Genomic DNA, 56,776 nt, shown 5'->3' with positions numbered 1-56,776 from the left:
AGAACCTCAACCTGCAGGCCAGCTACTATGCGGTGGACGCCGCCGAGGAAACCCTGCGCCAGCGCAAGTCCGGCCATGCGCCGACCCTGGATGCGGTGGCCAGCTACCAGAAGGGCGATAACGACAGCCTGGGCTTCACCAACAGCAATGGCTTGCCGGGTTACAGCGGCGACGTCTCGCAGCGTTCCATCGGCCTGCAGCTGAACATCCCGCTGTACAGCGGCGGCCTGACCAGCTCGCAGGTGCGCGAGGCCTACCAGCGCCTGGGCCAGACCGAGCAGCTGCGCGAGAGCCTGCGCCGCCAGGTGGTGCAGAACACCCGCAACCTGTTCCGTGCGGTGAATACCGACGTGGAAACCGTGCAGGCGCGCAAGCAGTCGATCATCTCCAACCAGAGCGCGCTGGAGGCCACCGAGATCGGCTACCAGGTCGGCACCCGCAACATCGTCGACGTGCTCGACGCCCAGCGCCAGCTGTACAGCTCGGTGCGCAACTACAACGACGCGCGCTACGACTACATCCTCAACAACCTGCGCCTGAAGCAGGCCGCCGGCACCCTCAGCCCGGCCGACCTGGAAGCGCTGGGCAGCTTCCTCAAGCCGGACTACAACCCGGACCAGGACTTCCTGCCGCCGGACCTGGCCTCGGCCGCCGAGGCGCGCCTGCAGGGCGATGCGGATTTCTGATTCGGCCGCCGCCAACAAACAAGCCCGACTTCGTGTCGGGTTATTGGCGGCGTGCCGCCCGTAGGGTGCGCTGTGCGCACCGATATCCGTTTGCTTCACGACAACCTGCCCGAACCACGCACCGATCTATTGGTGCGCACGGCGCACCCTACGGCCCGAGTAGGCGTCCCAGCCCCGCCAGCAGCCGCTCCAGCGCGCCCTGGTTGGCCTTGAGCACGTTCAAGCCGGCCTGGCGCATGCGCTCGCTGCGCGCCGGCTCGCGCCATAGCGCCGCGACCTCGCCGGCCAGGTCGTCAGCGCCCTGCACCTCGCCCAGTGCGCCGGCTTCGCGCAGCTGCGCGGCGATCTCGAGGAAGTTGAACAGGTGCGGGCCGCTCAGCACCGGCTTGCCCAGGGCCGCCGGCTCCAACAGGTTGTGCCCGCCGTTGGCCACCAGGCTGCCGCCGACGAAGGCGACATCGGCCAGGGCATAGAGAAACAGCAGCTCGCCCATGCTGTCGCCGAGCAGCACCTGGTCGCCGGAGGCTACGGCCTCGCCCGTGGAGCGGCGGCGCGTCGTCAGGCCCTGGTGCAGGCACAGCTGATGGACCGAGTCGAAGCGCTCGGGGTGGCGCGGCACCAGAATCAGCAGGGCATCCGGCCTGGAGGCCAGGATCTGCCGATGGGCGGCCAGGACGATCTCGTCTTCGCCGGCATGGGTGCTGGCGGCGATCCATACTGGGCGCTGCTCGGCCTGCCAGGCGCGGCGCAGTTCGGCGGCGCGTTGCGCCAGGCCGGCATCGATCTGCAGGTCAAACTTGATCGAGCCGGTCACCTCGACGCAGTCGCGGCGCGCGCCGAGGGCGAGAAAGCGCTCGGCCTCGGCCTGCGTCTGCACGGCGATCAACGCCAGCTCGGCAAGCATCGGCGTGGTGAGTCGCTTGAAGCGCCCGTAACCGCGTGCAGAGCGCTCCGACAGCCGCGCGTTGGCCAGCGCCACCGGGATGCCGCGCCTGGCGCACTGGTGGATATGGTTGGGCCACAGCTCGGTTTCCATCACCACCGCCAGCCTGGGGCGGGCGCGATTCAGGAAGCGCGCGGCGGCCCAGGGCAGGTCGTAGGGCAGGTAGCAATGCTGCACGCCGTCGCCGAACAGCGCCTGGATGCGTTCGGAGCCGGTCGGGGTCATGCAGGTGACGGTGATCGGCAGCTCGGGGTAACGCGCCTGCAGCGCGCGGATCAGCGGTGCGGCGGCGATGCTCTCGCCCACCGACACCGCGTGCAGCCAGATGCCGTCCGGTTTCAGCGGCGGTAGGGCGAAGGAGAAGCGCTCCTTGATCCGTCGCGCGTAAGCCGGCGCCTTGCGCGCGCGCAGGGCCAGGCGCAGGGCGATCAGGGGCAGGGCCAGGTGCAGCAGCAGGGTGTAGAGGTGTCTGTTCATGGGCGCGCAGCTTAGCGGTCGAGGCCCGCTCCTGGAAGTGGACTTAGAGCCCGTTCAAAGTCTCGCGAGCTAGAGCAATGCAAGGCAAAAACAGGCGAGGAAGCGGAGTGTGCTTTTGTACATGAGCATTCCGAGCCTGTTTTTAACGCAGCAGTGCCGACGCGCAGCAGAGTTTGGAGGGGCTCTCAGGCCTGCGGGCGCAGCAGCTCGCGCGCCAGGCAGTCGGCCAGCCAGTTGGCCGCCGGGCCGAGCGCGCCGTCGCGGCGGCATACCAGCTCCACCACCAGCGGCAGCGGCGCCCAGTCGCTGCGCAGTTCCTGCAGGTGGCCCTGATAGGTCGGGTACTGCGCCACGTGGCGCGGCAGCCAGGCCCAGCCCAGGCCGCGAATCACCAGCTCGGCCATCACGTAGAAGCTGTCGGCGCGCCACACCAGCGGGCTGATCTGCTCGCCGCCGGGGTAGTGGCTGTCTTGCGGCGTCATCAGCAGCTGGCGGTGTTCGGCCAGATCGCGGCGCTCCACGCTGGCGCGTCCGGCCAGCGGGTGCTGCGGGCTGCACACCGTGACCATCTCGATGGTGCCCAGGCGCTGGCTTTCCAGCTCCCTGGGCATCTGTTCGTGATGAAACAGCAGGCCCAGGTCGGCCTGGCGCTGCAGCAGCTTGCGCGCCACGTCGCCCTGGGCGCCGCTGGACAGCTGCACCTCGAGCCGGGGAAAGGCCTCGGCCAGCGCCCCCAGGCTGGCCAGTACCGGCTGGTAGGGCATGGCTTCGTCCTGCGCCAGGCGCAGGCGCGCCTCCTCGCCACGGGCCAGGCCGAAGGCGCGGCCGTCCAGGCGCTCGCACTGCTGCAACACGCTGCGGGCCTCCTCCAGCAGGGCCGCACCGGCCTCGGTCAGCTGGGGCTGGCGCCCGCTGCTGCGCTCGAACAGCTGCACGCCGAGGTCGGCCTCGAGCAGGGCGATGGCGGTGCTCACCGCCGACTGCGCGCGCCCCACCTCCCGCGCCACGGAGGAGAAGGAGCGACATTCGGCCGTGCGGACGAACAGGTGCAACTGATCGAGGTTCCAGTTCATGGGGTCAACCTATCTGTAAGTCAGATGGGTAATGACTTTATCCCATCGCTGAGGGGCTTAGAATCGCGCCATCGCTCAGGAGTCGCCGCCATGCCCGGATACCTCTACCTCGCCATCGCCATCGCCGCCGAAGTGGTCGCCACCACCTCGATGAAGGCCATCGACGGCTTCAACAAGCCGCTGCCGCTGCTGCTGGTGGTGGGCGGCTACGCCATCGCCTTCTGGATGCTGACCCTGGTGGTGCGCACCATTCCGGTGGGTATCGCCTACGCCATCTGGGCCGGCCTGGGCATCGTCCTGGTCAGCGTCGCCGCGCTGTTCCTCTACCAGCAGAAGCTCGATCTGCCGGCGGTGCTGGGCATGGGCCTGATCGTCAGTGGGGTGTTGGTGATTCAGCTGTTCTCGCAGTCCACCGGCCACTGACGGCGGCCTCGGGCAGGCCGGCCCGGGCGGGTTATACTTGCGCCCCTGTTTTCCGGCGAGGCCCGTTCATGTCCCAGTCCCTCAGCACCGATGTCCTGATCGTCGGCGGCGGCATCGCCGGCCTCTGGCTCAACGCGCGCCTGCGTCGCCAGGGTTTCGCCACCCTGCTGCTGGAGAGTGGCAGCCTCGGCGGCGGGCAGAGCCTGAAGTCCCAGGGCATCATCCACGGCGGCGCCAAGTACGCCCTGCATGGCGCCCTGAGCGGCGCCTCCGAGGCCATCGCCGACATGCCGCGGCGCTGGCGCGAGGCCCTGGCCGGCGGCGGCGAGCTGGATCTCTCCGGCGTGCGCATTCTTTCCGACGCGCATTACCTGTGGTCGCCGGGCACCCTGGCCGGCAACCTCACCAGCTTCTTCGCCAGCAAGGCGGTGCGCGGACGGGTCGACCAGGTCAAGGGCGAGCAGTTGCCGCCGGCTCTGCAGCACCCGAAATTCAAGGGCAAGGTCTACCGCCTGGCCGAACTGGTGCTCGATGTGCCCAGCCTGATCGCCCGTCTGGCCGAGCTGGCCGGCGACGGCCTGCTGGCGGCGCGGCGGATCGAGCCGCTGCGCGAGGACGGCGAGCTGCGCGGCCTGCGGGTCGACGGCCGCGAGATTCGCGCCCAGCGCGTGGTGCTCAGCGCCGGCGCCGGCAATGCCGAGCTGCTCGCCACGCTGGGTATCGAACAGCCCAGACAGCAACTGCGCCCGCTGCACATGGTGCTGGCCAAGGGGCCGGCGCTGCAGCCGCTGTACGCCCATTGCCTGGGCGGCGGGCCGAAGCCGCGGGTCACCGTCACCACTCATCCGGCGGCCGACGGCCAGTGGGTCTGGTACCTCGGCGGCGACCTGGCCGAGGCCGACGGCGTGGCCCGCGACGCGGCCGCGCAGATCCGCGCCGCGCAACAGGAAATGGCCGAACTGCTGCCCTGGGTCGACCAGAGTCAGACCCGTTGGGCGACTCTGCGCGTCGACCGCGCCGAGCCGGCGCAGAGCGGCCTGGTGCGCCCGGATAACGCCTTCCTCGCCGAACAGCCGCACCTGCTGGTGGGCTGGCCGACCAAGTTGGCGCTGGCCCCGGACTTCGCCGACCGCGTGCTGGCCGCGCTGGATCGCGACGGCGTGCAGCCCGGCCGCCACGCGCCCTTGCCGGCGCTGCCGCGCCCGGACGTGGCGCCGCCGGTATGGGAGGCGCTGTTGCCATGAAGAGCACCCTGCACGATCTGCATCGCCCGCTGGGGGCCACCGGCCTGCTGGTTTCGCCGCTGGGCCTGGGCACGGTCAAGCTCGGCCGCGACCAGGGGGTGAAGTACCCCAACGGCTTCAGCATCCCCGACGATACCCAGGCCGCCGCGCTGATCCGCCAGGCCCGCGAGCTGGGCATCAATCTGATCGACACCGCGCCGGCCTACGGCCTCAGCGAGCAGCGCCTCGGTCCGCTGCTGCGCGGCCAGCGCGACGCCTGGGTGATCGTCAGCAAGACCGGCGAGGAGTTCGACGACGGCCAGTCGCGCTTCGACTTCTCCCCGGCGCACACCCGCCTGTCGGTGGAGCGCAGCCTCAAGCGCCTGGAGACCGACCGCATCGACCTGCTGCTGGTGCACTCCGACGGCAACGACCTGGCGGTGCTGCGCGATAGCGGCGTGTACGAGACCCTGGCGGCGCTCAAGCGCGAGGGCAAGATCCTCGCCTACGGCCTGTCCGGCAAGACCGTCGAGGGCGGCCTGCTGGCGCTGCAGCAGGGCGACTGTGCGATGGTCACCTACAACCTCAACGAGCAGGGCGAAAAGCCGGTCCTGGACTACGCTGCCAGTCACGCCAAGGGCATCCTGATCAAGAAGGCCCTGGCCAGCGGGCATGTCTGCCTGGGCGCCGGCGTCGATCCGCTGCGCGCCAGCTTCGAGCTGATCTTCGATCACCCCGGCGTCAGCAGCGCCATAGTCGGCACCATCAACCCCGCGCACCTGGCGGCCAACGTGGCCACGGCGGCGGCGGTGATCCAGGATATCTGCTGAAACCTGCGCTGACGGGTGGTGGGTTGTCGCTCGGAGCCGCCTTGAGCCATTGTTGCGCTTCACCCTGACCACCCTGCGTCCGCCGGGCAGGCTGTCTGCCGCGCCGGATGCACGCCCAGCAGGAACGAGGAGTCGAGATGCCGCGTACGCTGATCCGCAAGGACCCGAGCACCTTCAAGACCCTGCCGCTGTTCGTCGAGGCCGGGCCCGAGGGCCTGAGTTACCAGAGCCTGGGCCAGCCGCTGAACTTCCGCCAGATGCTCGAGCGGCGCCGGCCGCTGCAGGTGGCGGACAGCCGGCGCTTCGCCGCGGAGCTGGCCAACCTCGGCGTCTCGGTGCGCCTGACCCTGCGCCTGCATGGCCGCGACTACTGGCTGCTGGTGCGCCAGCGCCGTCCGGATCGCGGCGACACCGTGCTCAAGCTGATCTCCGGCTATGTGCCGGCCCACGAACTGAACCTGCCGCTGCTCACCGCCATCCAGGAAGTGGCCGAGGAATGCCTGCTGGAAACGGCCGACGGCTGGCTGGCCGGGCGCTTCGGCGATACCTGGCTGCCGACGCCCTACCAGGGCGCGCTGCGCTACCGCGAGGCCAGTCACTTCCGCCTCAGCCCGCTGTCCGGCGCGGCGCGGCCGGTGCAATGCGGCAACCTGACCCTGCTGGAGCGCCCGCGTGCCTACGTGCACCTGCCCACCGCCTCGCTGCAGCTGGTCTACGATCTGAGCCTGGAGCTGCCGCGCGACGTGCGCCAATTGAGCCTGTTCCACGTCGACGAATGCCTGGAGGATGGCCGTCTGGTGGCGCGCCTGGAGCGGCGCCGGCCGGACCTCTACCTGCTGGCCTTGCAGCAGGGCCTGCCCAGCGGCGAGCTGTTCACCCTGAGCAAGGGCGAACTGCGCCCGGCTAGCACCCGCGGCCTGTGGCTGTCGGAGAGTTTCGCCGAGCAGGACGGCTGGCTGGTGCGCGACGAGCGGATTCGCTGGCGGGACTGGCTGCAGCGCTGTGGCGCGCAAACGCCACTGCGGCGGGCGCAGGTCGGCGCGTCCTAGGGAGCGCTATGCGCAGATCAGCGCAAAGCCATCGGCAAGAGCGGTGCGCGCGGCGCACCCTACAACGCGTCGCGGCGACCCGTAGGGTGCGCCGTGCGCACCAAACCCGGAATGTGATCGTTGGTCAGTGCGCCCGGCTTTCGTGCATGCGCGTCAGCTGGCGTTCCAGCAGCGCCGGGTAGGGATCGAGCAGGCGTTCGACGCAGCTGGCGCCTTCCGGGCTGGCGATCGGGCGGATGCGTGCGCGCTGACGCGCCAGGCCATCCTGCGCCACCCGCTGTTCCACCAGCAGCAGATTGCGGCTGTGCTGCGACAGCGCCAGGGCGTCCAGGGCGCTGTCGCTAAGCAGCAGCTCGGCCTGACCGAGGCCGTCCAGGTCGCTGCCCAGGGTCAGGCCCAGCTGCAGTTGCAGGGTGATGCCGCTGTCGGCCACCTCGATCTGCAGGGCGTGGCCGAGGGCGCGCATCAGCTCGCCGCAGCAGATGGCATGGGTCAGGTAGTCCTCGCCGCATTCCTGTTCGTGGAACAGCATCAGGCTGCTGCCGTCCTTGAGCGTGTGCAGCTGGCCCTGATAGAGCGCGGCGGCCTGTTCCAGGCAGCCGCGATAGCGTTCCAGCAGGTCCAGCAGGCGCGTGCGCGGCAGGCGCCGCAGCTGCTCCTGGGCGCCGAGCTGGATGGCCAGCACCGCGCTGGCCTGGGCCTGGCGCGGCGCCGGTGGCGGCGCAGCAGGTGCTTCGGGCTCGTCGCTCAGCTCGGCGAAGGGATCGTCCGGCTCTATCGACTCGGGCCAGGGCTTGAGCGGTTGGTCGCGCTCATCGCTCTGCTCATGCTCGGCGAAGACGCGCTCGTCGACGACCGGCACCTCGTCGTCCAGCTCGGCGAAGGCGCCGTCGTCCTGTTCGTCCGTGTCGGCGAAAGCGGGTTCGTCGTCGAACGCAGGCTCGGGCTCCGGTTTTTCCGGCACCAGGCGCGACTGCAGCTGGCGCGCCAGGTCGCCGATCTCGTCGTTGCGCCCGGCGCCGGGGGCGGGGTCGTCCGGGTCGCGCAGCCACAGGCGCAGCTGCAGCAGCGGGGTGGAGATATGCCGGCCCAGACGCATGCTCAGCGACAGGGTCAGGGCCAGCAGGATCAGGCTGAGGATGCCCATGCTCTGCAGGCTGATGGTCATCGGCTGCTGGAACTGGCGCATGTCCAGGCTGATGCGCAACTGCCCGGCGATCACCTCCTGGAAGGTGATGGGCGTGGAGTACAGCCCTTCGCTCTCGCCCAGCACGCTGCGCGTCGGCCGCGCGCCGGCCTCGGCGAGAATACGGTTGTCCACGCTGTAGATGGCGGCGTGGGCCACCAGCGGGTTCTTCGCCAGGTTGTTCAGCAGCACGTTGAGGCTGAGGATGTCGTTGGACACCAGCAGTTCGGTGGCCGAGGCGGCGGTCTGGGTGATCAGGCTCTGGCCGAGGGCGTCGGCCTGCTGCTGCATGGCCTGCTTGAACTGCATGCCCATGACCCAGGCGTAGATCAGCATGGCCAGCGCCACCAGCAGCAGGCTGTGGCTGGCGATGCGCAGCACCAGGGGCACGCGCCGCTGGCGCAGGGCGTGGAAGATCAGCAGGAAGAAATTATCGGGTTTGACGGGCGCGGGCCGGTTCACAGAGCACGGCTCTTGTCGACTGAAGTTGCCGCGCAGTATAGCGGTCGCCCTGTGGCGGGCAAAGCGGCGAGCGTGCCCGTCCGGCGCGGAAACTGGGTAGAATGTGCGCCTTTTCCTCGGCCTGGCGGTCGTTCGCCGCCTCATGCCGCTCAATCGTCTGCCCCGGAGGGTGCGCCTTGCGCGAAATCGTCCTGATCAATATCACCGGCGAAGACCGTCCCGGTCTCACCGCCGCCATCACCGGCGTGCTGGCCCAGGGCGGGGTGAACATCCTCGACATCGGCCAGGCGGTGATCCACGACACCCTGTCGTTCGGCATCCTCATCGAGATTCCCGACAACGCCCGCGCCCAGTCGGTGCTCAAGGAAGTGCTGTTCACCGGCTACGAGCTGGACCAGCAGGTGCGCTTCACCCCGGTCTCGGAGGAGGATTACCGGCAGTGGGTGGGCGGCCAGGGCAAGGCCCGGCATATCGTCACCCTGCTGACGCGCAAGGTGACTGCCGAGCAGCTGCAGCGGGTCAGCGCCATCACCGCCAAGTACGGCCTGAATATCGACCATATCGACCGCCTGTCCGGACGCATGCCGCTGGACATGCCGGCCGAACAGGGCAAGGGCTGCATCGAGTTCTCGGTGCGCGGCGAGCCGGCCGACCCGGCGGCGCTGCGTGCCGAGTTCCTCAGCGTGGCGCAGGAACTCAACGTCGACATCGCCTTCCAGCGCGACTCGGTGTTCCGCCGCAACCGCCGCCTGGCGGTGTTCGACATGGACTCGACGCTGATCGAGGCCGAGGTGATCGACGAGCTGGCCAAGGCCGCCGGCGTCGGCGAGCAGGTGGCCGAGATCACCGAGCGGGCCATGCGCGGCGAGCTGGATTTCGCCGCCAGCTTCAGGGAGCGCCTGGGCCTGCTCAAGGGCCTGTCCGAGGACGTGCTGGAGGAAATCGGCGCCTCGCTGCGCCTGACCGAGGGTGCCGAGACGCTGTTCGCCGAGCTCAAGCGCCTGGGCTACAAGACCGCCATCCTCTCCGGCGGCTTCACCTACTTCGCCAAGCAGCTGCAGGCCAAGCTGGGCATCGACTACGTGTTCGCCAACGAGCTGCAGATCGAAGACGGCAAGGTCACCGGCGTAGCGGTGGAGCCCATAGTCGACGCCCAGCGCAAGGCCGACCTGCTGCGCCAGCTGGCCGAGCGCGAAGGCCTGCAACTGGAGCAGACCATCGCCGTCGGCGACGGCGCCAACGACCTGCCGATGCTAGGCCTGGCCGGCCTCGGCGTGGCCTTCCGGGCCAAGCCGCTGGTCAAGCAGTCGGCCAAGCAGGCGATCTCCACCCTGGGCCTGGACGGCATCCTCTACCTGCTCGGTTTTCGCGATCGCGAAGGCCAGGAGTAGGCCGTAGGGTGCGCCGCGCGCACCGCTTCCGATGGTGGAACGGCTGGTGCGCACGGCGCACCCTGCGGGGTTATTCGTCGCCGGCGGAGAAGTCGTAGTCCATCGACTGGCTCGGCCCCTGCAGGTAGTAGCCCTGGATGAAGTTGACCCCGGCCTGCCAGAGGGTCGCCAGCACGCTGGCGCTCTCGACGAAGGGCACTATGGTCAGCTTGGCCTGGGCGTGCAGGCTGCTGAGCAGGGTCTTCAGCGCTTCCTGGTTGTCGGCGTTGCCCAGGTCCTGGGAGAAGGAGCCGTCGATCTTGACGAAGTCCACCTGCAGGTGCTTGAGCGTGTTGAAGGGGTTGAGCGCGCAGCCGAACTGGCTCAGCGCCACCTTGCAGTGCAGCTCGGCCAGGCCCTGGGTCAGCGCCTTGGCCTGTTTCAGGTAGGCGATGGCATCCGGTTCGCTGAACTGGAACACCAGCGCGTCGGACGGCAGGCGCGCCGCCTTGAGCGCCACGCTGAGCCAGGGCAGCAGGGTCTGGTCCTGCAGGCTGGCGCTGGACAGGTGGACGAACAGGCGGGTGTTGTGGCCCTTGGCGCGGTGGTCGGCGAGCAGCTTGATCGAGTTGAGGATCACCCAGCGGTCGATCTTCTCGCCCAGGCCGGCGTCCTTGGCGGCGGCGAGGAACTCGGTCGGCGGCACTTCCTCGCCCTGCGGGCTGAGCAGGCGCAGCAGCACCTCGTAGTGCTCGTGGGCGTCGCCGCGCAGGCTGATGATCGGCTGGAACAGCAGGCGGAAGCTGTTGTTCTCCAGCGCCTGCTGCACCATCGCCAGCAGGTTGCCGCGGTTGGCCGCGGCGGCCAGTTCGTCGGCCGGGTTGAACAGCTTCAGCGCATTGCCCTCGGTCAGCTCGTCGGCGCAGCGGTGGGCGCGGTCGATGACTTCCTGGGCCTTGGCGGTCTTCTCGCTGAGGCCGGCGACGCCGATCGACAGGCTGGTCTGCACCGTGCGGCCGTTGACGTCGAACATGTGTCCTTCGACCTTCTTCAGCAGCGCGGCGAGGCTGTCCTCGCACTGTTCGGGCGTCTGCCCCGGCAGCAGAGCGGCGAACACGTCGTCGCCGAAGCGCGCCAACTGGGTGTCGGCGGCGAAGTGCGCGCGCAGCAGGCCGGTCAGGTCGGTGAGCAGCAGGTCGATGCCGGCCAGGCCGATCTCGCCTTGCAGGCCGGCGTAGCGGTCGACGCGGACATAGGCCAGGGCGGACGGCTGCCCGGCGTTGACCGCGCGCTCGGCGGCGGCGTCCATCAGCTCGAGGAAATGGTTGCGGTTGAACAGGCCGGTGACCAGATCCTGGCTGCTGATCTCGCGCAGTTTCTCCTCCAGCTCGGCGTTGGAGGTCTCGGCGCGGATCACCACCTGGATGCACGGCTCGCCGTCGTAGGTGGCCGGGGAGAAGCTCATCTGCGCGGCGAAGCTGCTGCCGTCGGCGCGTACGCCTTGACAGGCCAATTCGGCGTCGCCCTCGGCGCTCTGGTAGTTTTTCAGGAAGTCCTTGAACGCGCCCTGATCGGCACTGGCGATCAGGTCGATCATCGGCATGCCTTCCAATTCCTCGCCGTCCTCGTATTTGAACAGCTCCAGGTAGGCGCGGTTGGCGTAGATGTGCATGCCGTCGTGGACGTAGGTGATGGCGTCCACCGAGCTTTCCAGCAGCAGCTGGCAGCGTTTCTCCGCCTCGCGCAGCGCCACTTCGGCGGCGCGGCGGGCGCGGCGTTCCTCGAGGTTGGCCAGCTCGCGCTTGGCCACCAGCACCAGGCGCTCGTCCTCGCCCTGCGGCAGGGCGTCCTGGGCGCCGAACAGCAGCGCCTCGGTGATGGCTTCGGAATCGTTGCCCTCGACCAGCTGCAGCACCGGGATGTCCTTGGCCTGGCGGCGAATGGCGCCGATCGCCTCGCCGGGGTCGAGCTGCTCGCTGTTCGGCGCGCAGATCAGCAGGTCCCAGGTCTGTTGCAGGGTCTCGGCCAGGTCGTCGCTGGAGGTCAGGCGATGCACGCGGGTGGCGTGCCCGGCATTGCGGAACAGACTGACCAGGCGCTCGGCCTCGTTCTGCGAATCCTCGAGAATCAGCAGGCGGATGGTTTTCTTTTCGATGGCCATAGGATGGGTCAATACCGCGCCGAACGGGCGCGAAAAGGCGACAAATGGTGAGTTGGCCGCAGCCTACAGCGACTTCCAGAGTGAGTCAAAATCTTCCTCCCCGGCCGGCTTCTGGCTTTGCGAGGCTGTGACCGGCTTCCCGGCGGCGCCTTCTTCGGCGCCGACGCGGTGATACTCGAACTGGTTGAAACTGCCGGTGCTGACCTGTTTGCGGGTCAGCACCGCGCGGTGTTCCTCGCCGTGATCGTTGATCAGCACCTTGCTGCCTTCCTGGAACGGCAGGCGCGGCGTGATCAGGCTGGCCGGGCGCGAGATGGCGCTGATCTCCGGCAGCAGCAGGGCACGCAGGTACTGGCTGTTCTGCTCGGCCTTGCGCACCAGTTGCAGGCCGCAGGAGCGAGCATGTGGGGCGATCAGCTCGATACCCATCTGCGTGCCGCCGCCGCGCACCTGGCGGATCCAGCGCACGATGGCCACGCTCCAGCCCTGACTGGGGTTGTCCTGTACGCCGAGCAGCTCGCCGGCCTGCAACTGGGCGGGCACTTCCTTGGCCCAGGACAGGCAGTAGCCGCCGGGGCTGTGGTTGACGATGGCCAGTGGGTAGGTGGGATAGCTTTCGCCGCTGCTTTCCGGCTCGGTGGGCTGCTCGCCGGTGCTGACCTTGCTGTACTGGATTTCCTCGAAGTGGAAGTCGCTGCCGGTGCGCTGCGCATCGAAGGCGTTGGACCAGACATCGGGTGCGCCGGTCGAGGGCTTGAACACCGCGGCACCGGCCTCGCTGGGGCGCTTGAGCACTTCGCCGAAGGACTGTTCGCCGGCGAGGAAGAAGTGCAGGGCGCTCATGCCGATGCACAGGGTCAGGTTGCCGTGGCCGCTGGTGCGCTGGAAGGTGCGCTCGGCGATATCGCCCCAGGCGGCGCCGACGTGTTGCAGCAGGTCCAGGCTCATGCCTTCGGGGATCGGCAGGCGCGATCTGGGCCGATCCTCCTCGGGCAGCAGCAGGTACTCCTTGATCGCGTCCACCAGCGGCTGTGGGTCTATGCCCAGCAGGTTGTGCAGTTCGCCGTCGGGGTACAGCGACTTGTAGCGCGGCGGCCCGTCCACCTGCGGCGCGAGGACGAACAGGCTGCCCGGGAGGTCGCCGGCCTGCAGGCTGACCAGGGCGCTCCAGGGCTCCAGCGCCTCGGCCAGGCGGGCGATGCCGTTCTGGCGCATCTGGTTGGTGCGCGCGCAGCCGAGCAGCAGGGCGATCAGGTAGCACTGCTCGGTGCTCAGGCCGGGCGAGTGACGCGCCAGCGGATCGCGGATCGCCTGGCGCTGCAGGCTCTGTTCGCTGGCGATCTGATACAGCTGGTGCAGCTCTAGCCACAGGCCTTCGGGCACCGGGCAGTACAGCTGGCTGGCGCGGATCAGCGGGCTGCACAGGCTATGGCTGGCACGCTGCAGGGCAACGGCGAGCAGTTGGTCACGCTCCTTGCCACTGCGCGCCATGGCCCGCGAGATGATCAGCTTGTAGCCGACGGCCAGGTGGTTCTGCAGCGCCTGGCACAGGTTGGCGACCTTGCGCGGGCGCTCGTCGAGGACGATGGCCTGATTGAGGAAGTGACGTTCCAGGTGCTGGCAGACGAAGTGCACTTCCGGGCGCAGCAGCTCCAGCAGGTGCAGGCGGTTTTCCGAGGGGGTAAGGAATTGGTTGAGTTCCACCAGAGCCTGGTATAGCTGGCGTGCGGTTTCCCCGATGTTGGCCTTGGGTAGGCCGGCGAGCCAGCGCTTGAGGTCGCGGGGGCTGCCGTCGCAGAAGCTCAGGCTTTGCTTGCTCGGGGTGGGGACGCGCAACAGCAGCAGGTGGGGACTCTGTTTATCCATCGAACTCGGATACTCCGGCCACGCAAAGGCTGGCGGCTCTCGTAATAGTCTTTCGAACTCTAGCAGCATCTCGCCGCGGTCGCAGCCCACCCCGGGGGTGGGCTGGCGTATCAGAGTACTCGACTATGACTCGGCGGTCAGTGACCCGGGTCAGGGTCGCGGCGCCGCTCAGGCCTGGGCGTTGCCCAGCAACTGGCCCATGCGTACGGCGCTGCCGGCGCCCAGTTCGGCGGCCCACTGCACCTGTTGCGGGCCGAACAGCACTATGGCGGTGGAGCCCAGCTTGAAACGACCGAGTTCGGCGCCCTTGGCCAGCTCGATCGGTGCGCGCGCAGCGGCGTCGTAGCGGGTGCTCCTCAGCTCGCGCTTGGGCGGGGTGACCAGGCCGGCCCAGACCGTCTCGACGCTGGCGACTATCATCGCGCCGACCAGTACCACGGCCATCGGCCCGCGCTCGGTGTCGAACAGGCAGACCACCCGCTCGTTGCGGGCGAATAGCTCGGGCACGTTCTCCGCGGTGGTCTGGTTGACCGAGAACAGTCGCCCGGGGACGTAGACCATCTCCTTGAGGGTGCCGGCCAGCGGCATATGCACGCGGTGGTAGTCCTTGGGCGACAGGTACACGGTGGCGAACTGGCCGCCCATGAAGGGGGCGGCGCGCTCGGCGTCGCCGCCGAGCAGTTCGACGGCGCTGAAACTGTGGCCCTTGGCCTGGAACAGGCGGCCGTGTTCGATGGCGCCGAGCTGACTGATGGCGCCGTCGGCCGGGCAGAGGATGGCGCCGGGGGTCTCGTCCAGCGGGCGGGCGCCGTCCTTCAGGGCGCGGGTGAAGAAGGCGTTGAAGTGCTCGTAGGCGCGCAGGTCTTCGACCCGGGCCTCGCTCATGTTCACCTGGTAGCGCTTGGCGAACCAGGCGATCAGCGGGTTCTTCAGCCAACCGATGCGGCATTCGGCGACGCAGCCGATCAGGCGCGACAGCAGGTGGTGGGGCAGCAGGTACTGGCTGAGGATAAACAGGCGTTGTTTCATCGTGTGTCCTTGAGGGTTCGGGGCCGGTGCTGGGGCAATCGGCTCATGCAGCTGGCTGGCGTCCGGGTTCAGCGTTCGACCGGGGTATCGGGCAGGTTGCCCCACTCGGCCCAGGAGCCGGCGTAGGCCTTGACCCGCGGATAGCCCAGGGCCTTGGCCACCACATAGGTGAAGCCGGAGCGGCGGTGGGTCTGGCAGTGGGTGATCACTTCCTTGTCGGGGGTGATGCCCAGATCGTGCAGCACTTCGGCGATGTCCTCGCGGATGCGCAGGCCACGCTGCGGGTCCATGCCGGCGGTCCATTCGAAATTGACCGCGCCGGGGATATGGCCGCCGCGCGCCGAGCTGAGTTTTTCGCCGCGGTATTCGTCCGCGCCGCGGGCGTCCCAGATCGCCAGGTCGGCGGCGCCCAGGCGCGCCTGCAGATAGTCGCGGCTGGCCGTCGGCTCTTCGTGCAGGGTCAGCGCCACCGGCGTGTGCCGCGCGGGCGGACTGTCCTGGCTCAGTGCGCGGCCTTCATCGATCCAGGCCTGCAGGCCGCCGTTGAGGAAGTGGTAGCGGCTGTGGCCGATCACGTCGAGCAGCCAGATGAAGCGCCCGGCCCAGGGGCCGCCCTCGTCGTCGTAGACCACATAGGTGGCGTCCGGGCGGTGGCCCAGTTCGGCGAACAGCGCTTCGAGCTGCGCCTTTGGCGGAACCAGGCCGGGGGCGGGGGGCTGGCCCAGCTGCGTACGCTTGCTGTCGACCCAGCGCGCGCCGGGGATGTGTCCGGCGGCATAGCGCGCCGCGCCGCTGAGGTCGAGCAGGATCAGCTCGGCGGCGTCCAGGCGGCTGGCCAGCTCGGCGGGCTCGATCACCAGGGGCAGGTTGGCGAAGGCGGACATGGAGGCCTCCTCGAATGAAAAGAGGCCGATTGTAGCGGAAAGGGCTAGCGCCCGCGCCTGGCGAAGCTGGCCAGGGCGCGCTCGATGCATTGCACGGTTTTACCGAAGGCCTGCAGGGCGAGCGCGTTGAACGGCTGGCCGCCCTGATCGGCGACCAGCAGCATGACCACCCGGCCATTGCTGGCCAGCGAGCGCAGCAGCAGGTGTTCGCCGGGGAACAGCGCCTTCAGGCTGCCCGGCAGCAGGGCGGAGAACTGGGCGATATTGACCGGGCTCAGGCGCAGCTGGCCGGGCTCGGCGAGCAGCCGGCGCAGCACCTGGCTGTGCGCCGGATCCAGGCTAAGGGCGCTGGCGCCCGGCTCCAGCCCCGCCTGTTGCTGGGCCTGCAGACGGCTGTGCTGGCGGTCGGCGAGCAGCAGCAGCACCCGATTCAGGCCGCAGGCCTGCAGGGCGTCGCGAGCGCAGGCGGTCAGCTGCAGGACGTTGGCGAAGGCGCTGGGCTCGGCGAGCAGGCGCGCGCAGTGCCGGCGCCAGGCGCCGAGGTCGTCGCTCCTGGGCGGGGGCGCGGCTCGGAGGGGCTGCAGGTGGCGTGCATCCCAGGGCCAGAGCAGGGCCTGGGCCGGGTGCCAGAGCTGGGCGTCATGGTTCAGACGGGCGCTGCTCGCCGCATGTCGGTGCACTTGCTGCTGGATCTCGTCCAGCGGCAGCTGCAGGTAGAGGCCGGTCAGACGCTGCCAGCGCAGGCTGTGCGGGGCGTTCCAGGCCTGGTGTGCCGACAGTGCCAGGCCGTTGGCCAGCAGCACGCAGTTGCTCGGCTGGGTCAGCCAGCGGCGCAAGGGAATGTCGGCATCGAGCAGCTGTTGCTGGTGCAGCGGGTGCTGGTTGTCGCGGGCGATATGCAGCGCCTTGACCAGCAGGCGGCGGTCGCGCTCCAGCAGGCGGTAGCCCTGCACTATCCACTCCGGCAGGCGCCAGCGTTCGGCCAGTTGCCGGCACAGCTGCAGCAGCGGCACGCCGAGCAGCTCCCGCTCCACCTTGGCCGGCCGCTCGCCCTTGACCAGGATGCGTTGCTCCCAGGCCTCGAACAGCTGCGGATGGGCGTACAGCAATGGCCAGAGCGGGGCGAGAAACAGCAGACTGCAGCCGTGCAGTTCGTTCCACAGGCGCGCCAGGCGGGCGCCGAACAGGCCGCGCGCCTGCTGGCTGGCATGTTGGCTGATCAGCAGGAGCTGGCGCAGGGCCAGAGGGATTTCCGCAGCCGGCAGGGCGGGGGCCTGGTTGAGCAGGGCCTCGCAGCGCTTCAGGCCGAGGCGGGCCAGCGCGGTTTCCAGGCTGTCGGCCGGATCGCTGAGGCTGCTGCCGGCCTGGTTGGCTTCGCGCAGCACCTGCAGGGCGAAGGTCGGGCTGAGTTCGATCGCCTCGGCGATCTCGCCCCAGCTGCGGCGGTTGTCGCCGAGGGTGCGACGCAGGCGCGCATGTTGCTCCTGCTCGATTGGCAGGGGCAGCTTGCCCAGCTGTTGCAACCAGGCGTCGAGACTGCGTGGCAGGGGCTTTGGCGTCGACATGCGAGTTGAGCCGAACTGGCTTTTGACCGTAACTGGCTATAGTCTGGCGTATAAGTTCCGATAATTAGAAGGGTTGTTTTTAATAACCCTCTCTCTTGGCTCTGCAAACACTCTTCCTATGGCAAAAATCATCGGCATCATCGTCGTCCTGGGCTGCGTCTTCGGCGGCTTCGTGCTGTCCGGCGGGCAGTTCATGGCACTCGTTCATCCTTACGAAGTGCTGATCATCGGTGGCGCGGCGCTGGGCGGCTTCCTCCAGGCCAACCCGGGCAGCATGTTCATGACGGTGTTCAAGAAGTCGGTGAGCATGTTCGGTACCCGTTTCACCCATACCTACTACCTGGAAGTGCTCAAGCTGCTCTACGAGGTCCTCAACAAGAGTCGCCGCGAAGGCATGATGGCCATCGAGGCGGACGTCGAGGATCCCAACGCCAGCCCGATCTTCAGCAAGTACCCGGGGGTGCTCAAGGATGCGCGGATGACCGCCTTCATCTGCGACTACCTGCGCATCATGTCCTCCGGCAACATGGCCCCGCACGAGCTGGAGGGCCTGTTCGACATGGAGCTAGCCAGTCTCAAGGAGGAACTCGAGCATCCCTCCCATGCAGTGGCCAAGATCGCCGACGGCCTGCCGGCCATGGGTATCGTCGCCGCGGTGCTGGGCATCGTGATCACCATGTCGATCCTCGCCGAGGCGGATAACGCGCAGATCGGCGAGAAGGTCGCCACCGCGCTGGTCGGCACCTTCCTCGGCATCCTCGCCTCCTACGGCTTCTTCGGCCCGCTGTCGACGGCGCTGGAGCATGACGCCAAGGAGGAGGTCAACCTGTACGAGGCGATCAAGGCGACCCTGGTGGCCTCGGCCTCGGGCATGCCGCCGAGCCTGGCGGTGGAATTCGGGCGCAAGGTGCTGTTCCCGGCGCATCGGCCGACTTTCACCGAGCTCGAACAGGCCATGCGTGGCAACTGAGCCGAGACGCTGAGCCATGGAAAACAACCAGCCGATCATCGTCAAACGCGGCAAGAAGAGCGCCGGTGGGCACCACGGCGGCGCCTGGAAGATCGCCTTCGCCGACTTCGCCACGGCCATGATGGCGTTCTTCCTGGTGATGTGGCTGATGTCCTCGGCCACCCCGGAGCAGAAGAAGGCCATTTCCGGCTACTTCCAGGACCCCATCGGTTTCACCGAGAGCGCCAGCCCGCACGCCATCGACCTCGGCGGCTCGCCGACGCCGGCTCCGGAACGCACCCTCAACCCGGAAATCAACGACCTGACCGACAGCCCGGACGTGGAGATCGACGCCGATCAGGTCGAGACCCTGGCCGACAAGCTGGAGCGCGAGCGCCTCGAGCTGCTGCTGCAGGAACTGCAGAACAAGGTGGAGGAGAATCCCGAGCTGCAGCGCTTCAAGGATCAGATTCTGTTCGAGATCACCCAGGACGGCCTGCGCATCCAGATCATGGACGCGGAGAACCGGCCGATGTTCGCCCTCGGCAGCGCCGAGCTGCAGCCCTACTTCGAGGACATCCTGCTGGCTATGGCCGACACCATTCGCGCGGTGCCGAACAAGATCAGCGTCAGCGGCCATACCGACGCCAAGCCCTTCGGCGGCCGCGGCGATTTCGGCAACTGGGAGCTGTCGGCCAATCGCGCCAACGCCGCGCGGCGCACGCTGATCGCCGGTGGCTACGCCGACGAGCAGGTGGCGCGGGTGGTCGGTTACGCCTCCTCGGCGCTGTTCGACCGCGAGGATCCCTTCAATCCGGTCAATCGGCGCATCGACATCATCGTCCTGACCAAGAAGGCGCAGCGCGCCATCGAGGGCGAGCAGGGCGGCGACGAGGTGCCGCCGCCGGCGCCTGCCGAGGCCGCACCGACGGCCCCCGGCGCGGCCAGCGAGCCGCTGCCGGCCGAGCAGGTGCGCGAGCGCCTGAATATCTTCGAGGACGGTGCGCTGCAGTTCGACCAGCCGGTCGACCAGTAGGCCTCGGCCTCCCGCTCACTGGCGCACGTCGGCGTCGCTCAATACTCGTCTTCGGGCAGGCTGGCGAGGATATGCCGGTAGCTGGCCATGCGCTGCGGCTGGATGCGCCCTTCTTCCAGGGCCAGGAGCAGCGCGCAACCCGGCTCGCGGTCGTGCTTGCAGTCGCGGAAGCGGCAGCGCCCGAGCAAGTCGTGGAACTCGATAAAACCGGCTTCGACGTCATCCCTGCTGACATGGCCGAGGCCGAACTCGCGGATACCGGGCGAGTCGATCAGCTGGCCGCCGCCGGGGAAATGGAACAACCGTGCGGTGGTGGTGGTGTGGGTGCCCTTGCCGGTCAGCTCCGACAGCGCGCCGACGCGGGTGTCGACCCCGGGCAGCAGGCTGTTGACCAGCGACGATTTGCCCACCCCGGACTGGCCGACGAACACGCTGACGTGGCCGTCCAGGCGTTTCTTCAACTGTTCCATGCCGTCGCCCTGGTGGGCCGAGACCTCCAGCAGCGGGTAGCCCAGCTGGCGATAGACGCCGAGCAGGGCGTTAAGCGCGACTTCGTTCTGCGCGTCGATCAGGTCGGCCTTGTTCAGCAGCAGCAGCGGGCGGATGCCGGCATGCTCGGCGGCCACCAGGTAGCGGTCGATCAGGTTGGCGTGCGGCTCGGGCAGCGGGGCGAAGACGATGACGATCTGGTCGACGTTGGCCGCCACCGGCTTGAGCGCGCCGCGCATGTCCGGCCGGCACAGCTCGCTGCTGCGCGGCAGCTGGGCGACTATCACGCCGTCGCCCTGGTTGCCGGCGCGCCACACCACCTGGTCGCCGGTGACCAGTGCCGGCAGGTTGGCACGCAGGTGGCAGCGGAATGCCTGGCCGGCCAGCTCGCCCTGCAGCGCCTCGATCTCCACCTGCACGCCGAAGTGGGCGATCACCAGGCCGGTCTGCTCCGGGCCCAGGTCGCCGCCTTCCAGGGCCTCTACGGCACGCGATTCGCGCTTGGCGGCGCGCGCCGCGCGTTCGCCCTGGATCTTTTCGATGCGCCAGCTCTGGCGGCGGTTGAGTTGGCGTTTGGCCATGGAGATTCCGAGTGGGTAGAGTTGCCGGGAAACAAGCCGCGCGAGTTTAGCATGGGCGCCGCGGCCTCGATTTGACCTTCAGGGGGCGGGATGGACGAACGCGAAGGGGGGCTGCAGCGGCCCTGGCGCCGGGTGTTGATGGCCCAGGGGTTGGCCGTCGCGCTGCTGTTGGCGGCGGTCTACGGACTGGCGCTGCTGTCGCCGCTGCGCCTGCCGCTGTGGCTGGCGGCGCTGGCGCAGGGGGCGCTGGCGGCGGCCATCGGTTGGCGCCTGGGGTTGTCGCGTTGGTGGTTGGGGATCAACCTGGCCTTCCTGCCGGCGCTGTGGCTGCTGCAGCAGGCGGCGCTGCCGGGCTGGCTCTACCTGCTGGGCTTTGTCCTGCTGCTGCTGGTCAACTGGAACAGCCTGCACGAACGCGTGCCGCTCTACCTCAGCGGCACGCGCGCGCGCCAGCAACTGGGCGACTGGCTGGCAGCGCGCGAGGCGCCGCCGCGTTTCGTCGACCTCGGTTGCGGCACCGCCGGCACCCTGCTGCATCTGGCGCGGCGCTTCCCGCGCGGGCGCTTCGTCGGCGTCGAGAGCGCGCCGCTGCTGTTTCTCCTGGCCTGGCTACGCTGCCTGGGGCAGGGCAACTGCAGCATTCGCTACGGCAGCCTGTGGCGTACCGAGCTGGCGCCGTTCGACGTCGTCTACTGCTTCCTCTCGCCGGTGCCGATGGCGCGCCTGTGGGCCAAGGCACGCTGCGAGCTGGCGCCCGGCAGCTGGCTGATCAGCAACAGCTTCGCCGTCCCCGGGGTTGCCCCAAATGCCGTGCGCGAACTGAACCAGGGGCGGCAGACGCAGTTGCTGCTGTGGCAGATCGGCGACGCCGATATCCGCTAGACTTGCCGCCTGAGCCAAGGAGCCGCACACCATGCAGAACCCCAACAACCTGATCTGGATCGACCTGGAGATGACCGGCCTGGAGCCGGAGCGCGACGTGATCATCGAGATGGCCACCATCGTCACCGACAGCGAACTGAACGTGCTGGCCGAGGGCCCGGTGATCGCCATTCACCAGAGCGACGCGGCGCTGGCCGCGATGGACGAGTGGAACACCCGCACCCACGGCCAGAGCGGCCTGACCCAGCGCGTGCGCGACAGCCGCATCGACACCGCCATGGCCGAGGCGCAGACCATTGCCTTCCTCGAGCAATGGGTGCCCAAGGGCAAGTCGCCGATCTGCGGCAACAGCATCGGTCAGGATCGGCGCTTCCTCTACAAGTACATGCCCGCGCTGGAGGCTTACTTCCACTACCGCTATCTGGACGTCTCGACCCTGAAGATTCTCGCCGGCATGTGGGCGCCGCAGGTCAAGGACAGCTTTCAGAAGACCGCCACCCACCAGGCGCTGGACGATATCCGCGAGTCCATCGCCGAGCTGCGTCATTACCGCGAGCATTTCCTCAAGCTGTGAGTCGTTTGGGGGCTCCTCGATCCGTTACCCCTCCGGATTACCTCCGGGTTACGTACTGACCTGCCGAGCGGTGCGCACGGCGCACCTTAGGTGCTTTCGCGCTGCTGGTGACGCATCAGCGCCCATTCGACATGCTCGCGCACAAGCGCCGAGGGGTGTTCGCGACGTGCCTGCAGCGCTTCGAGCACCGGAATGGTCGAGGGCGCATTGCCCAGGCCGACGGCCAGGTTGCGCAGCCAGCGCTCGTAGCCGGCGCGGCGCAGCGGCGAGCCTTCGGTGCGGGCTAGAAACTCCTCTTCGGTCCACAGGAACAGCTCGGCCAGGCTGGCGTTGTCCAGGCCGTGGCGCGGCTGGAAGTCGCCCTGCTCGGTGGGCCGGGCGAAGCGGTTCCACGGGCAGACGATCTGGCAGTCGTCGCAGCCGAAAACCCGGTTGCCGATGGGCGCACGTAGCGCCTCGGGAATCGGCCCCTTCAGCTCGATGGTGAGATAGGAGATGCAGCGCCGCGCATCCAGCACATAGGGGCCGACGAAGGCGGCGGTGGGGCAGATGTCCAGGCAGGCGCTGCAGCGTCCGCAGTGCTCGCTGCCGTGCGGCGCATCCACCGGCAGCGGCAGGTCGACGAACAGCTCGCCGAGGAAGAAATAGCTGCCGGCCTTGCGATTGAGCACCAGGGTGTTCTTGCCGATCCAGCCGAGGCCGGCCTGTTCGGCAATGGCCTTCTCCAGTACCGGCGCGCTGTCGACGAAGGCGCGGTAGCCGAACGGCCCGATCGTCGCCTGGATGCGCTCGGCCAGTTGCTGCAGGCGTTTGCGGATCAGCTTGTGGTAGTCGCGGCCCAGGGCGTAGCGCGACACATAGGCCGTTTCCGGCTCGTCCAGGCGCTGGGCCATCCGGGTGTCGCCGGGCAGGTAGTCCATGCGCAGCGACACCACTCTCAGGGTGCCGGGTACCAGCTGTTCCGGGTGCGAGCGCTTGCTGCCGTGCGCGGCCATGTAGTCCATCTCGCCCTGATAACCGGCGGCCAGCCAGCGTTCGAGGTGCGCCTCGTGTTCGCCCAGGTTGACACCGGCGATGCCCACCTGTTGGAAGCCCAGCTCGCGGCCCCAGTCCTTGATCGACTGGGCGAGGGTGGAGAGATCGAGGGAGGAGACGGACATTGCAGGGCAACCGCGGGGGAGGTGGGTATAATTCTGCCAGACATCCGCCGCGAGCGAGCCATGCGCCCGACACCTTCCCCCTTGCCCTTGACCCTGCACAGTGCCGAACAGGTGCGCGCGCTGGACGCCCGGCTGATCGCCGCCGGCACCCCCGGCTTCGAGCTGATGCAACGCGCCGCCCACGCCGCCTGGCGCGCGCTGCGCCGGCGCTGGCCGGAGGCCGGCGAGATCACCGTGCTGGCCGGGCGCGGCAACAACGCCGGCGACGGCTACCTGATCGCCGCGCTGGCCCATCGCGCGGGCTGGCGCGTGCGGGTGCTGGCGGTGGGCGAGCCGGCGACGCTGGGCGGCGATGCCGCGCTGGCCCATGCCGAGGCGTTGGCGGCCGGGGTCGAGATCCAGCCCTGGAGCGAATGCGCGCCGCTTTCCGGCGTGCTGGTCGATGCCCTGCTCGGCACCGGGCTGTCCGGTGCGGTGTGCGAGCCCTATGCCCAGGCCATCCGCCTGCTCAATGCCAGCGGCCGGCCGGTGCTGGCGGTGGACATCCCCTCCGGGTTGCACGCCGACAGCGGCGCGCAGCTCGGCGTGGCAGTGCGCGCCGAGCTGACGGTGACCTTTATCGGCCTCAAGCTGGGCCTGCTGACCGGCGTCGGCCCGGAGCTGTGCGGCGAGCTGCAGTTCGACGACCTGCAGGGCGATGCCGAGCTGCTGGCGCAGGCGCCAAGCGTGGCGCAGCGCCTGGCTGTGGTCAATCTGCCGCGCCTGGCGCCGCGCGCGCCGACGGCGCACAAGGGCCAGTTCGGTCATCTGCTGCTGGTCGGCGGCGACCTGGGCATGGGCGGCGCCGCGCTGCTCGGCGCCGACGCTGCGCTGCGCGCCGGCGCCGGCCTGGTGTCGCTGGCCACCCGCGCGGAACATGTGGCCGCCGCGCTGGTGCGCCGCCCCGAGGCGATGTGCAGCGGCGTGCTGTCGGCCAACCAGCTGCTGCCGCTGCTCGAGCGCGCCGATGTCTGCGTGGTAGGCCCGGGGCTGGGCCAGAGCGCCTGGGGGCGTGGCCTGCTGTCGGCCGTCGCCGCCGTCGAGCGAGCGCAGGTGTGGGACGCCGATGCGCTCAACCTGCTGGCCGCCGGTCGGGTCGCGGCGCCGCGGCTGGGCGTGCTCACCCCGCATCCGGGCGAGGCGGCGCGCCTGCTGGGGACGAGCACGGCCGAGGTGCAGGCGGATCGGCCGGCGGCGGCGCGGGCGCTGGCCGAGCGTTTCGCCCTGGTGGTGGTGCTCAAGGGCGCCGGCAGCCTGATCGCGGCGCCGGACGGGCGTCTGGCGCTGTGCGACCGCGGCCATCCGGCGATGGCCGGCGCCGGTCTCGGCGACGTCCTGGCCGGCCTGCTCGGCGCGCTGCTGGCGCAGGGCCTGGCGCCGTTCGAGGCGGCCTGCCTGGCGGTCTGGCTGCATGCACGGGCGGGCGAACGGCTCGCGGAACAGGGGCGCGGGCTGGCCGCCGGCGATCTGCCCCCTGCCATTCGTCAGTTACTGGAGGAGTTGTGTCCTTGTCTGAATTGAGACTCGAGGCCGCCGACGAGGCGGCGATGCTGGCCCTCGGCGCGCGGCTCGCCGAGGTCAGCGGCGGCGCCGGCATCATCTACCTGCACGGCGATCTGGGCGCCGGCAAGACCACCCTGTCGCGCGGCATGCTGCGCGGCCTGGGCCATGCCGGGGCGGTCAAGAGCCCGACCTTCACCCTGGTCGAACCCTACGAGATCGGCGCCGTGCGCGCCTTCCATTTCGACCTGTATCGCTTGGTCGACCCGGAGGAGCTGGAGTTTCTCGGCATCCGCGATTACTTCGAAGGCGATGCGCTGTGCCTGATCGAATGGCCCGAGCGCGGCGCCGGCGTTTTGCCAAAGCCCGACCTGGACATTACCATTAGCCCGCAAGCGAGCGGCCGTTCGCTGCTGTTGCAGGCACATGGGGCGCGCGGGCAGGCCTGGTGTGCACTGTTGGCAGGCCAAGCATAAATAGATCGATGGGGTTGGGTATGCGCATAGGCGCGCTGGTTACCGCTGTGGGGGTGTTGTGGGCGGCCCTGGCTGCCGAGGTGCTGGCCGCCTCGGATGTGCGCAGCGTGCGATTGTGGCGCGCGCCGGACAATACCCGGCTGGTCTTCGATTTGTCCGGTCCGGTGCAGCACAGCGTGTTCACCCTGGCCGCGCCCGACCGCATCGTCATCGACGTCAGCGGCGCCAAGCTGGCGACCAACCTCGGCCAGCTGTCGCTGGCCAATACCCCGATCACCGGTGTGCGCTCGGCCCAGCGCAGCGCCGAAGAGCTGCGCGTGGTCATCGACCTGTCGGCGCCGGTGACGCCGAAGAGCTTCGCCCTGGCGCCCAACCAGCAGTACGGCCATCGCCTGGTGGTCGACCTGTTCGACCAGAACGGCAGCGCGCCGGCGCCGACCCAGGCGCCCAGCGTGGCCGCCACGGCGCCGCCGGTGCCGGTCACCCCGACCCAGCCGCCGCCCAAGCTGACGCCGGTGCCCAATGGCAAGCGCGACATCGTCATCGCCATCGACGCCGGCCACGGCGGCGAGGACCCGGGCGCGCTGGCGCCGGTCAAGGGCCAGTACGAGAAGCACGTGACCCTGGCCATCGCCAAGGAACTGCAACGGCAGATCAATGCCGAGAAGGGCTTTCGCGGCGAACTGGTGCGCACCGGCGACTACTTCATCCCGCTGCGCAAGCGCACCGAGATCGCGCGCAAGAAGGGCGCCGACCTGTTCGTCTCCATCCACGCCGACGCCGCGCCGCGCGCCGCCGCCTTCGGCGCCTCGGTGTACGCGCTGTCCGAGCGCGGCGCCACCTCGGAGACCGCGCGCTGGCTGGCCGATGCGGAGAACCAGTCCGACCTGATCGGCGGTGCCGGCAACGTCAGCCTGGACGACAAGGACAAGATGCTCGCCGGCGTGCTGCTCGATCTGTCGATGACCGCCTCGCTCTCCTCCAGCCTCAACGTCGGGCAGAAGGTGCTGTCGAACATGGGCAGCATCACCTCGCTGCACAAGCGCCGGGTCGAACAGGCCGGCTTCATGGTGCTCAAATCCCCGGACATTCCGTCGATCCTGGTCGAGACCGGCTTCATCTCCAACCCCAACGAGGCGCGCAAGCTGCATACCGCCAGCCACCAGCAGGCGCTGGCGCGCTCGATCCAGACCGGCATCCGCCAGTTCTTCCGCGAGAACCCGCCGCCGGGCACTTACATCGCCTGGCTGCGCGACGAGGGCAAGATCGCCCCGGCCCCGCGCGAGCACGTGGTGGCGCGCGGCGAGAGCCTGGCGCTGATCGCCCAGCGCTACCAGATCGGCCTGGCCGCTCTGCGCAGCGCCAACAACCTCAATGGCGACGTGATCAAGGTCGGCCAGACCCTGCAGATTCCCGCCACGGCACTGGCGGCCCAGTAGTGAGCCTTATGTCCCGTATACACCTGCTCAGCCCGCGCCTGGCCAACCAGATCGCCGCCGGCGAAGTGGTCGAGCGTCCCGCCTCGGTGGCCAAGGAACTGCTGGAAAACAGCCTGGACTCCGGTGCACGGCGTATCGACGTGGAAGTCGAGCAGGGCGGCGTCAAGCTGCTCAAGGTGCGCGACGACGGCGGCGGCATCGCCCCCGACGACCTGCCGCTGGCCCTGGCGCGCCACGCCACCAGCAAGATCCGCGAACTGGAAGACCTCGAAGCCGTGCTCAGCATGGGCTTTCGCGGCGAGGCGCTGGCGTCGATCAGTTCGGTGTCGCGCCTGACCCTGACCTCGCGCACGGCGGACGCCGAGCAGGCCTGGCAGGTGGAGACCGAGGGCCGCGACATGCAGCCGCGGGTGCAGCCGGCGGCGCACCCGGTGGGCACCTCGGTGGAGGTGCGCGACCTGTTCTTCAACACCCCGGCGCGGCGCAAGTTCCTGCGCGCCGAGAAGACCGAGTTCGACCACCTGCAGGAAGTGATCAAGCGCCTGGCGCTGGCGCGCTTCGACGTGGGCTTCCACCTGCGTCACAACGGCAAGAGCGTGCTCAGCCTGCATGAGGCGGGCGACGAGATCAGCCGCGCGCGGCGCGTCGCCGCGGTGTGCGGGCCGGCCTTCCTCGAACAGGCGTTGCCGATCGAGATCGAGCGCGGCGGCCTGCGCCTGTGGGGCTGGGTCGGTCTGCCGACCTTTTCCCGTAGCCAGGCCGATTTGCAGTACTTCTACGTCAACGGCCGCATGGTGCGCGACAAGCTGGTCGCCCATGCGGTGCGCCAGGCCTATCGCGACGTGCTGTTCAACGGCCGTCATCCGACCTTCGTGCTGTTTCTGGAAATCGACCCGAGCACGGTGGACGTCAACGTGCACCCGACCAAGCACGAGGTGCGCTTTCGCGACAGCCGCATGGTGCATGACTTCCTCTACGGCACCCTGCACCGCGCCCTGGCCGACGTGCGCCCGGAAGATCAGGTCGCCGCGCCCGCAGCAGTGGCGCCGATGGTGCGGCCCAGCGGCCTGGCTGTCGGCGAGTTCGGCCCGCAGGGCGAGATGGGCCTGGCCGCCAGCGTGCTGGAAACCCCGCTTGCCAGTGCGCAGCCGGCCTGGCGTGGCGCCGGCGCGGGTTATCAACAGCCGGCTGGTAATCCGGGCGTGCCGGCCGCCGAGGCCCAGGCCGCTTACCGCGACTACTTCGCGCCGCTGCCCGGCGCTCAGGCGCCGGCGCTGCCGCAGGAGCAGGGCGACGTGCCGCCGCTGGGCTACGCCGTGGCCCAGCTCAAGGGCGTCTATATCCTCGCCGAGAACGCCCAGGGCATGGTAGTGGTGGACATGCACGCGGCGCACGAGCGCATCACCTACGAACGGCTCAAGCAGGCCATGGCCAGCGAGGGCCTGCGCGGCCAGCCGCTGCTGGTGCCGGAGTCCATCGCCCTCAGTCAGCGCGAGGCCGACTGCGCCGAGGAGCACGCCGAGTGGTTCCAGCGCCTCGGTTTCGAGCTGCAGCGCCTGGGCGAGGAGAGCCTGGCGATTCGCCAGATTCCGGCGCTGCTCAAGCAGGCCGAGGCCACCCAGCTGGTGCGCGACGTGCTCGCCGACCTGCTGGAGTACGGCACCAGCGACCGCATCCAGGCCCATCTCAACGAACTGTTGGCGACCATGGCCTGTCACGGCGCGGTGCGCGCCAACCGGCGCCTGACCCTGCCCGAGATGAACGCCCTGCTGCGCGACATGGAACAGACCGAGCGCAGCGGCCAGTGCAACCATGGCCGGCCGACCTGGACCCAGTTGGGCATGGACGACCTCGACAAGCTGTTCCTGCGGGGGCGCTGAGTGGCCAAGCCGTTACCGCCGGCCATCTTCCTGATGGGGCCGACCGCCGCCGGCAAGACCGACCTGGCCCTGGAACTGGCCCGCGTGCTGCCGTGCGACCTGATCAGCGTCGACTCGGCGCTGGTCTACCGCGGCATGGACATCGGCACCGCCAAGCCGGACAAGGCCGTTTTGGCGGAATTTCCCCACGCCCTGATCGACATTCGCGACCCGGCCGAGAGCTATTCGGCGGCAGAATTTCGCGTCGATGCCCTGGCGGCCATGGCCGAGAGCGCTGCGCGCGGACGCATCCCGCTGCTGGTGGGCGGCACCATGCTGTATTACAAGGCGTTGCTGGAGGGGTTGGCCGACATGCCCAGCGCCGATCCCGCCGTGCGCGCCGAGCTGGAGGCGCGCGCCGCGGTCGAAGGTTGGGAGGCGCTGCACCGCGAGCTGGCCGCGGTCGATCCTGAATCGGCGGCGCGCATCCATCCCAACGATCCGCAGCGCCTGACCCGGGCGCTGGAGGTCTACCGCGTCAGCGGTCTGAGCATGAGCGAGCACCGCCAGCGGCAGGCGGCGGGCGGCGGACAATTGCCCTATACTGTTGCGCAGCTTGCTATTGCTCCAGCGCAGCGTCAGGTCCTGCATGCGCGCATCGCGCAACGATTTCAGACGATGCTGGAACAGGGGTTCGTCGAAGAGGTCGAAGCCCTGCGTCGCCGAAGTGACTTGCACGCGGGATTGCCGTCTATACGAGCGGTAGGCTATCGCCAGGTGTGGGAATACCTCGACGGCAGGCTGTCCCGGGCAGAGATGGTCGAGCGCGGCGTGATCGCCACGCGGCAGTTGGCCAAGCGGCAGTTCACCTGGCTGCGTGGCTGGGACGATCTGCACTGGCTGGACAGTCTGGCCTGCGACAATCTGTCTCGCGCCTTGAAATACCTGGCAAGCGTCTCCATATTGAACTGAGACCTTGCCGCTGGCCGTCTATCCTTGGGGGTGGGGCGGCCTAAAGCCATTGTTTACCTACTAAAATTATTGAAATTGATCCTCGAAAGGAGTGCGGCACATGTCAAAAGGGCATTCGCTACAAGACCCTTACCTGAATACCCTGCGTAAGGAACGCGTCCCTGTTTCCATCTATCTGGTCAATGGCATCAAATTGCAGGGCCAGATCGAATCGTTCGACCAGTTCGTCATCCTGCTGAAGAACACCGTCAGCCAGATGGTCTACAAACATGCCATTTCCACCGTCGTGCCCAGCCGTCCGGTACGCCTGCCCAGTGCCGGCGACTCCGAACAGGCCGAAGCCGAGCCGGGTAACGCCTGACTAGGGGGCTGCATTGTTCTTCGAGCGTCATGAGGGCGGTGAGCGGGCCATCCTGGTTCATCTGGACGGCCAAGACTCCGAGGCGAGCGAAGACCCCCAGGAGTTCCAGGAGCTGGCCATGTCGGCAGGCGCCGACATGGTCGCCTTTTTCAGCGTGCCGAGCAGCCGCCTGACCGCCAAGTACCTGATCGGCAGCGGTAAGGTCGAGGAGCTGCGCGACCAGGTCAAGGCTGAAGAGGCCGATCTGGTCATCTTCAACCACACCCTGACGCCCAGCCAGGAGCGCAACCTCGAGCGCGCCTTCGAATGTCGCGTGCTCGATCGCACCGGCCTGATCCTCGATATCTTCGCCCAGCGCGCGCGCACCCACGAAGGCAAGCTGCAGGTCGAGCTGGCGCAGCTCGACCACATGAGCACGCGCCTGGTGCGCGGCTGGACCCACCTGGAGCGGCAGAAGGGCGGTATCGGTCTGCGTGGGCCGGGGGAAACCCAGCTGGAAACCGACCGCCGCCTGCTGCGGGTGCGCATCCGCCAGATCAAGCAGAAGCTGGAGAAGGTGCGCAGTCAGCGCGAGCAGGCGCGGCGTGGGCGTCGGCGTGCGGATATCCCCTCGGTGTCGCTGGTCGGCTACACCAACGCCGGCAAGTCCACCCTGTTCAACGCGCTGACCGCCTCCGAGGTCTATGCCGCCGATCAGCTGTTCGCCACCCTCGACCCGACCCTGCGCCGGCTCGAGCTGGACGACCTCGGCCCCATAGTGCTGGCCGATACCGTGGGCTTCATTCGCCATCTGCCGCACAAGCTGGTCGAGGCCTTCCGCGCTACGCTCGAGGAATCGAGCAACTCCGACCTGCTGCTGCACGTGATCGACGCCCACGAGCCCGAACGCATGGCGCAGATCGAGCAGGTGCAGGCGGTGCTCAAGGAGATCGGCGCGGACGAGTTGCCGATGCTCGAGGTGTACAACAAGCTGGATTTGTTGGAAGGTGTCGAGCCGCAGATTCAGCGCGATGCCGACGGCAAGCCGCTGCGGGTGTGGTTGTCGGCGCGCGAGGGGCGTGGCCTGGAGTTGTTGCGCCAGGCCGTGGCCGAGTTGCTCGGCGAGGATCTGTTCGTCGGAACCCTGCAGTTGCCGCAGCGCCTGGGGCGTCTGCGTGCGCAGTTCTTCGCCCTCGGGGCGGTGCAGAACGAGGGGCACGACGAGCAGGGGCAGAGTCTGTTGTCGGTGCGTCTGCCGCGGGTCGAGCTCAATCGCCTGGTCAGTCGCGAAGGGCTGGAGCCGCAGGCCTTTATCGAGCAACACACTTTGCAATAAAGCCTGGGGCGGTGGCTTTGCCGCCGCCGTCGGGCATTGGGTAGCATTGGCGGGCGCGCCGTGGGCGCGCCTTCGCTTTATCAGTACGGAGAACGCTATGGCTTGGAATGAGCCGGGTGGCAACTCGAACAATCAAGACCCTTGGGGCGGCCGCAAAGGCGGTGGCCGGCAGGGCCCGCCGGATCTCGACGAAGCGTTCCGCAAGCTGCAAGAAAGCCTCAACGGGCTGTTCGGCGGCGGCAAGAAACGGGGTGACGACGATTCCGGTCGCAGCGGTGGCGGCTTCGGCCTGCTGTTCGTCGGTCTCGGCCTGCTGGCCGTGATCTGGCTGTACAGCGCCATCTACGTGGTCGACGAGCAGGAGCAGGCGGTGGTGCTGCGCTTCGGCAAGTACCACGAAACCGTCGGTCCCGGCCTGAACATCTATTTCCCGCCGATCGACCGCAAGTTCCAGGAGAACGTCACCCGCGAGCGTGCCTACAGCAAGCAGGGGGCGATGCTCACCGAGGACGAGAACATCATCGAAGTGCCGCTGACCGTGCAGTACCGCATCAGCAACCTGCAGGACTTCGTGCTCAACGTCGACCAGCCGGAAGTCAGCCTGCAGCACGCCACCGACAGCGCCGTGCGCCACGTGGTGGGCTCCACCGAGATGGACCAGGTGCTGACCGAGGGCCGCGAGCTGATGGCCAGCGAGGTGCGCGAGCGCCTGCAGCGCTTCCTCGACAACTACCGCACCGGCATCACCATCACCCAGGTGAACATCCAGAGCGCCGCCGCGCCGCGCGAAGTGCAGGAAGCCTTCGACGACGTGATCCGGGCCCGCGAAGACGAGCAGCGCGAGAAGAACCAGGCCGAATCCTACGCCAACGGGGTGATCCCGGAAGCGCGCGGTCAGGCCCAGCGCATGCTGGAAGAAGCCAACGCCTACCGCGACGAAGTGATCGCGCGCGCTCAGGGTGAGGCGGACCGCTTCAGCAAGCTGGTCGCCGAGTACCGCAAGGCGCCCGAGGTCACCCGCGAGCGTCTGTACCTGGACACCATGCAGGAGCTGATGAGCAACACCAGCAAGGTGCTGGTCACCGGTGAGCAGGGACAGAACAACCTGCTCTACCTGCCGCTGGACAAGATGATCGACAGCCGCAGCGGCGCTGCGCCAAGCAGCATCAGTGGCGCTGGCAGCGTCGGCGGTTCGACCGGCGCGTCGAACATTCAGGTCTCGCCGCGCAATGATCGTTCTAGGGAGAGTCGTTGATGAGCAACAAGTCCCTGATCGGCCTGATTGCGGCCGTGGTTCTGGCCCTGGTGGCGTGGAACAGCTTCTACATCGTGGCGCAGACCGAACGTGCGGTGCTGTTGCAGTTCGGCCGCGTGGTGCAGCCGGACGTGCAGCCCGGCCTGCATGTGAAGATCCCCTATGTGAACCAGGTGCGCATCTTCGACGGTCGTCTGCTGACCCTGGATTCGACTTCCTCGCGCTTCCTGACCCTGGAGAAGAAGGCGCTGATGGTCGATGCCTACGCCAAGTGGCGGGTGAAGGACGCCGAGCGCTTCTATCAGTCCACCTCGGGTATCAAGCAGGTGGCCGACGAGCGTCTGGCGCGTCGTCTGGAAGCTTCGCTGCGTGACCAGTTCGGTAAGCGCACCCTGCACGAATCGGTGTCCGGCGAGCGCGATGCGCTGATGGCCGACGTCACTGCGACCCTCAACCGCGCCGCCGAGCGCGAGCTGGGCATCGAGGTGGTGGACGTGCGGGTCAAGGCCATCGACCTGCCGCGCGAGGTCAACCGCAGCGTGTTCGAGCGGATGAGCACCGAGCGTGAGCGCGAGGCGCGCGAACACCGCGCCAAGGGTCGCGAGCTGGCCGAGGGCATCCGTGCCGACGCCGACCGTCAGCGCCGCGTGCTGCTGGCCGAAGCCTACCGCGAGGCCGAAGAGCTGCGCGGTGACGGCGACGCCGAGGCAGCCTCCATCTATGCCCGCGCCTATGGCCAGGATCAGGAGTTCTACTCCTTCTACCGCAGCCTGCGTGCCTACCGCGAGAGCTTCGCCGACAAGCGCGACGTGCTGGTGCTCGACCCGGGCAGCGACTTCTTCCGCTATCTGGAGAAGGCTAAGCCCTGAAAGAGCGGCCTCGAGCTGCAGGTGGACGACTTGCAGCTCGAAGCTTGTGGCTTGAAGCTTTTAGCGTGGTATCATGCGGCAGCCGGGAAAATCCCGGCTTTTTTGCGTCTGTGGGAATCATGTGGCAGGAACTCGGCATTGCTCTGTGTCTGATGCTGGTGCTGGAAGGCATCCTGCCCTTCCTCTATCCGCGCCAGTGGCGCGGAGCGGTACTGCAGGCAGCCCGGCTGCCCGACCGCCGACTGCGCCTTATGGGGCTGGCCAGCATGCTGCTGGGTACGGCCCTTCTATATCTGCTTCACTGAAGGCTTGTGCCGCCCGGATCGAGAGGGGAATGGCGAAATGGCAACGGTAGACCGCTGGCTGCTGCCAGATGGCATCGAAGAAGTACTGCCGCCGGAAGCGGCGCGCATCGAAGCAGCCCGCCGTCAGGTGCTGGATCTGTTTCAACGCTGGGGTTACGAGTTCGTCGTCACCCCCCATATCGAGTACCTGGAATCCCTGCTGACCGGCGCCGGTCAGGACCTCGACCTGCGCACCTTCAAGGTCACCGACCCGCTGTCCGGTCGGCAGATGGGCTTTCGTGCCGACATCACCCCGCAGGTGGCGCGCATCGATGCGCACACCCTACGCCGCGAAGGGCCGAACCGGCTGTGCTACGCCGGCAGCGTGGTCCATGCCCAGCCGCGTGCGCTGACCACCTCGCGCAGCCCGATCCAGCTCGGCGCCGAACTCTATGGCGACGCCAGCCCGGCCAGCGATATCGAGGTGATCAGCCTGCTGGTCGAGATGCTCGAACTGGCGGCGGTGCCGGATGTGCACATGGACCTCGGTCACGTCGGCATCTACCGCGGCCTGGCGCGTGCCGCCGAATTGTCCGCCGAGGCCGAGCAGCAGCTGTTCGACGCCCTGCAGCGCAAGGCCATGGACGAGATCGCCGAGCTGACCGCCGGGCTGCCGGCGGGCCTCGGCAGCATGCTGCGTGCCCTGGCCGAGCTGTGCGGCGGTCGCGAGGTGCTGGACCTGGCCCAGGCTGCGCTGGTCGAGGCGCCGGAGGCGGTGCACGCGGCGCTGGACGAGCTGATGGCCATCGCCGACGCCCTGGAGCTGCGTTATCCGGAGTTGCCGCTGTACTTCGACCTCGGCGAGCTGCGCGGCTACAACTACCACACCGGTGTGGTGTTCGCCGCCTTCGTTCCGGGTGTCGGCCAGTCCATCGCCCAGGGCGGGCGCTACGACGACATCGGTGCCGATTTCGGCCGGGCGCGTCCGGCCACCGGCTTTTCCACCGACCTCAAGACCCTGGTCAGTCTCGGCGATATGCGCCTGGACGAGCCGGCCGCCGGCGTCTGGGCGCCGGACAGTCACGATCTCTACCTGTGGCAGGCCGTGCGTCGCCTGCGCAGCGAAGGCCAGCGCGTGGTCCAGGCGCTGCCTGGGCAGAGCGAGGCGGATGCGCGCGAGGCGGGCTGCGATCGCCTGCTGGCGCTGCGTGACGGACGTTGGCAGGTGGCGCCCCTGGCGTCCTGAATTCATTTGCGCCGGCTTGCGGGCCGGCATCGAAGCTTGCGCGAAGAGGACAAGTTTATGGGTAAGAATGTCGTCGTCCTGGGCACCCAGTGGGGTGATGAGGGCAAGGGCAAGATCGTCGATCTGCTCACCGAGCAGGCCGCCGCAGTGGTGCGTTATCAGGGCGGTCACAACGCCGGTCACACCCTGGTGATCGACGGCGAGAAGACCGTGCTGCACCTGATTCCGTCCGGCATCCTGCGCGACGGCGTCGAGTGCCTGATCGGCAACGGCGTGGTGGTGGCGCCCGATGCGCTGCTGCGCGAGATCACCAAGCTGGAAGAGAAGGGCGTACCGGTGCGTCAGCGCCTGCGCATCAGCCCGGCCTGCCCGCTGATCCTGTCCTACCATGTGGCGCTGGATCAGGCGCGCGAGAAGGCCCGCGGCGATGCCAAGATCGGCACCACCGGCCGTGGCATCGGCCCGGCCTACGAAGACAAGGTGGCCCGTCGCGGCCTGCGCGTCGGCGACCTGTTCCACCGCGAGCGCTTCGCCGCCAAGCTGGGCGAGCTGCTGGATTACCACAACTTCCAGCTGGTCAATTTCTACAAAGAGCCGGCCATCGACTTCCAGAAGACCCTGGACGAGTGCATGGAGTACGCCGAGCTGCTCAAGCCGATGATGGCCGACGTCACCGCCGTGCTGCATGACCTGCGCCGCGAAGGCAAGGACATCATGTTCGAAGGCGCGCAGGGCTCGCTGCTGGACATCGACCACGGCACCTATCCCTACGTGACCAGCTCCAACACCACCGCCGGCGGCATCGCCACCGGTTCCGGTTTCGGCCCGCTGTACCTGGATTACATCCTCGGCATCACCAAGGCCTACACCACCCGTGTCGGTTCCGGCCCGTTCCCGACCGAGCTGTTCGATGATGTCGGTGCTTTCCTGGCCAAGCGTGGTCACGAGTTCGGCGCCACCACCGGTCGTGCCCGTCGCTGCGGCTGGTTCGATGCGGTGATCCTGCGTCGCGCCATTGAGATCAACAGCATCTCCGGGCTGTGCCTGACCAAGCTGGACGTGCTCGACGGCCTGCAGACCATCCGCATCTGCACCGGCTACAAGGATGCGGGCGGCCAGGTGCTGGTCGATGCGCCGACCGACGCCGACAGCTACCTCGGCCTGCAGCCGGTCTACGAGGAAATGCCGGGCTGGAGCGAGTCCACCCTGGGCGCCAAGAGCCTGGAAGACCTGCCGGCCGCTGCGCGTGCCTATATCAAGCGCGTGGAAGAGCTGGTCGGTGCGCCGATCGACATCATCTCCACCGGCCCGGATCGCAACGAGACCATCGTCCTGCGTCATCCGTTCGCCTGACCGGGGCGCTGTCGAACCGAAAGAGCCGCCTGCGGGCGGCTTTTTTGTGCCCGGTCAGCCAGCGCGCGGGCATGCGCCTTGCTTGCGCTCAATAAATCGCGGAAGTCGCCGTTATAGCGGTAATGGTCGTTGAGGAGTCCCGCCAGTGTTCGCCATTGTCTCGATGTTGCGCAGCCGCCTGCTGCGCCCGGTGTTCGTCGCCCTCGGCCTGGCCATGTTGGTGCAGGTGGGGCTGGCGGTGTGGCTGATGCGTGCCTCGGTCGACGGCATGGTCGAGGACCTGGCGCAGCGCCTGGGTGGCGAGAGCCGACGTCTGGGCGAGGAGCTGAATGCGGCCGAGCGCGAGATGACCCAGGGGCTCGCGGCGCTGGCGGGCAATACCCGCAGCCGTCTCGGTGAAGGCCTCTCGGCGCAGCTCAAGAGCGAGCAGGCGCAACTGCGCCAGGTGCTCGAAGGCAGCCTCAAGCAGTCCGGCACGGCGTTGGCGCAGTTGCTGGCCGGCGTGGCGCCGAAGGCCATCTGGGACGACGACGTGCCGGCCTTGACCGCGCTGACCCGCATCGCCCAGCAGGACCCGGCGGTGCTCTTCGCGGTGTTCTACGACGCCGACGGCCAGCGCCTGACGCGCAATTTCAACCGCAGCAACACGCTGGTGCGCGAGCTGGTCGCCGCCGGCCAGGGCGACAAGCCGCTGGACAAGCTGGTCGACGCCGCCTCGCGCGATCCGCGGGTGTACCTGCTCGAGGTGGACATCAACCCCATGGGCGCGCGCATCGGCAAGGTGCAGATGGGCATGTCGCTGGCCTTGGTCGAGGCCGAGCTGGCGGCCCTGGACGGGCGCTTCCAGGCGCTGGTCGGTGGTGCCGGCGAGCTGGTCGACAGCAGTCTGGCGGGCGCCGCCGAGGACAGCACGCGGGCGTTGCAGGCACGCCTGCAGGCTGCCGAAGGCTACACCGCGGAGATGGCGCGCAACGGCGGCGAGTCGGTACGCCTGGCCGCCGATGGTCTGCGCTGGAATATCGCCCTGGGGCTGCTGGCGGTCGGCGCGCTGACCTTGCTGGCGGTGGCGCTGGTGCTCGGCTGGCGCGTGCTCAGCCGCCTGCGTCTGCTCAGTGCGGCGCTGAACGACCTGGCGGCGGGAGAGGGCGACCTGACCCGGCGGGTGATCATCGACAGCCGCGACGAGGTGGGCGAGATGGCTGCTGCGGTCAATCGCTTCATCGCCAAGCTGCAGCCCATCGTGCGTGAATCCGGCGAGGTGGCGCTGCGCACCGGCGAGCAGATTCGCAGCCTGACCCAGCGTGGCGTGGCCGCCGAAGCTGCCGCCGGGCGCCAGCGCGACGAGGTCGCCGGCAGCCTGCAGGCGCTGGAGCAGATGGCCGACGAGGCGCAGGCCGAGAGCCAGGCCATGCAGGAGGCGTTGCAGCGGGTGGCCAGTATTCGCCAGGCGGCGCACGACAATGCGGCCATCGCCCAGCGCCTGTCGGTCCTGATCGAAGGCCTGGTGGCGCGGGTGGCGGAGGGTTCGGCGGTGATCGAGCGGCTGGCCAAGCAGAGCGAGCAGGTCGAGGTGGTGCTGACGGTGATCCAGTCCATCGCCGAGCAGACCAACCTGCTCGCGCTCAATGCGGCCATCGAGGCGGCGCGCGCGGGCGAGAGTGGGCGTGGTTTCGCCGTGGTGGCCGACGAGGTGCGCGCGCTGGCGAGCAAGACCCAGCAGTCCACCGGCGATATCCAGGCGCATATCGCCGCTCTGCAGCGCGGTGCGCAGGAGGCGGTGGCGAGCATCGCCCAGGCCGGCGAGCAGGGCCATCAGGGCCTGCAGGTGCTGCGCGACAGCGCGCGCCTGCAGCAGTCGGTGCAGGATTCGGTGGACGAGGTGCACGGTGCGATCAATGCGGCGACCCAGGCGGCGGCGCATCAGGCCGCAGGGGCGGGCGCGGTGCGCGGGCGGGTCGAGACCATCCATGCCGAGGCGCAGCGGGCGGCCGAAGCGGTGGCGGCGATTGCCGGCAACGCGCGGGCGTTGGACGAGCTGGCGGCGCAGCTCAAGGCCAGCCTGGGGCAGTTCAGGGTCTGAAAAGCAGCTTCAAGCGGCAAGCCACAAGCTTCAAGTAAAAGCCAAAAGCGGCGCGGAGGGCTTGCTGGGGTTCGAGTGCCCCGCGCATTGTGTGGCTTGTGGCTTGTGGCTTGTGGCTTGTGGCTTGTGGCTTTATCGCAGGCAATAAAAAACCGAGCCATTGGCTCGGTTCTTTGAAATTTGGTGCCCAGGAGAAGACTCGAACTTCCACGGTGTTGCCACCACTGATACCTGAAACCAGCGCGTCTACCAATTCCGCCACCTGGGCACTGCAGCAATGTTCGTCGTTGCCGACACGGAGCGTTGCATCCGTTTATTTGCGAAGTAGGTTATCAAGCCACTTCACGAAATTTGGTGCCCAGGAGAAGACTCGAACTTCCACGATCTTGCGATCACTGATACCTGAAACCAGCGCGTCTACCAATTCCGCCACCTGGGCACTGAAACCGATGATTCCTCATCTGCTTCGTGTTACAACGTCTGCTCGACGCTGTGGGCGCGAACTATACGGGCGGGCATATGCCTTGTAAACCCCTGGCCCCGAAAAAATTATTGTCGCTGGAAAAGCTGACCCCGAAGGCTTTTTCGCGCTTCAATAGGCATATGGCCCACACATATATACATACGCACAGGTAGCCCCTACTCAATGGCCGATTGGCAATCCCTCGATCCCGAGGCCGCCCGCGAGGCGGAAAAATACGAAAACCCCATCCCCAGTCGTGAGCTGATTCTTTCGCATCTGGCCGAGCGCGGTTCGCCGGCCAGCCGCGAGCAGTTGGTCGAGGAATTCGGTTTGCACACCGATGACCAGCTCGAGGCCCTGCGCCGCCGTCTGCGCGCCATGGAGCGCGATGGCCAGCTGATCTATACCCGCCGCGGCACCTATGCGCCGGTGGACAAGCTCGACTTGATCTGCGGGCGCATCAGCGGTCACCGCGACGGCTTCGGTTTCCTGGTGCCGGACGACGGCAGCGACGACCTGTTCCTCAGCCCGGCGCAGATGCGCCTGGTGTTCGACGGCGACCGCGCCCTGGTGCGGGTGGCCGGCTTCGACCGTCGCGGCCGCCGCGAGGGCGGCATCGTCGAGGTGATCAGTCGCGCCCACGAAAGCATCGTCGGGCGTTACTACGAAGAGAGCGGCATCGGCTTCGTGGTCGCCGACAACCCGAAGATCCAGCAGGAAGTGCTGGTCACCCCGGGGCGCACCGCCGGCGCGCGCATCGGCCAGTTCGTCGAGATCAAGATCACCCATTGGCCGACGCCGCGCTTCCAGCCGCAGGGCGATATCGTCGAGGTGATCGGCAACTACATGGCGCCGGGCATGGAGATCGACGTCGCCCTGCGCAGCTACGACATCCCGCACGTCTGGCCCGAGGCGGTGATCAAGGAAGCGCGCAAGCTCAAGCCCGAGGTGGAGGAGAAGGACAAGGAAAAGCGCATCGACCTGCGCCACCTACCCTTCGTCACCATCGACGGCGAGGACGCCCGCGACTTCGACGACGCGGTCTACTGCGAGAAGAACAGCAGCCGCTGGAAGCTGTTCTCCGGCGGCTGGAAGCTCTACGTGGCGATCGCCGACGTGTCGCACTATGTCAAGGTCGGCTCGGCGCTGGATGTCGAGGCCACCGAGCGCGGCAACTCGGTGTACTTCCCCGAGCGGGTGGTGCCGATGCTGCCGGAGGAGCTGTCCAACGGCCTGTGCTCGCTCAATCCGCACGTCGACCGGCTGGCTATGGTCTGCGAGATGAGCATGTCCAAGAGCGGCCAGTTGGTGGACTACCAGTTCTACGAGGCGGTGATCCACTCCCACGCGCGGCTGACCTACAACAAGGTCAGCCTGATGCTGGAAGATCCCAAGAGCAGCGAGGGCAAGGCCCTGCGCGGCGAGTACAAGGAGATCCTGCCGCACCTCAAGCAGCTCTACGCGCTGTACCAGGTGCTGCTGGCCGCCCGCCACGAGCGTGGCGCCATCGATTTCGAGACCCAGGAAACCCGCATCATCTTCGGCGAAGGGCGCAAGATCGCGGAGATTCGCCCGACCCAGCGCAACGATGCGCACAAGCTGATCGAGGAATGCATGCTGGCGGCCAACGTCGCCACCGCGCAGTTCATGCAGAAGCACGAGATTCCCTCGCTGTACCGGGTGCACGACGGTCCGCCGGAAGAGCGCCTGGAGAAGCTCAAGGCCTTCCTCGGCGAGCTGGGGCTGTCGCTGCAACGCGGCAAGTCCAAGGAGGGGCCGTCGCCCAAGGATTACCAGAAACTGCTGGAGAGCATTCGCGAGCGGCCGGACTTCCACCTGATCCAGACCGTGATGCTGCGTTCGCTGAGCCAGGCGGTGTACAGCGCCGACAATCAGGGCCACTTCGGTCTGAACTACGAGGCCTACACCCACTTCACCTCGCCGATCCGCCGCTATCCGGACCTGCTGGTGCACCGCGCCATCCGCAGCGTGATCCGCTCGAAGGTGGACACCCCGCACGTCAAGCGCGCCGGCGCGGTAGCGATGCCGCGGGCGCGCATCTACCCCTACGACGAGGCGGCGCTGGAGCAGTTGGGCGAGCAGTGTTCGATGACCGAGCGGCGTGCCGACGAGGCCACGCGCGACGTGGTCAACTGGCTCAAGTGCGAGTTCATGAAGGACCGCGTCGGCGAGACCTTCGCCGGGGTGATCACCGCGGTGACCGGTTTCGGCATCTTCGTCGAGCTGCGCGACATCTACGTCGAGGGTTTGGTGCACGTCACCGCGCTGCCGGCCGATTACTACCACTTCGACCCGGTGCACCATCGTCTGTCCGGCGAGCGGAGCGGGCGCAGCTTCCGCTTGGGCGATAGCGTCGAGGTCAAGGTCATGCGCGTCGATCTCGACGAGCGCAAGATCGACTTCGAGCTGTCCCAGGCCGCCGAACGCGAGGCGGTGGGGCGTGCCGGGCGCACGGCCAAGGCGCCGGGCATGGGCAACACCGACGTGCAGAAGAGCCGCGAGGTGAAGAAGGCGCTGCTGGCCGGCGCCAAGGGCGGCAAGGGAGCGAGTGGCAAGGGCGCTGCCGGCAAGTCGCCGAGCAAGCCTGCCGGCGGTTCGCGCAAGAGTTCCGGGCGCGGCGACAGTGCGCCACCTCCTGCCAGCAAGCCGCGCAAGCGTAAGGCCAAGTCATGAGTGAGTTGGAGAAGATCTACGGCGTGCATGCCGTCGAGGCCCTGCTGCGTCATCACCCCAAGCGGGTGAAGCAGGTCTGGCTGGCCGATGGCCGCAGTGATCCGCGTGTGCAGCCGCTGCTGGAACTGGCCGAGCAGGCGCGGGTCAAGGTCGGTCAGTGCGAGCGGCGCGAGATGGATGCCTGGGTCGAAGGCGTGCACCAGGGCGTGGTGGCCGATGTCAGCCCCAGCCAGGTGTGGGGCGAGGCCATGCTCGAGGAACTGCTCGACCGCGCCGAGGGCCCGCCTTTGCTGCTGGTGCTCGATGGCGTCACCGACCCGCACAACCTCGGTGCCTGCCTGCGCACCGCCGATGCCGCCGGCGCGCTGGCGGTGATAGTGCCCAAGGACAAGTCGGCCACCCTCAACGCCACGGTGCGCAAGGTGGCCTGCGGCGCCGCCGAGGTGATCCCGCTGGTGGCGGTGACCAACCTTGCGCGCAGCCTGGAGAAGCTCCAGCAGCGCGGCCTGTGGCTGGTCGGCACCGCTGGCGAGGCGGAGCAGGAACTGTACCAGCACGACCTGACCGGGCCGACCGTGCTGGTCATGGGCGCCGAAGGCAAGGGCATGCGCCGCCTGACCCGCGAGCACTGCGATTATCTGGTCAAGCTGCCCATGGCCGGCAGTGTCAGCAGCCTCAACGTCTCGGTGGCCGCCGGGGTGTGCCTGTTCGAGGCGGTGCGCCAGCGGCGCGGCGGCAAGCGCTAAGCCATAAGCGGCGAGGCGTAGGTTGGGCTGAGCTCCGCGAAGCCCAACGCATACGCAGATTCATGGCCGTCGGGCGGAGCGCTGCGCGCTCCCTGTTGGGCTTCGGCGCTGCGCGCCTCAACCCAACCTACCGCTGTTCAAATAATCGCCAATCCGCCTTGCGCGCGGCAGGGGGCTTCTCTAGAATGTCGCCCCTTGCCGCGACGGCAGGCCTTTTCGCGCCTACCGCCCGGCAAGCTCATCACGAGAAAAACCCACTCCTTGCCTGACCACCTTAGTTGGCAGGCTACAACCCGTAAGGAGCATTTATGCGTCATTACGAAATCATCTTTCTGGTTCACCCGGACCAGAGCGAGCAAGTCGGCGGCATGGTCGAGCGTTACACCAAGCTGATCGAAGAAGACGGCGGCAAGATTCACCGCCTGGAAGACTGGGGCCGTCGTCAGCTGGCTTACGCCATCAACAACGTCCACAAGGCCCACTACGTGATGCTCAACGTAGAGTGCACCGGCAAGGCCCTGGCCGAGCTGGAAGACAACTTCCGCTACAACGACGCCGTGATCCGTAACCTGGTCATCCGCCGCGACGAAGCCGTTACCGGTCAGTCCGAGATGCTCAAGGCCGAAGAAAACCGCAGTGAGCGCCGTGAGCGTCGTGAACGTCCTGAAAACGCCGAGTCCAACGACGGCGATGACAGCGACAGCAACGACAGCGACAACGCTGACGAGTAATCCACGGATCTATTGAGGAGCCAATCACATGGCACGTTTCTTCCGTCGTCGTAAATTCTGCCGTTTCACCGCTGAAGACGTGAAAGAGATCGATTTCAAAGATCTCAACACCCTGAAGGCCTACATCTCGGAAACCGGCAAGATCGTTCCCAGCCGTATCACCGGTACCAAGGCCCGTTATCAGCGTCAGCTGGCCACCGCTATCAAGCGCGCCCGCTTCCTGGCCCTGCTGCCCTACACCGACAGCCACGGCCGCTGAGATCGGATAGTCGACAAAAGTTAAGGAATAGATCGCATGCGCGCCCTGGCTGAATTCATCATGCGCGGCCGTATGCAGGCCACCCTGGTGGTGGTGGGATCGGCAGCGATGCCGCTGTTGTTCTGGTTGAGTGCCGCCGCCGGCAGCCTGGTGCTGCTGCGGCGCGGAGCCAACGATGCCCTGGGCATCCTGGCCTGGGCCATGCTGCCGGCGATTGCCTGGTGGTATTTCGGCGAACCGCGCACCGCTCTGGTGCTGGTCGGTGCGCTGGGGCTGGCGTTGTTGTTGCGCGCCGGCTGGTCCTGGAACCGCATACTGCTGAGCAGTGTGGCGCTGGGCCTGGTGTATGGCCTGGTTCTCGGGGCGGTGTTCCGCGAACCCATAGAGGCCATGGCCGGCGAGCTGCACAAGCTCTTGCCGACCATGCTCGATGGGGTTCACCAACAGATGTCGGTGGACGAACGCGCGCGTCTCGAGGCCTTGATCGCACCGGTGCTGACCGGATTGCTGGCGGCCTTGCTGCAGATCCTCAGCTTGCTGAGCCTGATCCTTGGGCGTTACTGGCAGGCGCTGTTGTACAACCCCGGTGGTTTCGGTCGCGAGTTCCGCGCGCTGAGGCTGCCACTGCCGCAGGCGTTGTTGCTGCTGGCGGGCATGCTGCTCGGTCCCAACCTGGGCCCGCAGTTGGCCATGCTCACGCCGCTGTGCAGCGTGCCGCTGCTGTTCGCCGGGATCGCCCTGGTGCACGGCCTGGTGGAAAAGGGTGGGCTCGGCCGCTTCTGGCTGGTCGGGTTGTACATCACGCTGTTGCTGTTCATGCAGCTGATCTATCCGTTACTGGTGGTCTTGGCCATCGTCGACAGTCTGTTTGATTTTCGCGGTCGCCTGGTGCGCAAGAACGGCCCCGGCTCCGCGAACGGTGAAGGTTAAAAGTTAAGAGGTAAGACCCAAATGGAAGTCATCCTGCTGGAAAAAATCGCCAATCTGGGCAACCTGGGCGACAAAGTGAACGTCAAGGCCGGTTACGGCCGTAACTTCCTGCTGCCGCAGGGCAAGGCCACTGCCGCTACCGCTGCAAACGTGGCTGCGTTCGAAGCCCGCCGCGCCGAGCTGGAAAAAGCCGCTGCCGAGAAGAAGGCTTCCGCCGAAGCTCGCGCCGCTCAGCTGGCCGAGCTGGAAGTCACCATCACCGCCACCGCGGGCGATGAAGGCAAGCTGTTCGGTTCCATCGGCACCCACGACATCGCCGACGCCCTGACCGCCTCCGGCGTGGAAGTGGCCAAGGCCGAAGTGCGTCTGCCCAACGGCACCATTCGCCAGGTCGGCGAGTACGACGTTGCGCTGCACCTGCACACCGACGTCGAAGCCACCGTCAAGGTGGTCGTGGTCGCCGCCTAATCGGCAGCTGCCAGGCGGGCTTGCACTCCGGTGCGGGTCTGCTGACAATCGGGCACGGTATCGCCTCGGCGATCCGTGCCCTTTGTTTTTCTATCGCCGTATTTTTTCTCCGAGCCTATGAACGACATCAGCATCCCCGAGCAATACGACCTGCAGACCGCCGCGCTGAAAGTGCCGCCGCACTCGATCGAGGCCGAACAGGCGGTGCTGGGCGGCCTGATGCTGGACAACAACGCCTGGGAGCGGGTGCTCGATGGGGTGTCCGACGGCGACTTCTACCGGCATGACCACCGCCTGATTTTCCGCGCCATCTTCAAGCTGGCCGAGCGCAACCAGCCCTTCGACGTGGTCACCCTCTCCGAGCAACTGGACAAGGAAGGCCAGCTGTCGCAGGTCGGCGGCCTGGCTTACCTGGGCGAACTGGCGAAGAACACCCCCTCGGTGGCCAACATCAAGGCCTATGCGCAGATCATTCGCGAGCGCGCCACGCTGCGTAAGCTGATCGGCATCAGCAACGAGATCGCCGACAGCGCCTACGCCCCGGAAGGCCGTACCGGCGAGGAAATCCTCGACGAGGCCGAGCGCAAGATCTTCGAGATCGCCGAAGACCGGCCGAAGACCGGCGGCCCGGTGGGCATCAACGACATCCTGGTCAAGGCCATCGACCGCATCGACACGCTGTTCAACAACGGCGATGCGATCACCGGCCTGTCCACCGGCTTCGACGATCTGGACAACCTGACCAGCGGCCTGCAGCCGGCCGACATGATCATCGTCGCCGGTCGTCCGTCGATGGGTAAGACCACCTTCGCCATGAACCTGGTGGAAAACGCGCTGATGCGCAGCGACAAGGCGATCCTCGTCTACTCGCTGGAAATGCCGTCGGAATCCATCGTCATTCGTATGCTCGCCTCGCTCGGCCGTATCGACCAGACCAAGGTGCGTGCCGGTCAGCTCGACGACGACGACTGGCCGCGGCTGACCAGCGCGGTCAACCTGCTCAACGACCGCAAGCTGTTTATCGACGACACGGCGGGCATTTCCCCCAGCGAGATGCGCGCGCGCACCCGCCGCCTGGCTCGCGAGCACGGCGAGATCGGCCTGATCATGGTCGACTACCTGCAGCTGATGCAGATTCCCGGCTCCAGCGGCGACAGCCGGGTCAACGAAATCTCCGAAATCTCGCGCTCGCTCAAGGGCCTGGCCAAGGAATTCAACTGCCCGGTGATCGCCCTGTCGCAGCTCAACCGCGGTCTGGAACAGCGGCCCAACAAGCGCCCGATCAACTCCGACCTGCGCGAATCCGGGGCGATCGAGCAGGACGCCGACATCATCCTGTTCGTCTACCGCGACGAGGTCTACCACCCGGAGACCGAGTACAAGGGCGTGGCCGAGATCATCATCGGCAAGCAGCGTAACGGCCCGCTGGGCACCGCCCGCCTGGCCTTCCTCGGCAAGTACTCGCGCTTCGAGAACCTGGCGCCGGGCAGCTACCAGTTCGACGACGAATAAGCCGGAGCTCTCGGGCCGATTCCCCGGATTGCATCCGGGCTACCTCGCGCGGCCAAGGCCTGGATCAATAAAAACGGGCGCCCAGCGGTTAAGATGGGCGCCTGTTTTCCGTTCAGGCCCTGCCATGCGTCCGCTTGCCGCCATCGTCGATCTCGCCGCCATCGTCCACAACTACCGCCTGGCCAAGCGCTGCGCGCCGGGGCGCCAGGCCTTCGCGGTGGTCAAGGCCAACGCCTACGGGCATGGCGTGCGCGAGGTGGTCACCGCGCTGCACGAGGTTGCCGACGGCTTCGCCGTGGCCAGCCTGGAGGAGGCCGCCGAGGTGCGCGCCATGCACGGCGAGGCGCGCATCCTGCTGCTGGAGGGTTGCTTCGAGGCCAGCGAATACGCCATCGCCGCCCAGCTCGGCCTGGACCTGGTGCTGCAGAGTGCGGCGCAGGTCGGCGCGCTGCTCGCCAGCGAGCCGTCGCGGCCGCTGAACGTCTGGCTCAAGCTGGACTCCGGCATGCACCGTCTGGGCTTTGCCGCCGCCGAGCTGCGCGGCTGGCATGGGCGCCTGCGCGCGGCGCCGCAGGTGGCCGAGCTCAACCTGCTCAGCCACTTCGCCTGCGCCGACGAGCGCGGCCATCCGCTCACCGAGCTACAGGTGGAGCGCTTCCTCGAACTGCTCGATCTGGATTTCGAGCAGCGCTCGCTGGCCAACTCGGCGGCGGTGCTGACCATCCCCGCCGCCCATATGGACTGGCTGCGCCCCGGCATCATGCTCTATGGCGCCAGCCCCTTCGCCGAGCTCGGCGCCGCCGAGCTGGGTTTGCAGCCGGCCATGACCCTGGCCGCGCGGGTGATCGCCGTGCGCGAGGTGGCGGCGGGCGAGAGCGTCGGCTACGGCGCGACCTGGGTGGCCGAGCGGCCCTCGCGCATCGCCACGGTGAGCTGCGGCTACGCCGACGGCTATCCGCGGCATGCCCCCAGCGGCACGCCGCTGCTGGTCGAGGGCCGGCGTGCGCCGCTGGCCGGGCGGGTGTCGATGGACATGCTGACGGTGGATATCACCGACCTGCCCGCGGCCGGTATCGATTCGCCGGTGGAGCTGTGGGGGGCCAAGCTGCCCGTGGACGAGGTGGCGGCGGCCTGCGGTACCATCGGCTACGAGTTGCTGAGCAAGGTCACCGCGCGGGTGCCGCGACGTTATATCGGCTGAGGTTCAGGCCAGGCCGCTGGGTATCTTGAGCACATCCAGCTGCAGGCAGGCCTGCTCGCTCAGGTCGCCGCCCTCGCCATGCACCTGGGAGCCGGAGCGGCCCAGCTCCTTGACGCGATACAGCGCCTGGTCGGCGGCCTTGTACAGCCCGGCGAAGTGGCGGGCATGCAGCGGGTAGAGCGCCACGCCGATGCTGATGGTCACCCGCAGGCGCTCGGCGCCGTAGTGCACCGGTTCGGCGAGGTCGGCCAGCAGGCGCCCGGCGATCTCGCGGGCCTGGTTTTCCGCGTCCTGGCCGCAGATCAGCACGGCGAACTCGTCGCCGCCCAGGCGCGCCACGGCATCGCCGGCGCGCACGTGCTCGCGCAGGCGCTTGGCGATCACCTGCAGCATCAGGTCGCCGGCGGCATGGCCGAAGCGGTCGTTGATCGGCTTGAAGTGATCCAGGTCGATCAGCAGCAGCGCCACGCTTTCGCCGTGCCGCTCGGCATGGGCCAGCGCCGATTCGCAGCGCTCGACCAGGTAGCGACGGTTGGGCAGCTCGGTCAGCGGATCGTGGAAGGCGGCGTGTTCCAGTTCGCGTTCGCGCTGGCACAGGCGCGCGTTGGCCGCGGCCAGTTCGGCGGTGCGTGCGGCCACCGCGGCCTGCAGCTCGTCGGCGCTGGCCTGCACCTGGGCCAGGCGCGCGGTCTTCTCGCGGTCGGCCTGCTGCAGCGCTTCGGCCTTTTCCTGCTTGAGCATCTGGATGCGGTAGGCCAGGGCGAAGGAGAACAGGATGGTCTCGGCCGCCACCGAAATGGGAAACAGGTAGGCGGTGAAGTTGCCCGGCTCGATCAGTCCGGCGGCGCGCATCACCAGCACCAGGGTGCTGGCCAGCACGGCGCCGTAGCCGAGCAGGTAGAAGCGCGCCGGAAAGAAGCCCTGGTAGACGCGCATGGCGGCGCTGAACAGCGCGGCGGGCACGGTGACGATGGGGGTCAGGGCGATGATCAGCGCGCCCTCGGCGCGGTAGCCGAAGGCATTGACGAGGATGGCGACGACGTACAGCGCGCAGCCGGCATTCAGCAACTGGTGCGGCCAGCGCAGGCCGCGCCGGGTGTAGAGCAGCTCCTGGGTGAAGCGCATGACGAAGATGCCCCAGAGCGAGGGCAGGGTGATGCGATCCAGCCAGAACGGCACCGCGCTGCCGGGCCAGAGGTGCTGGAAGCCGTGGCCGGTCATGCTGAGGATGAACACCAGCACGCAGGCAGTGGCCAGCACGTACCAGAAGTAGGCCTTGTCGTGCAGGGCGATGAGGATGAACAGGTTGTACAGCAGCAGGGCGAGGATCACCCCGTAGATCAGGCCGAAGCCGAGGTTCTCGCGGCTGGCCTGCTGCTCCAGGTCGGACAGTTGCCAGACCTTGAGCGGAAAGGAGTTGCCGCCGGGGTCGAGGCTGCGAAAGTACAGGGTCAGGGGTTGTTCGCCGAGCTCCGGCAGCTTGAACAGCATGCGCCGGTAGGGATAGTCGCGGCCCTCGGCGTAGGGCACGGCGGTGCCGCTCTGGCGCTCGTGCCAGCCGCCCTGGCCGTCCGGCAGGTACAGCTGCAGGCGGTAGATGGTGATGCCGGCGTTTTCCAGCCACCACTGGCGCGGGGCGTCGGCGCTGCGCTGCAGGCTGACCTTGATCCACCAGGGGTTGCGGCTCTGGCCGACGGTGGCGCGGCCCTCGGCGGGCGCGAAGCGTGCCTGCACGGCGGGGTCGGCCATGTCGGCTATGCTCAGCCGGCCGCCGACGTCTTCCAGCAGTTCGATCCGGTCGTTGAGCCACAGGCCGCTGCTGCCGGCGTCCAGGGTGATGGGCGCGGCAGTGGCCCAACCGCAACAACAGGCCAGGATCAGGATCATCAGTCCCGGAGAGAGAAAACGCCCCACCCGCTTACCCCTTGTGCCAGGCCGTCTGGCGGCCGCCGGATTTGGTCTCTGGCTCCGAGTATAGCCATTGGCCAGGTTCGTGATCACAAAAGATTCGGCGCCGCCGGGGTGGGTGGGTTGATCACTTTTTATGCTATGATCCGCGCCCCTTCGAGAGCCCGATCGATCAAAAAACATGCAAGCCGCCAAGCCGCTGTTCGACTATCCCAAGTACTGGGCCGAGTGTTTCGGGCCCGCGCCCTTCCTGCCGATGAGCCGGGAAGAGATGGATCTGCTCGGCTGGGACAGCTGCGACATCATCATCGTCACCGGTGACGCCTACGTCGATCATCCTTCGTTCGGCATGGCCATCATCGGTCGTCTGCTCGAAGCCCAGGGTTTTCGCGTGGGCATCATTGCCCAGCCGGACTGGCGCAGCAAAGACGACTTCATGAAGCTCGGCGAGCCGAACCTGTTCTTCGGTGTCGCTGCCGGCAACATGGACTCGATGATCAACCGCTACACCGCCGACAAGAAGATCCGCTCCGACGACGCCTATACGCCCGGCGGCCTGGCCGGCAAGCGCCCGGATCGCGCCAGCCTGGTCTATAGCCAGCGCTGCAAGGAGGCCTACAGCCACGTACCGGTGGTGCTGGGCGGCATCGAGGCGTCCTTGCGCCGTATTGCCCATTACGACTACTGGCAGGACAAGGTGCGCCGCTCGATCCTGATGGACGCCACCGCCGACATCCTGCTCTACGGCAACGCCGAGCGCGCGGTGGTCGAGGTGGCCCAGCGCCTGTCGCGCGGCGAGTCGATCGCGACCATCACTGATATCCGCGGCACCGCCTTCGTCCGTCGCGACACCCCTGCAGGCTGGTTCGAGGTCGACTCCACCCGCATCGACCGTCCGGGGCGCATCGACAAGATCATCAATCCCTACGTCAACACCCAGGACACCGCCGCCTGCGCCATCGAGCAGGAGAAGGGGCCTGCTGAAGACCCCAACGAAGCCAAGGTGGTGCAGATTCTCGAAAGCCCGCGCATGACCCGCGACAAGACGGTGATCCGCCTGCCGTCCTTCGAGAAGGTGCGCAACGATCCGGTGCTCTACGCCCACGCCAACCGCGTGCTGCACCTGGAAACCAACCCGGGCAACGCCCGCGCCCTGGTGCAGAAGCATGGCGAGGTGGACGTGTGGTTCAACCCGCCACCCATCCCGATGACCACCGAGGAAATGGACTACGTGTTCGGCATGCCCTATGCGCGCGTGCCGCACCCGGCCTATGGCAAGGAGAAGATTCCGGCCTACGAGATGATCCGTTTCTCGGTGAACATCATGCGCGGCTGCTTCGGCGGCTGCACCTTCTGCTCGATCACCGAGCACGAGGGGCGCATCATCCAGAACCGTTCGCACGAGTCGATCATTCGCGAGATCGAGGAAATGCGCGACAAGGTGCCGGGCTTCACCGGCGTGGTCTCCGACCTCGGCGGGCCGACCGCCAATATGTACCGCATCGCCTGCAAGGACCCGGAGATCGAGAAGCACTGCCGCAAGCCGTCGTGCGTATTCCCCGGCATCTGCGAGAACCTCAATACCGATCACAGCTCGTTGATCGAGTTGTACCGCAAGGCCCGCGCGCTGCCGGGCGTTAAGAAGATCCTGATCGCCTCCGGCCTGCGCTACGACCTGGCGGTGGAGTCGCCCGAGTACGTCAAGGAACTGGTCACCCATCACGTCGGTGGCTACCTGAAGATCGCGCCGGAGCACACCGAGCGTGGCCCGCTGGACAAGATGATGAAGCCGGGGATCGGCAGCTACGACCGCTTCAAGCAGATGTTCGAGAAGTACTCGAAGGAGGCGGGCAAGGAGCAGTACCTGATTCCCTACTTCATCGCCGCGCACCCGGGCACCACCGACGAGGACATGATGAACCTCGCCCTGTGGCTCAAGCGCAACGGTTTCCGCGCCGACCAGGTGCAGGCGTTCTACCCGTCGCCGATGGCCACGGCCACCGCCATGTATCACTCGGGCAAGAACCCGCTGCGCAAGGTCACCTACAAGAGCGACGGCGTGACCATCGTCAAGAGCGAGCAGCAGCGCCGCCTGCACAAGGCCTTCCTGCGCTACCACGACCCCAGGGGTTGGCCGCTGCTGCGCGAGGCGCTGGAGCGCATGGGCCGCGCCGACCTGATCGGCAACGGCAAGCACCAACTGATCCCCACCTATCAGCCGCAGACCGACGAGTACCAGAGCGCGCGGCGCAAGAACTCGACGCCGGCCGGTAGCAAGAAGGTCGGCGCGGCCGCCGGCAAGATTCTCACCCAGCACAACGGCCTGCCGCCGCGCGCCAGCGACGGCAGCAAGCCCTGGGACAAGCGCGAGCAGGCCAAGGCGGCGGCCTTCGCCAAGCTGCAGGAGCAGAAGAAGGGCGGCAAGGCCGGGGGCGGCGGCAAGAAGAAGCCGCGCCCGGTAGCGCCGCGCTAGCATCGCAACGCCAGCCTAGTGCTGGCGTTGTCGTTTCTGCTGGCCCGTTGTCTGGATTCGCGGCTAACGCCGCTCCTACCCTGCGACGTAGCCCGGATGCAATCCGGGGAATCCACGCGGCATATCCCCGAATCGCATCCAGGCAGCGGGCTTGGTTTGCGCTCTATTTGGAACTATAGTTCCAAAATATAAGAACAACACCGGAGTCCGTCATGCGTAGCGCCGCGCCATCCCTGCTCGCCCTGTCCCTGTTGCTCGCCGCCTGCAGCGAGTCGCCGCCGCCGGCGGCCGACCTGGACTTCCAGAAACAGCTACAGACCCAGCTGATCAAGGCCAAGCCGGGCGAGGTGATCGAGCTGCCCGCCGGCACCTTTCAGCTCGATCGCGGCTTGAGCCTCAAGGTCAGCGGCGTGACCCTGCGCGGCGCCGGCATGGATCGCACCATCCTCAACTTCAAGGGGCAGAAGTCCGGCGCCGAGGGGCTGCTGGTGAACGCCTCGGACTTCACCATCGAGGACCTGGCCCTGGAGGACAGCAAGGGCGACGCGCTCAAGGTGGTCGGCGGCAAGAACATCGTGATCCGCCGCGTGCGCACCGAGTGGACCAACGGCCCGGCCACCGAGAACGGCGCCTACGGCATCTACCCGGTGCAGACCGAGAACGTGCTGGTCGACGGCGTGGTGGCCATCGGCGCCTCGGACGCCGGTATCTACGTCGGCCAGTCGCGCAACGTGGTGGTGCGCAACAGCCGCGCCGAGCGCAACGTCGCCGGCATCGAGATCGAGAACAGCATCGGCGCCGACGTCTACGACAATGTCGCCACCGGCAATACCGGCGGCATCCTGGTGTTCAACATGCCCAACCTACCGCAGCCGGGGCATACCACGCGGGTCTACCGCAACAGGGTCGAGGGCAACAACCACAAGAACTTCGGCCACAAGGGCACGCCGGTGGCGAGCATTCCGGCCGGTTCGGGGGTGGTGATCAACTCCAACGACCAGGTGGAGATCTTCGACAACGACATCGGCGAGCACCGCACCGCCAACGTCATCGTCAGCAGCTACTTCAGCACCGGTTACAGCGACCTCTCCACCGAGGAGGATTTCGACCCCTACCCGGAGGCCATCCATATCCACGGCAACCGCTTCGGCCCGGGCGGCGACAGCCCGGACAACCTGGAGCTGAAGGCGCTGAAACTGGCCAAGTTCGGCCTCAACGGCCGCCTGCCGGACATCCTCTGGGACGGCTACGTCAACCCGGACAAGCTGGTGGACGGCCAGCTGCCGGCCCAGCTGGCGATCTGCATCGACAACGGCGACGCCGGCATCGTCAATGTCGACGGGCCTGGCGGTTACAAGAACATCAGCACCGATATGACGCCGCACCGCTGCGAGCTGCCGCGCCTGCCGGCGGTGGAGCTGCAGGCGGCGCTGGCCGAGGCGGGCGAGGACGCATGAAGCGCGGCTGGCTGGTGATCGCCGCGCTGCTGCTCGGCGCCTGCGAGCAGCAGCGCGCGCCGCTGCACCTGCCCAGCGGCGAGGGCTACCCCGACCAGCTCAGCGCCTGGGGCGTATTGCGGCTGCAGGATGGCCAGTTGCAGCCAGCCGCCGGCGTGCTGCCCTACGACCTCAATACGCCGCTGTTCACCGACTACGCGCATAAGCTGCGCACTGTCTGGATGCCCACGGGGCGCAGTGCGCAGTACGCCGAGGCGCGTTTCGACTATCCCGTCGGCAGCGTGTTGAGCAAGACCTTCTACTACCCGCGCGACACCCGGGGCCGCCTGCAGCGCAGCGAGCAGCAGGGCGCCGAGGCGGTCGAGCTGAAGCGGGTGCGGCTGATCGAGACGCGCATCCTGCTGCGCCAGGAGCAGGGCTGGGTCGCGCTGCCCTACGTCTGGGACGAGGCGCAGCGCGAGGCGACCCTGGACTGGGCCGGCGCCAGCTTCGACCTCGAGTTGCACGACGAGCGCGGCGAGGTGCTGGCGGTCGACTACCAGGTGCCGGACGCCAACCAGTGCGCCGGCTGCCACGAGGAACAGGCAGGCAAGGGGATACAGCCGCTGGGGCCGAAGGCGCGCCAGTTGAACAAGGATTTCGCCTACGCCGATGGCACGGCCAACCAGTTGCTGCACTGGCAGGCCGCCGGCCTGCTACAGGGTCTGCCGGGCAATATGGCCGAGGTGCCGCAGAACGCCCTGTGGGGCAAGCCGCGAGCGGGGGAAAGCCTCGAAGCCCAGGCGCGCAGCTACCTGGACGCCAACTGCGCGCACTGCCACAACCGCGAGGGGCCGGGGCGCACCTCCGGGCTCTATCTCGACCCGCACACCCCGCTGGGCATCGCCTATGGCCTGTGCAAGCAACCGGTGGCGGCGGGCAAGGGCTCCGGCGACCGCCTGGTGGATATCCACCCCGGCGCGCCGGAGAAGTCGGTGCTGAGCTTTCGCCTGCACAGCACCGACCCCAGCATCATGATGCCCGAGCTGGGCCGCTCCAGCGCCCATCGCGAGGGACTGGAGCTGATCGACCGCTGGATCGCCAGCCTGGACGGCGAGTGCTGAACCGTTACAGCTGGCCGGCCTGCCACTGCGCCTCGCGGCTGGCCAGGGCCGCGGCGATATCCTCGATGCGGTCGGAGGCGATACTCTCCGGCAGCGGGTCGAGGCCGACGCTGGCGAACAGCTGGCCATAGCTGTTGCGCAATTCGGCATAGGCCAGGTCACGGCGCAGGTCGGCCTGCAGGGTGTTGAGCTCGCCCTGGATCAGCTCCAGCTCGCCGATGCCCTGGGCCTGGTAGCGGTTGCGCAACTGCTCGACGATCTGCCCGTCGAGGCCGGCCAGCTGCTGGCTGGTCTGGAACTGGCGCTGGGCCTCGCGGAAATTGGCGTTGGCCACGTGCAGTTGCGCCAGGATGGCCATCGACATCGCCTGGCGACGGGCGTCGGCCACGTCCTGGCCGGCCTTGGCCACGTCGATGGCGGCCGGCGCGGAGAGCACGTTGAACAGGTTCCAGGTGACCTTGACGCCGTAGTCGGCCCAGCTCTGGTTGACCAGGAAGGAGTTGCTGTCGTAGTGGCCGCCGGCGGAGAACTCCAGACCCGGCAGCAGGCGCAGCATGGCCTTGCGCGTTTCCGCGGCGCTGATGCGTGCCTGGTAGTCCTGCTCGCGCAGCTCGGGGCGGCTGGCCAGGGCCTCCTGCTCGAGCAGGTCGAGCTCGACCTGGAGCTCCGGCACCTGATAGCCGGCATCGGGGGCCAGTTCGACCTCGGTGCCCAGGGGCAGGTTGATCAGGGTGGCCAGTTCGGTCTTGGCCAGCGACAGCGCGCGGCGCTGCTCCTCCAGCTGGCGGGTGGCTTCGATCAGGGCGCGCTGGTAGCTCAGGGCCTGGATCGGGTCGCCGATGCGCTGCTCGCTCAGGCGCTGGCTGTTGTCGCGCGCCTGCGCCACGCGGGCCATGAGGTTGTCGATCTGGCTCAGCAGGCGGTCGGCGGCCACGGCGCGCCAGTAGGCGGAGCGCACGTCCTGGATGATGGTGTGCACCACCTTGCGCCGGCGTTCCTGCACGATCAGGCGCTGGTCGCCCTGCTGCTTGGCGCTGACGTAGCTGACGCCGAAGTCAAGCACGTTCCACACCATGGTCAGGTCGGCGACGCCACGGTCGCGATCCTGCGAGGTGGAGGGTTCCAGCGACTGGGTGCCGGTCTCGACGCTCTGGCTGCTGGAGGCGCTGACGTTGCTGCGCCCGGCATAACCGGCCGACAGCGCCATGCGCGGCAGCATGTCGAAGCTGGCCAGGTCGACCTGGCGCTGGGCCATGGCTTCTTCCATCAGCTTCAGGCGCGCCTCGAGGTTGTACTTCACCGCGCGGGCCATGGCCTCGTGCAGGGTCAGCGGGCCGCTGAGCGGCTCCTGATCGGCGAACATGGCCTGCAGGTCGTTCTGCGCGCGCTGCTCGCTGGCGCTGCGTTCGATGGGCTGGCTGGTCACTGCGCAACCGCTGATGGCCAGGCTCAGCAGGCTGACCGCGAATAGTGTGTGGCTCTTCTTCATCCTTGGGCCGCCCCCTTGTTACGGCACCGACTCACTGGTTTGTCGTTGTTATGCGTTGTGGATCAGGCCGGCGGCTGGCCCGCCGCGACCTCTTGCAGGGCCTGGGCCAGTTCGCGCAGCTGGCGCTGTTCGCCCTCGCGCAGGTCGTGCAATTGTTGGCCCAGCGTCGGCGCGCCGAAGATGGAACCAGGGTTGCCGCCGCCCCATTGCTTGCCGTCGAAGACTTTCAGCGGCTCGCTTTCTTGCAGGGCGTCGCTGCCGAAGATGTTGGACAGGCTGCTGGAACCGAACACGCCGCCATCGCCGCCGCCGAAGCCGAGGAAGCCGCTGCCCGAGCCGTCGCCGCCGGCATCGCTGGAGCTGGCGAAGACCTGGGCGATATAGCTGGGCGCCAGGGCATTCTGGTTGATGAAGATATTGCCCAGGGTCGGGATACCGCTGCCCAGGGTCGGTACCTCGAACAGCGGCGGCGGCAGCAGCGGCGAGGTGCTCGGCGGTGGCGGCAGGCTCGGCAGGGCGGGCTGCAAGGGCGCGCTCGGGATATCGGCGATGCTGCTCGGCGGATTGGCACGGAACTCCGGGTCGCCTTCGCTTTGCGCCAGGCTGTAGGCCTGCCCGACCAGGCCGGTGACGAGCAGGTTGCCGGCGGCATCGGCGATGGCGCTGCCGCTGGCGTTCAAGGCCAGCGCCAGGGTGCCACTGCCAGCCACGTTGCTGACGGTGATCTGGAAGGTACGGCCGTCGATCTGCACCAGGCTGCTCAGGGCGCCGCTGGCGTTACCGCTGGTGACCAGGCTGAAGTCGCCGAGATCCACGCCGCTCACGTCCTCGTTGAAGATGACGGTGTAGCGCACGCTATCGGCAGTGGTCGGCGTAGGGTCGAGTGCGACGATGGCGCTGGCGATGGGCGCGTTGGTGTCGACGATCACGCCGCTGCTGTCGCCGACATTGTTCAGCGCCAGGCTCATGGCATTGCCGCTGGCGTCGCGCAGGGTCGCGCCATTGCTGAGCAGGCCGCTCACGGCGATACCGTCGGCGTCGTTGTCTCCCGGCTGGACGCTGTACTGGAACACCAGGGTTGCGCTGCCGGAGCCGGCCACGTAATCGGCGAACACCGTGCTGCCGCCCATGTCGATGGCCAGGCGCGGGGTGCCGTTGACGATAACGGCTTCGCTGACGCTGACCACGAAGGTCAGGGTGTCGCCGGCGTTGTACTGCACCCCCACCGGTACGCTGACGCTGCTGACGGCTGGGGCCAATGTATCGATGCCGTAGTTGCTGGACAGGGTGCTGCCGGCACCGGCGTTGCCCGCCGCATCCTGCACGCCGGTGTTGTCCAGGGTGATCAGGTTGCTGGCGTCGGTGAGGTTGGCGCTCGGCGTCAGGGTGGCTGTCC

Annotated in this window: 46 protein-coding genes, 2 tRNA genes and 2 pseudogenes (1 of these 50 cut by a window edge); 35 read left to right on the top strand and 15 right to left on the bottom strand. The window is 67.8% G+C overall.

Annotated elements, in window-relative coordinates; all coding sequences use genetic code 11:
* On the top strand, positions 1-686 hold the 3' end of the coding sequence (locus ACIGKL_RS10745) for a TolC family outer membrane protein (RefSeq protein WP_397486622.1). It extends 751 nt beyond the left edge of the window; 686 of the gene's 1,437 nt are visible here — the last part of the coding sequence; its start codon lies off the left edge, out of view; the stop codon is at positions 684-686.
* Positions 687-834: 148 nt separating this feature from the next.
* Here ACIGKL_RS10745 and waaA read toward each other — a convergent pair whose 3' ends face one another.
* On the bottom strand, positions 835-2,106 hold the full coding sequence (gene waaA, locus ACIGKL_RS10740; RefSeq protein WP_397486621.1) for a lipid IV(A) 3-deoxy-D-manno-octulosonic acid transferase: 1,272 nt from the start codon (positions 2,104-2,106) through the stop codon (positions 835-837).
* 185 nt (positions 2,107-2,291) lie between these two features.
* Positions 2,292-3,179, bottom strand: coding sequence for a LysR family transcriptional regulator (locus tag ACIGKL_RS10735; protein WP_397486620.1), 888 nt, complete (start codon positions 3,177-3,179; stop codon positions 2,292-2,294).
* 90 nt (positions 3,180-3,269) lie between these two features.
* Here ACIGKL_RS10735 and ACIGKL_RS10730 point away from each other — a divergent pair, with 90 nt between their 5' ends.
* The 4 genes and pseudogenes from ACIGKL_RS10730 to ACIGKL_RS10715 form a co-directional block, all read left to right on the top strand.
* Entirely contained in the window at positions 3,270-3,602 is a 333-nt protein-coding gene (locus ACIGKL_RS10730; protein WP_021441921.1) for a multidrug efflux SMR transporter, read from the top strand.
* A 68-nt stretch (positions 3,603-3,670) separates the two neighbouring features.
* Positions 3,671-4,846, top strand: coding sequence for an NAD(P)/FAD-dependent oxidoreductase (locus tag ACIGKL_RS10725; RefSeq protein ID WP_397486619.1), 1,176 nt, complete (start codon positions 3,671-3,673; stop codon positions 4,844-4,846).
* Positions 4,843-5,655 carry an aldo/keto reductase gene (locus ACIGKL_RS10720; RefSeq protein WP_397486618.1) on the top strand — a complete coding sequence of 271 codons (813 nt, stop codon included), beginning with the start codon at positions 4,843-4,845 and terminating at the stop codon, positions 5,653-5,655. Before ACIGKL_RS10725 ends, ACIGKL_RS10720 begins: the two co-directional genes overlap by 4 nt.
* Before the next feature lie 137 nt (positions 5,656-5,792).
* Positions 5,793-6,694 (top strand): annotated as a pseudogene (locus ACIGKL_RS10715) (metal ABC transporter ATPase); the annotation flags it as partial.
* A gap of 134 nt (positions 6,695-6,828) precedes the next feature.
* Here ACIGKL_RS10715 and ACIGKL_RS10710 read toward each other — a convergent pair.
* A complete protein-coding gene (locus tag ACIGKL_RS10710; RefSeq protein WP_397486617.1) occupies positions 6,829-8,352 on the bottom strand; it encodes an AhpA/YtjB family protein in 1,524 nt (507 codons plus the stop codon).
* Between the two features lie 176 nt (positions 8,353-8,528).
* On the opposite strand from ACIGKL_RS10710, the gene serB reads away from it, so the two are divergent.
* Complete coding sequence (serB, locus tag ACIGKL_RS10705; RefSeq protein ID WP_397486616.1) at positions 8,529-9,743, top strand: phosphoserine phosphatase SerB; 1,215 nt, start codon at positions 8,529-8,531, stop codon at positions 9,741-9,743.
* A 70-nt stretch (positions 9,744-9,813) separates the two neighbouring features.
* On the opposite strand, the gene ACIGKL_RS10700 is transcribed toward serB, so the two are convergent.
* From ACIGKL_RS10700 to ACIGKL_RS10680, 5 genes are all read right to left on the bottom strand, one after another.
* The gene (locus ACIGKL_RS10700) at positions 9,814-11,883 is read right to left on the bottom strand and encodes an EAL domain-containing protein (protein WP_397486615.1); all 2,070 of its coding nucleotides are present in this window, start codon (positions 11,881-11,883) and stop codon (positions 9,814-9,816) included.
* Between the two features lie 63 nt (positions 11,884-11,946).
* Positions 11,947-13,749: a molecular chaperone gene (locus ACIGKL_RS10695; RefSeq protein WP_397486614.1), complete on the bottom strand. Its 1,803-nt coding sequence runs from the start codon at positions 13,747-13,749 to the stop codon at positions 11,947-11,949.
* A 168-nt stretch (positions 13,750-13,917) separates the two neighbouring features.
* A complete protein-coding gene (gene asd / locus ACIGKL_RS10690; protein WP_397486613.1) occupies positions 13,918-14,778 on the bottom strand; it encodes an archaetidylserine decarboxylase in 861 nt (286 codons plus the stop codon).
* Positions 14,779-14,846: 68 nt separating this feature from the next.
* Positions 14,847-15,662: a rhodanese-like domain-containing protein gene (locus ACIGKL_RS10685; RefSeq protein WP_397486612.1), complete on the bottom strand. Its 816-nt coding sequence runs from the start codon at positions 15,660-15,662 to the stop codon at positions 14,847-14,849.
* A gap of 44 nt (positions 15,663-15,706) precedes the next feature.
* A complete protein-coding gene (locus ACIGKL_RS10680) occupies positions 15,707-17,227 on the bottom strand; it encodes an HDOD domain-containing protein (protein WP_397486611.1) in 1,521 nt (506 codons plus the stop codon).
* A gap of 118 nt (positions 17,228-17,345) precedes the next feature.
* On the opposite strand from ACIGKL_RS10680, the gene motA reads away from it, so the two are divergent.
* Together motA and motB are read left to right on the top strand one after the other, a co-directional pair.
* The gene (gene motA / locus ACIGKL_RS10675) at positions 17,346-18,197 is read left to right on the top strand and encodes a flagellar motor stator protein MotA (protein WP_397486610.1); all 852 of its coding nucleotides are present in this window, start codon (positions 17,346-17,348) and stop codon (positions 18,195-18,197) included.
* Positions 18,198-18,213: 16 nt separating this feature from the next.
* A complete protein-coding gene (gene motB / locus ACIGKL_RS10670) occupies positions 18,214-19,212 on the top strand; it encodes a flagellar motor protein MotB (protein WP_397486609.1) in 999 nt (332 codons plus the stop codon).
* Between the two features lie 38 nt (positions 19,213-19,250).
* Here the strand turns inward: motB and rsgA are convergent, their stop codons facing one another.
* Positions 19,251-20,282 (bottom strand): small ribosomal subunit biogenesis GTPase RsgA, encoded by a 1,032-nt coding sequence (rsgA, locus tag ACIGKL_RS10665; protein ID WP_397486608.1) that lies wholly within the window; start codon positions 20,280-20,282, stop codon positions 19,251-19,253.
* A 90-nt stretch (positions 20,283-20,372) separates the two neighbouring features.
* On the opposite strand from rsgA, the gene ACIGKL_RS10660 reads away from it, so the two are divergent.
* Both ACIGKL_RS10660 and orn read left to right on the top strand, forming a co-directional pair.
* A complete protein-coding gene (locus ACIGKL_RS10660) occupies positions 20,373-21,164 on the top strand; it encodes a class I SAM-dependent methyltransferase (protein ID WP_397486607.1) in 792 nt (263 codons plus the stop codon).
* 31 nt (positions 21,165-21,195) lie between these two features.
* Positions 21,196-21,738, top strand: a complete 543-nt coding sequence (gene orn, locus ACIGKL_RS10655) for an oligoribonuclease (RefSeq protein WP_397486606.1) — start codon at positions 21,196-21,198, stop codon at positions 21,736-21,738.
* Between the two features lie 86 nt (positions 21,739-21,824).
* Here the strand turns inward: orn and queG are convergent, their stop codons facing one another.
* On the bottom strand, positions 21,825-22,898 hold the full coding sequence (gene queG / locus ACIGKL_RS10650; protein ID WP_397486605.1) for a tRNA epoxyqueuosine(34) reductase QueG: 1,074 nt from the start codon (positions 22,896-22,898) through the stop codon (positions 21,825-21,827).
* Between the two features lie 60 nt (positions 22,899-22,958).
* Between queG and ACIGKL_RS10645 the strand changes: the two genes are divergently transcribed.
* The 14 genes and pseudogenes from ACIGKL_RS10645 (at position 22,959) to ACIGKL_RS10580 (ending at position 37,946) form a co-directional block, all read left to right on the top strand.
* Positions 22,959-24,458 carry an NAD(P)H-hydrate dehydratase gene (locus ACIGKL_RS10645; RefSeq protein WP_397486604.1) on the top strand — a complete coding sequence of 500 codons (1,500 nt, stop codon included), beginning with the start codon at positions 22,959-22,961 and terminating at the stop codon, positions 24,456-24,458.
* Complete coding sequence (gene tsaE, locus ACIGKL_RS10640) at positions 24,446-24,913, top strand: tRNA (adenosine(37)-N6)-threonylcarbamoyltransferase complex ATPase subunit type 1 TsaE (protein WP_031303737.1); 468 nt, start codon at positions 24,446-24,448, stop codon at positions 24,911-24,913. The genes ACIGKL_RS10645 and tsaE overlap by 13 nt, the downstream gene beginning before the upstream one ends.
* A gap of 8 nt (positions 24,914-24,921) precedes the next feature.
* Positions 24,922-26,352: an N-acetylmuramoyl-L-alanine amidase gene (locus ACIGKL_RS10635; RefSeq protein WP_397486603.1), complete on the top strand. Its 1,431-nt coding sequence runs from the start codon at positions 24,922-24,924 to the stop codon at positions 26,350-26,352.
* Complete coding sequence (gene mutL / locus ACIGKL_RS10630; protein ID WP_397486602.1) at positions 26,352-28,232, top strand: DNA mismatch repair endonuclease MutL; 1,881 nt, start codon at positions 26,352-26,354, stop codon at positions 28,230-28,232. The genes ACIGKL_RS10635 and mutL overlap by 1 nt, the downstream gene beginning before the upstream one ends.
* Before the next feature lie 33 nt (positions 28,233-28,265).
* Positions 28,266-29,183 (top strand): tRNA (adenosine(37)-N6)-dimethylallyltransferase MiaA, encoded by a 918-nt coding sequence (gene miaA, locus ACIGKL_RS10625; RefSeq protein WP_397486601.1) that lies wholly within the window; start codon positions 28,266-28,268, stop codon positions 29,181-29,183.
* A 100-nt stretch (positions 29,184-29,283) separates the two neighbouring features.
* Positions 29,284-29,544, top strand: coding sequence for an RNA chaperone Hfq (gene hfq, locus ACIGKL_RS10620; protein WP_021442389.1), 261 nt, complete (start codon positions 29,284-29,286; stop codon positions 29,542-29,544).
* A gap of 13 nt (positions 29,545-29,557) precedes the next feature.
* Positions 29,558-30,859 (top strand): ribosome rescue GTPase HflX, encoded by a 1,302-nt coding sequence (hflX, locus tag ACIGKL_RS10615; RefSeq protein ID WP_397486600.1) that lies wholly within the window; start codon positions 29,558-29,560, stop codon positions 30,857-30,859.
* A gap of 97 nt (positions 30,860-30,956) precedes the next feature.
* Positions 30,957-32,114, top strand: coding sequence for an FtsH protease activity modulator HflK (gene hflK / locus ACIGKL_RS10610; RefSeq protein ID WP_397486599.1), 1,158 nt, complete (start codon positions 30,957-30,959; stop codon positions 32,112-32,114).
* Positions 32,114-32,983: a protease modulator HflC gene (hflC, locus tag ACIGKL_RS10605; protein WP_021442386.1), complete on the top strand. Its 870-nt coding sequence runs from the start codon at positions 32,114-32,116 to the stop codon at positions 32,981-32,983. Before hflK ends, hflC begins: the two co-directional genes overlap by 1 nt.
* A 119-nt stretch (positions 32,984-33,102) precedes the next feature.
* The gene (locus ACIGKL_RS10600; protein ID WP_021442385.1) at positions 33,103-33,288 is read left to right on the top strand and encodes a DUF2065 family protein; all 186 of its coding nucleotides are present in this window, start codon (positions 33,103-33,105) and stop codon (positions 33,286-33,288) included.
* A gap of 37 nt (positions 33,289-33,325) precedes the next feature.
* A complete protein-coding gene (locus ACIGKL_RS10595; protein ID WP_397486598.1) occupies positions 33,326-34,513 on the top strand; it encodes an ATP phosphoribosyltransferase regulatory subunit in 1,188 nt (395 codons plus the stop codon).
* A 57-nt stretch (positions 34,514-34,570) separates the two neighbouring features.
* On the top strand, positions 34,571-35,866 hold the full coding sequence (locus ACIGKL_RS10590) for an adenylosuccinate synthase (RefSeq protein WP_397486597.1): 1,296 nt from the start codon (positions 34,571-34,573) through the stop codon (positions 35,864-35,866).
* Positions 35,867-36,029: 163 nt separating this feature from the next.
* A pseudogene (locus tag ACIGKL_RS10585) lies at positions 36,030-37,040 on the top strand (methyl-accepting chemotaxis protein); the annotation flags it as partial.
* A 21-nt stretch (positions 37,041-37,061) separates the two neighbouring features.
* Positions 37,062-37,946 carry a methyl-accepting chemotaxis protein gene (locus ACIGKL_RS10580; protein ID WP_397486858.1) on the top strand — a complete coding sequence of 295 codons (885 nt, stop codon included), beginning with the start codon at positions 37,062-37,064 and terminating at the stop codon, positions 37,944-37,946.
* Positions 37,947-38,127: 181 nt separating this feature from the next.
* On the opposite strand, the gene ACIGKL_RS10575 is transcribed toward ACIGKL_RS10580, so the two are convergent.
* Both ACIGKL_RS10575 and ACIGKL_RS10570 read right to left on the bottom strand, forming a co-directional pair.
* Positions 38,128-38,214 (bottom strand) — tRNA-Leu (locus ACIGKL_RS10575).
* Between the two features lie 84 nt (positions 38,215-38,298).
* A tRNA-Leu gene (locus tag ACIGKL_RS10570) sits at positions 38,299-38,385 on the bottom strand.
* A gap of 207 nt (positions 38,386-38,592) precedes the next feature.
* Between ACIGKL_RS10570 and rnr the strand changes: the two genes are divergently transcribed.
* The 8 genes from rnr to alr all read left to right on the top strand — a co-directional run bounded on the left by rnr (position 38,593) and on the right by alr (position 46,950).
* Positions 38,593-41,103 (top strand): ribonuclease R, encoded by a 2,511-nt coding sequence (rnr, locus tag ACIGKL_RS10565; RefSeq protein ID WP_397486596.1) that lies wholly within the window; start codon positions 38,593-38,595, stop codon positions 41,101-41,103.
* On the top strand, positions 41,100-41,849 hold the full coding sequence (gene rlmB, locus ACIGKL_RS10560; RefSeq protein WP_397486595.1) for a 23S rRNA (guanosine(2251)-2'-O)-methyltransferase RlmB: 750 nt from the start codon (positions 41,100-41,102) through the stop codon (positions 41,847-41,849). The genes rnr and rlmB overlap by 4 nt, the downstream gene beginning before the upstream one ends.
* Positions 41,850-42,157: 308 nt before the next feature.
* Positions 42,158-42,580 (top strand): 30S ribosomal protein S6, encoded by a 423-nt coding sequence (rpsF, locus tag ACIGKL_RS10555; protein WP_003246846.1) that lies wholly within the window; start codon positions 42,158-42,160, stop codon positions 42,578-42,580.
* A 28-nt stretch (positions 42,581-42,608) separates the two neighbouring features.
* Positions 42,609-42,839 (top strand): 30S ribosomal protein S18, encoded by a 231-nt coding sequence (gene rpsR, locus ACIGKL_RS10550; protein ID WP_003246847.1) that lies wholly within the window; start codon positions 42,609-42,611, stop codon positions 42,837-42,839.
* Between the two features lie 36 nt (positions 42,840-42,875).
* Complete coding sequence (locus ACIGKL_RS10545; protein ID WP_397486594.1) at positions 42,876-43,769, top strand: hypothetical protein; 894 nt, start codon at positions 42,876-42,878, stop codon at positions 43,767-43,769.
* Between the two features lie 21 nt (positions 43,770-43,790).
* Positions 43,791-44,237, top strand: coding sequence for a 50S ribosomal protein L9 (rplI, locus tag ACIGKL_RS10540; RefSeq protein ID WP_397486593.1), 447 nt, complete (start codon positions 43,791-43,793; stop codon positions 44,235-44,237).
* Positions 44,238-44,354: 117 nt separating this feature from the next.
* Positions 44,355-45,749, top strand: a complete 1,395-nt coding sequence (dnaB, locus tag ACIGKL_RS10535; RefSeq protein ID WP_021442794.1) for a replicative DNA helicase — start codon at positions 44,355-44,357, stop codon at positions 45,747-45,749.
* Positions 45,750-45,873: 124 nt separating this feature from the next.
* A complete protein-coding gene (gene alr / locus ACIGKL_RS10530) occupies positions 45,874-46,950 on the top strand; it encodes an alanine racemase (RefSeq protein WP_397486592.1) in 1,077 nt (358 codons plus the stop codon).
* A gap of 3 nt (positions 46,951-46,953) precedes the next feature.
* Here the strand turns inward: alr and ACIGKL_RS10525 are convergent, their stop codons facing one another.
* On the bottom strand, positions 46,954-48,837 hold the full coding sequence (locus tag ACIGKL_RS10525) for a diguanylate cyclase domain-containing protein (protein ID WP_397486591.1): 1,884 nt from the start codon (positions 48,835-48,837) through the stop codon (positions 46,954-46,956).
* Between the two features lie 202 nt (positions 48,838-49,039).
* On the opposite strand from ACIGKL_RS10525, the gene ACIGKL_RS10520 reads away from it, so the two are divergent.
* The 3 genes from ACIGKL_RS10520 (at position 49,040) to ACIGKL_RS10510 (ending at position 53,891) form a co-directional block, all read left to right on the top strand.
* Complete coding sequence (locus ACIGKL_RS10520; protein WP_397486590.1) at positions 49,040-51,331, top strand: YgiQ family radical SAM protein; 2,292 nt, start codon at positions 49,040-49,042, stop codon at positions 51,329-51,331.
* A gap of 212 nt (positions 51,332-51,543) precedes the next feature.
* Entirely contained in the window at positions 51,544-52,788 is a 1,245-nt protein-coding gene (locus ACIGKL_RS10515; RefSeq protein WP_397486589.1) for a parallel beta-helix domain-containing protein, read from the top strand.
* Entirely contained in the window at positions 52,785-53,891 is a 1,107-nt protein-coding gene (locus ACIGKL_RS10510; protein ID WP_397486588.1) for an SO2930 family diheme c-type cytochrome, read from the top strand. The genes ACIGKL_RS10515 and ACIGKL_RS10510 overlap by 4 nt, the downstream gene beginning before the upstream one ends.
* Before the next feature lie 4 nt (positions 53,892-53,895).
* On the opposite strand, the gene ACIGKL_RS10505 is transcribed toward ACIGKL_RS10510, so the two are convergent.
* Both ACIGKL_RS10505 and ACIGKL_RS10500 read right to left on the bottom strand, forming a co-directional pair.
* Entirely contained in the window at positions 53,896-55,380 is a 1,485-nt protein-coding gene (locus ACIGKL_RS10505; RefSeq protein WP_397486587.1) for a TolC family protein, read from the bottom strand.
* Between the two features lie 62 nt (positions 55,381-55,442).
* The coding region (locus ACIGKL_RS10500) for an Ig-like domain-containing protein (RefSeq protein ID WP_397486586.1) at positions 55,443-56,776 on the bottom strand (1,334 nt) is incomplete at its 5' end.

This window comes from Pseudomonas sp. NPDC077186 (assembly GCF_044543505.1).
Lineage (GTDB): Bacteria > Pseudomonadota > Gammaproteobacteria > Pseudomonadales > Pseudomonadaceae > Aquipseudomonas.
Note: the sequence above shows the minus strand (reverse complement) of the source record. Positions and strands in the feature narration are given on the sequence as shown.

What these genes read in the sequence shown, in the direction of transcription:
- orn (WP_397486606.1), top strand. Translation starts at nt 21,196, where the DNA reads ATGCAGAACCCCAACAACCTGATCTGGATCGACCTGGAGATGACCGGC.
- rlmB (WP_397486595.1), top strand. Translation starts at nt 41,100, where the DNA reads ATGAGTGAGTTGGAGAAGATCTACGGCGTGCATGCCGTCGAGGCCCTG.
- ACIGKL_RS10680 (WP_397486611.1), bottom strand. Translation starts at nt 17,227, where the DNA reads ATGTCGACGCCAAAGCCCCTGCCACGCAGTCTCGACGCCTGGTTGCAA.
- ACIGKL_RS10700 (WP_397486615.1), bottom strand. Translation starts at nt 11,883, where the DNA reads ATGGCCATCGAAAAGAAAACCATCCGCCTGCTGATTCTCGAGGATTCG.
- alr (WP_397486592.1), top strand. Translation starts at nt 45,874, where the DNA reads ATGCGTCCGCTTGCCGCCATCGTCGATCTCGCCGCCATCGTCCACAAC.
- ACIGKL_RS10515 (WP_397486589.1), top strand. Translation starts at nt 51,544, where the DNA reads ATGCGTAGCGCCGCGCCATCCCTGCTCGCCCTGTCCCTGTTGCTCGCC.
- waaA (WP_397486621.1), bottom strand. Translation starts at nt 2,106, where the DNA reads ATGAACAGACACCTCTACACCCTGCTGCTGCACCTGGCCCTGCCCCTG.
- rnr (WP_397486596.1), top strand. Translation starts at nt 38,593, where the DNA reads ATGGCCGATTGGCAATCCCTCGATCCCGAGGCCGCCCGCGAGGCGGAA.
- queG (WP_397486605.1), bottom strand. Translation starts at nt 22,898, where the DNA reads ATGTCCGTCTCCTCCCTCGATCTCTCCACCCTCGCCCAGTCGATCAAG.
- ACIGKL_RS10730 (WP_021441921.1), top strand. Translation starts at nt 3,270, where the DNA reads ATGCCCGGATACCTCTACCTCGCCATCGCCATCGCCGCCGAAGTGGTC.
- ACIGKL_RS10720 (WP_397486618.1), top strand. Translation starts at nt 4,843, where the DNA reads ATGAAGAGCACCCTGCACGATCTGCATCGCCCGCTGGGGGCCACCGGC.
- ACIGKL_RS10660 (WP_397486607.1), top strand. Translation starts at nt 20,373, where the DNA reads ATGGACGAACGCGAAGGGGGGCTGCAGCGGCCCTGGCGCCGGGTGTTG.
- hflC (WP_021442386.1), top strand. Translation starts at nt 32,114, where the DNA reads ATGAGCAACAAGTCCCTGATCGGCCTGATTGCGGCCGTGGTTCTGGCC.
- rpsF (WP_003246846.1), top strand. Translation starts at nt 42,158, where the DNA reads ATGCGTCATTACGAAATCATCTTTCTGGTTCACCCGGACCAGAGCGAG.
- ACIGKL_RS10510 (WP_397486588.1), top strand. Translation starts at nt 52,785, where the DNA reads ATGAAGCGCGGCTGGCTGGTGATCGCCGCGCTGCTGCTCGGCGCCTGC.
- ACIGKL_RS10645 (WP_397486604.1), top strand. Translation starts at nt 22,959, where the DNA reads ATGCGCCCGACACCTTCCCCCTTGCCCTTGACCCTGCACAGTGCCGAA.
- ACIGKL_RS10600 (WP_021442385.1), top strand. Translation starts at nt 33,103, where the DNA reads ATGTGGCAGGAACTCGGCATTGCTCTGTGTCTGATGCTGGTGCTGGAA.
- ACIGKL_RS10580 (WP_397486858.1), top strand. Translation starts at nt 37,062, where the DNA reads ATGGCTGCTGCGGTCAATCGCTTCATCGCCAAGCTGCAGCCCATCGTG.
- miaA (WP_397486601.1), top strand. Translation starts at nt 28,266, where the DNA reads ATGGGGCCGACCGCCGCCGGCAAGACCGACCTGGCCCTGGAACTGGCC.
- rpsR (WP_003246847.1), top strand. Translation starts at nt 42,609, where the DNA reads ATGGCACGTTTCTTCCGTCGTCGTAAATTCTGCCGTTTCACCGCTGAA.
- ACIGKL_RS10735 (WP_397486620.1), bottom strand. Translation starts at nt 3,179, where the DNA reads ATGAACTGGAACCTCGATCAGTTGCACCTGTTCGTCCGCACGGCCGAA.
- ACIGKL_RS10595 (WP_397486598.1), top strand. Translation starts at nt 33,326, where the DNA reads ATGGCAACGGTAGACCGCTGGCTGCTGCCAGATGGCATCGAAGAAGTA.
- ACIGKL_RS10635 (WP_397486603.1), top strand. Translation starts at nt 24,922, where the DNA reads ATGGGGTTGGGTATGCGCATAGGCGCGCTGGTTACCGCTGTGGGGGTG.
- hfq (WP_021442389.1), top strand. Translation starts at nt 29,284, where the DNA reads ATGTCAAAAGGGCATTCGCTACAAGACCCTTACCTGAATACCCTGCGT.
- ACIGKL_RS10590 (WP_397486597.1), top strand. Translation starts at nt 34,571, where the DNA reads ATGGGTAAGAATGTCGTCGTCCTGGGCACCCAGTGGGGTGATGAGGGC.
- motB (WP_397486609.1), top strand. Translation starts at nt 18,214, where the DNA reads ATGGAAAACAACCAGCCGATCATCGTCAAACGCGGCAAGAAGAGCGCC.
- ACIGKL_RS10725 (WP_397486619.1), top strand. Translation starts at nt 3,671, where the DNA reads ATGTCCCAGTCCCTCAGCACCGATGTCCTGATCGTCGGCGGCGGCATC.
- ACIGKL_RS10695 (WP_397486614.1), bottom strand. Translation starts at nt 13,749, where the DNA reads ATGGATAAACAGAGTCCCCACCTGCTGCTGTTGCGCGTCCCCACCCCG.
- ACIGKL_RS10545 (WP_397486594.1), top strand. Translation starts at nt 42,876, where the DNA reads ATGCGCGCCCTGGCTGAATTCATCATGCGCGGCCGTATGCAGGCCACC.
- ACIGKL_RS10520 (WP_397486590.1), top strand. Translation starts at nt 49,040, where the DNA reads ATGCAAGCCGCCAAGCCGCTGTTCGACTATCCCAAGTACTGGGCCGAG.
- motA (WP_397486610.1), top strand. Translation starts at nt 17,346, where the DNA reads ATGGCAAAAATCATCGGCATCATCGTCGTCCTGGGCTGCGTCTTCGGC.
- hflK (WP_397486599.1), top strand. Translation starts at nt 30,957, where the DNA reads ATGGCTTGGAATGAGCCGGGTGGCAACTCGAACAATCAAGACCCTTGG.
- dnaB (WP_021442794.1), top strand. Translation starts at nt 44,355, where the DNA reads ATGAACGACATCAGCATCCCCGAGCAATACGACCTGCAGACCGCCGCG.
- asd (WP_397486613.1), bottom strand. Translation starts at nt 14,778, where the DNA reads ATGAAACAACGCCTGTTTATCCTCAGCCAGTACCTGCTGCCCCACCAC.
- ACIGKL_RS10685 (WP_397486612.1), bottom strand. Translation starts at nt 15,662, where the DNA reads ATGTCCGCCTTCGCCAACCTGCCCCTGGTGATCGAGCCCGCCGAGCTG.
- ACIGKL_RS10525 (WP_397486591.1), bottom strand. Translation starts at nt 48,837, where the DNA reads ATGATCCTGATCCTGGCCTGTTGTTGCGGTTGGGCCACTGCCGCGCCC.
- rsgA (WP_397486608.1), bottom strand. Translation starts at nt 20,282, where the DNA reads ATGGCCAAACGCCAACTCAACCGCCGCCAGAGCTGGCGCATCGAAAAG.
- rplI (WP_397486593.1), top strand. Translation starts at nt 43,791, where the DNA reads ATGGAAGTCATCCTGCTGGAAAAAATCGCCAATCTGGGCAACCTGGGC.
- ACIGKL_RS10505 (WP_397486587.1), bottom strand. Translation starts at nt 55,380, where the DNA reads ATGAAGAAGAGCCACACACTATTCGCGGTCAGCCTGCTGAGCCTGGCC.